The organism is Rheinheimera salexigens (assembly GCF_001752395.1).
Taxonomy (GTDB): Bacteria; Pseudomonadota; Gammaproteobacteria; order Enterobacterales; family Alteromonadaceae; genus Alishewanella; species Alishewanella salexigens.
In genome coordinates this window covers 2,755,838-2,810,842 of record NZ_MKEK01000001.1, presented here as the reverse complement: position 1 = coordinate 2,810,842, position 55,005 = coordinate 2,755,838, and the positions used below count along the sequence as shown (strand labels likewise).

Genomic DNA, 55,005 nt, shown 5'->3' with positions numbered 1-55,005 from the left:
TGTCCTGCTTGGTATTGAGTCCAGCGCTTAACAATTTTTGCCCGGCCTTTTTTATCTTTGGTTTCTACTGGGGCTTTAATCATGACTTCTAATTTCTTTGCACCTGCTTTTTGAGCTAGTGCGATAAAATCGGCACATACGCTAGGGGTGCTGTATTCAGAACTTAAAATTACAGGTTTCATGTTCTGCATATACTTTTCAGTGTTTGCATTAAGTGCCGCCTGATATTCTTCATCAGTTAAGGCGCGTAAGTTTTTACCTTTGCCAGTAGTTTTAGCGGTTTTCTTAATGGCCATTGCTCGGGCCTTGCTTTCGTTGATACCAAATACAGCAAACATGGTTAGCTCCTTACCTGATGCAAGTTAATTACGGCTAAGTCCATTTGTATGGCTTCTATGCAGCGCTTAAGCTCGGTTGAGCCGTCGCTTAGTAATAAAATGGCGTACTGTAATGCGCGAGATTTAGCGTTTAATTCGTCTATAACGGGGTAACAGTTGCGGTTTTGTTGCTTTTCAAACTCTTGCTGCATTTGGTCTAAGTTGAATTCACTGTTAGCAGCTGGCGCGTATTCAGAGTTATAAGCGGCTTGCTGTTCTTGATATGCTAGGTCTATTGCAGCTGTCATTTCAGTGTCTATTTCAATCACTTCAAAGGCATCATCTAGATCAGATAAATCTTGCAATGAATCGGCTTCAGGCTGTTGTTCCGTAGGGGCCGAAACAGCAACTGGCTTAATATCTTGCTCTGCATCTAACTCTATTAAGCTGAGCTTGGTATTGAATGTTTTATACATACCGTTGCTTTGGCGCCACAACAACTTTTGCTCTAAGGCTTGCGCCAGTAATTCACGCGTTGTGGCTTCGGTAACGGCTAAATGATGCTTCATAGCTTTAATGCTGCGAGCGTTGTCTTTGCAAAACACCATCATCTTTTTAATTTGCGAACTTAACTCGCTAGGTGCGGACATTTTTAATGCTGCAGACATAATTAACACTCCTGATTCTCAATATTTACTGTTTTAACTAGATTCAAGCCGGCAGGGCTTAACCGGTAGCGGCCGTTGTGACATAGCAATAAACCTAATTGGCGCAATGCACTTGCTAATGCAGGGCCTTTGCCTTTTGCTTGAATGCCGTAAATTTCAAATTGAATAGGGTGAAACAATGAATCGTCACCACTGCGGCCATAGGCACGATGCCATTCATAAGCTACATACAAGCCTGCACGCTGCGCTTCAGTCATGGTTTGCAGTTTATTAATTACTTGCCATTGACCGCCGCTAATGCGAATTGAAGCAGGGAATGGTGATGCGTTTTTATGGTTTAACGCAGCTGTTAGTGATGGCGTAATCATGCTGATGCTCCTAGCGTTATGGCGGCAACAAACAACACGGTTACAACTGCTGCTAATAACCAAATAAAGCGGTTAGCTTTGGTTGACGTTAGGTTTATGTAATCTGCTAATGGGTTCATGTTGTTTGCTCTAGTTCATATTCTTAAATTATAATGAACTAAAGGTACACATTAGTAAAGTACCAAAAGTACATTTATTTTCATTTTTACATTTTTTTAGATGAATAATGGCTTTAATGCTAGATTTGAAGATTGATACGGGTTACAACAGGAGGGTGGGGAGTTCTGAAATTTGCGTGTTTTGTCTGCACTTTTCTAGAGTTGTCTGCGGTTTAAATTGCTTACTTGTACTATGCTGGTATAATGTTGGCCGTCTTATTCCATGGTTGGATAGACTTGTGTGTTATTTGTTTTGTTTTAATTAGTTAAGGATCTCAGATGCTCGTACCAGATGCAGTTAGTTTACCTAACGAAGTTTTAAATAACTTAGACGCAATGGTTGACTTGGATAATATAACTTTAACTAACCAAAATTTACTTAGTAGCAGTGATATCGCTTCATTAGAAGAACAGATAAGCAAAGTCCAAAATGACTCGATAAAACTTGCCTTAAAAGCAATAGTTCAAATTAATATTGATAAAAATATTGCTGAAGCAAAAAAGATTTTCCATAGGTCTATATTATTAGACTCAACTGAACCTGCTTCGTGGTTACATTTTGCTAATTACCTTTGGGCTAGAGGTTACCCTAGTGAGTCTTATGCAATTCTTGTTGAATCGCTAAATTATATCCATGATCAAGTTCTTATAAGTTCACTTTGCTCTAAAGCCGCGCATTTTCGCGACCTTGATACAATAAGTTATTGTTTTAACTTGATTGATAAGCACGGTAATATGAGCTCTTATGACCCTCAAAAAATCACTAATTTAATGCGTTTTTATACCGAGGCATTGAAAACGAATGAAAGGCTTGGGGTGGATTCAAAAAGGATATCTGAATTAGCCATTGGTGTATTTGATTTGCTTGGTAAAAATGGTTTTATTGTAAAGTCGGTCCAGACCAACGTTAATGATCCTGATTGCATACCTTTTTTTGTGACTGTTGATGCAAAAGAGGGCAAGCGGTATTTTGATTTAAATATGGAAATAGCAGATTACTTAATAGATCAAGACGCAACATGCGAAAAAGTTAGTTTTTTTGTAAGCGAGTTTAATTAATGGCAGTTAAAGGAATTAACTTTTTTGAGTCTGTAGAGTTTTTAGATTTAGAAAGCGAAATTAATCGAAGAAATGTAATTAGCAGAAGTTATTATTCTGCCTATAATTCTATTAAAGAAAAGATAACGGATGTCCCCCAATATAGTGGTGTTGGTTGTCACGAATCGCTTTGTGTTTACCTTAAGCAAACCACTGATTTTAAACCTGAAAACAAAAGATCAGCACAGCGGATAGGTTTGTTTTTAACTAGTTTAAAGTCAAACAGGCATAGAGCTGATTACGATCTTAATATGGATATTACAGTACAAGAAACTAATATGCTGCGAGAGCAAACTAGGGAGTTTCTTAGCCTAATAAGTGAAACATCATTTGAAAAAAGGGTAATATCTGAGCCAGTAAAAATTGGTGCAATCGCAGATAGGCAAAAACAAAAAACTAAAGGTTCTCACTTAAAAGTTATTAAATAATAGCATCAGGCCACTTCGGTTGAAATTATTCGTTCAGCCGCTTCATGTGCACTGTAAGCAGATACCACTCTTAGAGTAAGCTTATCGCCCGTTTCTTCTAGTTCAACTATAGCTTCGTTTAACCTACCTATTTCTCTTTCTGAATAAGCTGGATCATTATCTTTTGGTCTATACAGTATTAGTTCGTAGCTACTATTGCTGGTAAATAATTGCCGGGTATTAAACTCGCGTAATGTTTCTAAATCCCACAATTTAGCTTTAGCTGTTTTAACCAAACCTGATATACCATGGCCCGGAATAATGCGGCCCAACTGTGCAGCTAAATTCTGGCCTACAAAATCGAATCGGGTAGTGCCTTTACTGGTTAGCTTTAATTGCCGGTTAAATGCATCAATTAAATTAGGCTGTATTAGTGTTGTGGCTTCTTTCACCATGGTAGCCCAACGATCAGTTGCGGGTGAGTTATCGGCAATGCTTTCATCAGCTGCAGAAAAATCACTCATTGCAGATAAAAAAGCATGGTTTCTAGCAACCGTTCTTACCATCATGGTTAAGTCGGTTACATAGCCTGACGTAACTGAACCTAAAACCACACCAGGCACGGGTGATTTCCAATCAGTTATATTTCCTTTAGTAGCCGCATATTTATCTAAATTATTTATTACTAGCTGCACAATATTAAGAAATTTAACGCTGGCCACACCAAGCATACAAGCTGCAGATTCATCTTTAATTGTTTTTACCACTACATGTTCACCATCTTGGCCGTGCGCTACTATGCCGACACAAATACGCTCACCAGAGCCTATGATGGGCTCTATAAATATTGGGCAAGCTTTTGCGCTGTAACGTGGCAGGGCAGGAAAGTGCTGATCACTAATTGGCATTAAATAAATCCCATTGCTCACTATGCCTAGCAACAAGATTGGGCATAGCATTTATTCTAGTTACTAATGATATTAGCTTATTTTCAGCCGTTTCAACACAATCTAATTCGGTACAACGCGCCGCTAGCATAATCTTTTGCGAGCAAAGATTTTGATACTTAGGTATTTCATAGACAAGCTTTCTTTTTAGTTGGGCAACACCCACTTCTTCATAAAAGCCTTTAATGATATCAGCCAAAATGTTTTTAGCAACGTCATGAGGCTTGTTGTTGCTATTGGTTGTCCATAAAGCCCTAGCATGGTCAATTAAATACCAATGCTCACCACCATCCCATAAAAAGTTACCTGCATTTCTATCTGGGTTAGCTATCCATTCATCAAACAACGCACTCTCATACAACTGGCCCCAATTTTTAAGGCCGTGCCACATTGCTTGCTTTTGTGCTTGATCAGCCATAGACATGTGCCGTTTAAATGACGGCATATCAGCATCTTCGCTACCTAAAATATATTTTTCGTTTAATAGCTTATGTGGGTCTTTTATAATATAGGTCTGGGTAACTGGTAATCCTAAAGCAGAGCCTATAGTAGTGCATAAGCATTCGGCTATTAACTCACTGTACGTCACACCCTTAAGGTACATTCTAGTGTCGCCAGTTGCTGTTATGGCATCGCCAAGCCATAATGGCGATATGTTACCTAGATCTGTTACTTCTCTTGGCGTGGTGTAAAGCGTAGCAAACCCTATTTGTAGCAAGCGCTATTCCTTTTTTATTAGCCGATCGGCAATAACTTTAAGTAATTTAACATCGTCTTCTGTTAGCCGGCCATCCGCTGCTGCTTCTGCTATTTTTAAAAGCTCAGTTTGGGTTCTGGGTGTGGCGAGTTGAATTAATGCGTCAAGATCAGAAATATTTTCATTAACATAACTGGTGGTTTTTGCTCCTTCACCATACTGTAACCATTCAACCCTTACTTTAGTTGATTTAGCAATAATCTCTAAATTCTCTCTGCGAGGGATAGACTCACCATTTAGCCACTTATTCGCAGCTTTCACAGTTACCTTCGTAAGCACTGCAAGCCAGTTTCCTGCTCCATGGCGTTTAATTCCAACACCTTCTACTGACTCTAAAAGTCGTTTACTAAAGCTATTCAAATTTATCATTCTTTGTGAACCAATAATTCAATTCTCTTCTTTACTTGCAGAAAAGTCAGTTCACATTTAATATGTACCAAAAGTACACATAAAAGGGCGGTTATGCATATCTTAGAACAGGCCATAGAATCAACTCCAAATAAAGTCTCAGGGGTCGCAAAAGCTTGCGGAGTCAGTGTAAGAGCTGTTTACAAATGGCTTAAAGCTGGAAAATTGCCAAGAACCGATTACACCGGTGAAACCGAATACGCTAAAAAAATTGCGAACGAAACAGATGGTAAGTTTTCAGCATTACAAATCTTACACCCAAATAAAGTAACTAAAGACAGGATAGCTTAGTGATGAATAACCGCACATTAAAAAACACGCACTTTTCATGCCCCCTTGATGCTGCACATTTTGTTGGTCACCAATATGGTGTTGAGCGCTTTTCAGCAGAAACATTTCAAAAAATTTCAGTTGTTTATAACAAGCTAAACCCTGAAAACGACAGCAACCATTTGTACTTACGTGATGCCGTTTTATTAACAGACAAAGCTAATGACAATTTAATTTTAGAAACATGGTGCCAACAACGTGGTGGTGTGTTTGTAAAACTACCAGACAGCGTTAGCTGCGATGAAGAACTAAGTGACCAGTTAATGCGGGTTAGTGAACAATTAGGCGCTGCGCTGGGAGAGATACGTCTTGCACGTGAAGATGGAGTGATTGATAGCACTGAGTTTGCGCGAATAAAAGCCAAATTAATGAAAACTGTAGACGAAGCGCTGGCGCTAAATGCGGTGGTTGAAGGTCAAGTAAGAGATTTACCAAAGCACCCAACAGCGGTGATTGGTAAGTAACACCAGCGCGGCGAGGTTAACTGCCGTAAACCCATAAGGGTTGTTGTCTTGACCGACGGAAAGACAGCAACAGAATTTCAGTAATAAAAAAGCCCACTGTTCAGAGTGGGCCAAAGGTAACTAACTAATAAGGAGTTAATCACCAATGCAGAGTTTAAACCGTAACCCACTAATCATCAATAGGAATTAGCATGGCCAGAGCACGTAATATTAAGCCAGCATTTTTTCTTAATGATGATCTGGTTGAATTATCTTTTGAATACCGTCTTTTATTTATTGGCCTGTGGACATTATCTGACCGTGAAGGCCGGTTAGAAGATAGACCCAAGCGTATTAGAATGGGTGTTTTTCCGGCTGATAATGTTGATGTTGATCATGGGTTATCTGAATTAGAGCGATTTGGCTTTATTCAACGCTATGAAATTAACGGTGAAAGGCTGGTGCAAATACTTAATTTTACTAAACACCAAAACCCACATCACACAGAAAAGGCCAGTGAATTACCCGACATTAACGGTGTTTACCCTAGCAGTAAAGATAAACAGGCTGCAAAAACCAAGACTGAAACCGTTAAACAACAACAGGATAACGGTAACAGAAAAGATAGTAACGGTGCTTTAACGGTTAATCCACCGTGTAAAGACGGTGAATATCTTGCTGATTCTCTGATTCCTGATTCATTGATTCCTGATTCATTGATTCCTGAAGAAGAGATTAGCACCGCTGTCGCTGGTGCTAGCAAACTTGAACGCGCAAAAGCTGCCAAGGATTTAGATTATTCAAACTGGCCTGCTAAACCGAGTGACCAAGTTTTCAAAGATTACCTAACTTTTCGTAAAGCTAAAAAATCACCCATGACACAAACCGTTGTAAACCGACTGGCCAAACAGCTTAGCTTGGCTGTTGACGCTGGCTTTACTGTAGATGATTGCTTGGGTGAAGCGATGATGAAAGGTTGGGCTGGTTTTGAGTACGAGTGGCTGATTAACGCTAGGGCTTCGCCCAGCAAACAAAAGTTACCGCATTCGTTTGAAAAACAAAATTATACATCGGGGGCTTTATGAATTTAGTGACTGAAATGCCAAAAAACATTCAACTTTTACACTGTGCAAAGCACGGTGATTACGAAATGCGTTTTCTGCCAATGGGCACTAAGTTTTTTAAAAATGATTATTGCCCTAAGTGCGCTGTTGAGAACAACCAAAAACAACGTGCTGAAGATGCTCAGCTTGCTAAAAAACAGGCTGCTGACTTGGTTAGACGGTCGAGAATTGAAGCGGGTGTATCACTGCGCAATGTTGATGCATGTTTTGATGATTACGTTCCAGAAGAAGATCACGAAGCTAAAAACCTCGCAAGCATAAAGCTTTTTTGTAACAAAATTCAGTTAGACGGCAGTGGAAATATGGTTATGTGCGGCAGTCTAGGAACAGGTAAAACATTGCTGATGTCTGCAACGGTAAATCAATTGCTAGCTTCAGGTAAGCGTTGCCGCATTGTGAAAATGCAAGACCTGATCAGAGAGCTAAAAGATTGCTGGCGGCCTGGTGCACACTTTACAGAAACACAGTTGATAAAAAAGTTTGCAAGCATCGATTTACTGGTGATTGACGAAGTGGGTATGGGCTATGGCAGCGATACAGAAAAGCTATTTATTTTTGATGTTATCGATGGCCGTTACAACAACATGCTGCCAACTGTTCTGGTGAGCAATTTAGATATTACAGGTGTTAAAGAAGCTGTAGGTACTCGTGTTGTTGACCGTTTGCGCGAAGATGGCGGTTTAGTTTTGGCTTTCACTGGTCGCAGCAGAAGATAAGGAGTGCAAACAATATGAACCTTTGCCAGTTGCCAAAAGAACAGCAAGAAATGGCAGCAGCAGAAACCTTAGCTTGTTTTTGGTTGTATCAGAAACGTGCTGGGAAAATGAACCGGTTAGCTATTCAAAATAAATTAGCGGATATGCCTGAAAAGCAGCGAGAACAGCATAGAGCAGCGCTAAACAAATACCGCAATGACTTTGGTGAGGGTAAGGCATGACACATAAATTTGAAACGCAGTATCACATACAAGAAGCAATAAACCACTTGCGTAGTGCAGCTGCTAACACGTTAGAAAATGCCCCAGCTGATCTGCAGTCGGTTTATCGTGCTGATGAATTAGCCGGCAATGAATTATTGCTGATTGTTGATCATCTTGAAAACGTTAAAACCTTTACCAATAAGGCGGTTATTGAGGAATGATGAAGTCTGCTGCGTTAATGAAATCTGTCGCGTTAGCAATAACTGATGCTGCTGTGGTTCGATTTGCAGCAGATTTAACGATTGGTGAACTACGTGATCATAGGCACCCGTTAGCGTTACGCATACATAAAAATCGCGATAAAGGGACGTGGTATTTGGTGCGATATGAAGCAGGTAAAAAGTTAAGACAGCGGTTAGGTTACTGGCCAGCACTAAAAACTAAAGATGCACATTCGATAGTTCCTGAAATATTGAAAAAATTAGCAACTGGTACTGATGTACAAAATAGTGATTTTGCAACGGTTGGCCAGCTGCTTACTTGGTATTTAGGCCGTATTGAACGCGAGTCTGTTAAAAGCGATAGCCGCCGTAAAGGGGTTAAATGCGCTATTGAAAAGCATCTGGTACCACGTTTGGCCAATATCAAAATTACTGATTTAACTAAATTAGTTATTGATGAGCGTTTAATGCTACCGCTACAGAATGCATCACTTAAACCGTCCACCATTAGACAATATTTTGCTGTATTAAAACGGGCTTTTAAAAGTGCCAATGAACTGGGCTTAGTAAGCATTAACCCTATGGCCACAATGCGGTTTGGTGATCACATTCAACGGCGCATTGAGCCTAAGCAAGGGCGGTTATTAGTAAGTGACGCTGGCCGTACTATGGCGTTAATAATAGGTTTATCCGAGCCAGTTAAAACCATGCTGTTGTTTATGATGATGTTTGCTACGCGCATAGGTGAAACCAGAAAACTTAAATGGTGTTACTTCGACTTTGAAGTTAATCAGATCACGATACCGGCTGCCATTACTAAAACTGACTCCAACCACATTATGCCGATTACTAAGCAGGCTAAAGCTATGCTACTGGCTTTTAGGGAGCTAAGCCAAGGTGAGTATTTATTTGAATATAACCGTAAAGCCTATTCACACAATGATGCTCAGAAACTGATTAGAGCAGCATCAGCAGGTAAGTTTAGCGCACATGATTTACGAAAACTTGCTAGAAGTGCTTGGGCAACTATAGGCATTGATTACTGGGTAGGCGAGCGAATGCTTAACCATAAGCAGAAAGGTTTAGATGCAGTGTATATAAATGCTGATGCATTAGAGGTTAAACATGTTGCGTTATCGCAGTATCACGACTGGTTAAATACATCACTTAATAGTTTGCACAATACAGGCATTGATAAAACTTAATTATTAGGTAATGCATTATAAATAAAAGGTTTTATTCAATTTTAGAATTTTACAGTACGGAAAGTTTTAATAGGGGTTTTAATGATAATTATAGGTATAGACCCAGACTTAACTGCAAGTGGTTTTGCTGTAATAAACGGTCGCACTATCGAGCAGCTGCAGCGCGTGCCTTTTGCTGAGGTTGTTGCCTGGTTAACTAAGCAAGGTTCGCCGCAGCAGCTGCAGGTTAAAATAGAAGAACCTAATTTAATAAAGCCAACATTCCCAAGAGCTTTACCCAAGGCCATAAACAAACAAGCGGTTAATGACCGCATTAGCCAGAACGTGGGACAAGTAAAAGCAGTGGCCACTTTATTAATAGAAACAATTACTGCAGCAGGATACCAGGTGAAACCGTGTAGACCATTAATGGGTGGGCATAAAACCCGCTGTAAAAAAGATGCAGCTTACTTTAATAAGTTAACCGGTTGGACTGGCCGTAGTAATGAAGATTGCCGCGACGCAGCATTAATTGCGTTGTTTGGGAGGTAGTATGTCGAATGAATCTGTTAGGTTGCATGGTGGGCATATACTACGCAGTGTACGTTTAAAGATTGGGCTTACTCAAGAGGAAGTCTGCTTTATGTCTAATATTGATCGTAGTACTTATCAACGATGGGAACATAAGAAAACAGAACCAAGCTTTGGGCAGACTATGCAGATTTGTGAGAGTGCTTTTAAAATTGAATTATTAGACGCCATAACCATAGCACGGGAGACATCATAATAATGAATATACGTGAACTTCGAGCAGAGTTAAAACAGTGGGGTAGGTTTTGGGCAAACAAAGAGTTGCTACAAGGCTATGCCAGCACATCGGTAACAGCTCGATGTTGTGAGATGTTACAAACAGGAATTTGGATCAGCTCTGATAAACATTTATTTAGTCACCAAGCTGATGAAATATTTGTGCCTCATTACATAGAACAGCTTGATAAGAAAATGCATACCTTACCACTACAGCAAAAAGCAGTAATCACTAAGCGTTATATTAAACAGAAAAAGCTTAGCTTAACGGAGCGTTTAGCACTGCTACATGCTGAGACTATTTTATTTCAAGAATATTCATAAAAACTATGACGTCTTGATAAAAGTTAAGTGATGGTAAAATATAATTAAAACAGATCCAGTCACAAATTCCGTTTAGGTGGCCTTTTAGTAATTTGACTCAGTATTAAGAGCTAATTTTTACTTGAAAATTCTAATCTTCTCAGTTTCATATCTAATATGGCTTCTTCAACATAACTTAGTTTTGTATCGTAAATATTATCTTTATACTCATGAACCATATCCAGTAACCTGTATAGTATTTGAATTTCTGCAGTTAACTTATTCCGATACACTCGATGCTTGATGATATATTGGAAAAAATAAAATAATGAGGCGACACCTAAAATAAGCGTCAGTAAAATCAAAAAAATCAGTAAAAAAAGAGGTTGTTCAATAATCCACTTTGAAGGGTGAATAATTATATAAATCAAACCCATAGTTGCATAAATACCAAAAAATGAAACTACAGCCATACTCCTTAATTTTGAAATTTGAGTTTTTATTTTATTAACTGTATCTGACACTTCTTCAGCCATGGAAACGAGTTTATCTAACTCACTTGAATTACTTTGCTCCATTATTCAACTCCATTTTGTAACAACGATATTTTCTCAATAAAAACTCTAAGATAGTTACGTTGTTTTGTAATACTATTAACTTGGGGCCTGATTAACTCATCATTCCATGTGAACGATTCAGGCATAGGGCATACAGGTAAAGAAATAATTTTAATATTATTTTTACCAATAATATTATAAAACGAGTTTATTTTATCGNGAATGTGTGGTTGGGGTTACGCTCACATTTTATCAGTAAATTCACTTGTGCAAGAAGGGTTGTAATATTGCTCAGCTGTTAGTAATCTGTTTTCGAATAAATCCACTTTATTCACAGCGATAACGAGCCACTCTGGCCCTCTATTATTAGAAATAGACATTGCTAATTTATCAAGCATTAATTCAAAATCTTTTAATTCGAGAGCTAAATTATGCGCTCTTATTTTTTCAATTGAGTCTAAACCTTTACTTTCAACCATCTCTTTTCTTACTGCTGAATCACGAATTGAAGTAAATCCCCAATCCACAACATGTATAACACCGTCTAATTTATTAGCTTTATTTAATGCTTCATCTAGGGCTCTTGCTCGTTCCTTTGTGTTTTGACCAGGTATTACTGCAACGATTTTTGTCCATTCACCAATTGTAATTGGTTTTATTTCTACGTCAGTGCTAGTACCTGGCTCATTCCAATCTTGGGTATTAGCTTCACCATGATAATGCGCAGCTAAAACACTTTTACCCACACCAGCCCTGCCAGTGATGATTACACTAGGCCTGCCAGAATTTAACTTTACTTGCATAATCTTCCAGTACTTTTGAATTACCTTCCGATATTTATAAGTATAAACAATAGGTTTAGTAATTGTCGGTACAAAATCTGTCCATGATCCATTATCTGTCGTCATTATTCACATTACCCTTAAAGCCTTGGCCCATTACCTTGGGTGTTTAACACTTCAATAAGCATTAAATATCAGGTAAAAAAATAATTGCCAATTTTTATATGTTAGTGTTAGCAAAGCTTGATGCCTAAGCTAGCTAAACACTCACTCATTATGATGTAAACTTGAGAGCTAAACCAAGAATAGCTTTTCATTATTTATTTAATAATCATCCCTCAAAATAGGAGTTGTTTTTGAAGGTATTTATATGTTTTTATGACAAATTATTCCCTTATACCATGATTTTATACTTTACCAAATTAATTCACTTTTTATAAATTTTATTACTTTATAAAGCCATTTAGAAATGCAAATTATTTTTGATTATCGATTAGATTGATAAAACCACTCTAAATTTACGGCCTTAATATCTTTAATTTAGTGAAGCAGGGTATAAAAATTGCTCAAACTAACTTATATCTGCTAAGAAGAACGGAGCAAGTTAAAGCGTGATACAACTTGAAAATGAGTAAATTTTCCAGTTTTGTATTATCAATGATTCCGTCAAACCAAATTTTGATTGTTTTTTTATAAAAGCCGCATTTATGACGCCGACAAGCCCCCTTTAAAGCGCTATATTTAGTTATGCTTGAACGAGTTATAAGTGTTTAAGCCGCGCAAAATATATCAATTAACCTCAGTCCTCAGCTGGGGTTTTTTTATGCCTGGAATAAATATGAAAAGTATCACCGCTAGATTGTCTGGTTTAGGTTTGGCAGGTGTGATTCTTGCTGCAGGCGCTTTTATAGCTCCATTAGAAAACGATACTAATGATCCGGCTAAGTTAGCTGTGCATGCTGATCCGATTGGAATACCAACCGCATGCTATGGAAGTGTTAAGCAGGGCTTGGTGATTGGTGATGCATTTACAGTAGAGCAGTGTGATCAACAATTTGCTGCAGATTTAAAATTACATGATATGCAGTTACGTAATGCAGTTAAGGTAAAACTAACAGAGCAAGAGCACACAGCTTACTTATCATTTCATTATAACGTTGGCGCTTTTAACTTTAAGCAAAGCACATTGCTATCGTTGCTTAACTCTGACATGCGTATCGATGCTTGTATTGAGCTAACCCACGCTTGCAGTAGTAGCAGTAATACCTGTAAAGGTTGGATTTATGCTGGTGGCAAAGAGTTAGTTGGCTTAAGAACACGTCGCAGGTTAGAGCGCGACTTATGTCTAAAAGGGGTAATTAATGCTAATGAGTAGAACTAAGTTAATCATGATATCTATCATTGCAATTGCAATCATTTCTTTGTTTACCTTTGTTGGTACTCAGCTTTATGTGGCCATTCAAAATGCTAAGGCATTAACTATTAAAGTGAATAGCTTACAAGCTAACCTAGCTAACGCTGAAGCAGACGTAACGCGGTTAACTGATGAAATTGAATTTACTGAATTAATAAATAAGAACTTATTAAAAGATCGTAAGTTACTTTCTGATATTAGAAATAAATCAAATCAAGAATCAAGACGATTACAAAACGAATTAGAAGTTGCAAACGAAAAAGTAAAGCAAATTAGAGTTTCTAAAAATGAAAATCTTAAAAGTTGGGCTAATACTGTTATGCCAAATGATGCTGTTAGCTTGCTCAAGTACGCCAGAGCCGCAGGTAATTACGCGGACAGTGACAATTACCAAGCCGGTATACATGACGCCACCAGCCGACATGCTGCAATCTTGTCTGCCCCTAACTCATTTTAACGTTAGCACTAACGCAGATAGCATTAGTTACAGTAACTGGCTTGAGTCAATGCTTGAGCAGTGCGAACAACGCATAGAATCAATTAAGCAGTGGGCTGCCCAAAGCGGGAGTCAGTGATATGAATAACTTAGTGATGAAACCAACAATGGAAAAGCAGACAACCATAGCCGCTTACTTTAGCGCAATCAGTACTGCCTTTGGCGGGCTGCTATCACTGCCAAACTTAGCGTTAATGTTAGGTGTCATAGTCACAGTTGGCTTAGGCTTTATACAGTGGCAGGTGTGGTCTAACCGTAAGCGGCACGATGCAGAGCAGCATGAGTGGGCAAGGCTGCAGCACGAGTTGCGGCTGAAGCAATTACTGGCATCAGAAAATTTGCGTCAGGAATTTGACGCAGGGGACCCTGCCGATCCTCGTTAATACCACGGGGGCGCAGAAGCGCGGTGAAACAATTTTTTTCGGCGTTTTATGGTGATCCACCACAGGTTATTACTTTTCCAGTGTTTACAAGGGCTGGGCACTTGTACGAGCTGTACATTCTCAGAGAACTTTATATAAATAGATGATCGCTATGGCATGGGTACATTGCACAACATCGATGATGCCTATGCGTGGTCCATTAGTCGTATCGCTGAAGCGTTCCGCATTGACCGACGCACAGTATCAGCGAGATTAAAAACCGCTAGAGTTGAACCAGCTGGCATAAGAAAAGGCCACCCGACTTATCACTTGGGAGATATTGGCCCAGCCTTATTTGGTGACGTTGTTACCGGTGAAGAAAACGAATTTGCTAATCCTGCATTAATGTTGCCGCAGGATCTTAAAGCCTGGTACCAAGCCCAGCGGGAAAAGCTAAAGCTTGATACTGAGCTTAAAGATTTAATACCTAGCGATGATGTTGCCCGGGCAATGGCTGAATTAGTTAAAGCAGTCGTTAACCCGCTAGATAGTTTAGTTGATGAACTGGAATCAAAAGTGGGTTTGTCGGGTTCAGCACTTGAACGAGTACAAATTATTATTGATCAGGTACGTGAAAATATGTATCTGAACGCCATTCGCGGCGGCATGGAACCGGAAGACGAAGACGATGATTAATTATGGTGATGTTTGCCAAATTAAACGCGATATCGCCAGCTTACTAAAACCACCCGTGCGAATGTCAGTTACCGAAGCAGTACAAGAATATGCTCGAGTAAAACTAGCCAGTGGCAACTGGGGCAAATGGGACATTGAAACCACGCCTTACATGCGCGAACCGTTAGACATGCTTACTAGCCGTAGGCATAGAGGCTTAATATTCGTTGGTCCTGCGCGAACAGGCAAAAGCCAAGCATTAGTAGATGGCTTTGTTGCTTACGATGTGAAATGCGACCCTAGCGACATGCTAGTAGTGCAAATAACAAAAGAGAAAGCGGCAGAGTTTAGCAAGAAACGTATCGGGCCTATGCTTGATAACTCGCCCGACTTGCAACCGTTACTTAGCCCACGCGGCCACGATAACAACTTGCATGATAAAGTTTTACGCGCAGGCAACTACTTAAAGCTAGCGTGGCCGGCTAAATCAATATTCGCTAGCTCGGAATGGCGCCGCGTAATTATCACTGATTACGACCGCAGCCAAACTTTGCTCGATGTAGAGGGCGAAGGTTCAGGGTTCGATTTAGCCTTAAAACGTACTCAGTCATTCCGCAGTCGTGGCATGGCTGTAGCAGAAAGCAGCCCAGGCTATGAAGTATTAGATCCTGATTGGGTACCTAGTACTGAAAAGCCGCATGAATTCCCGCCAACGTTAGGCGTTGGTGCGCTATATAACCTTGGTGATCGGCGATTACTGTATTGGCCATGCCCCAGCTGTGGTGAGTTCTTCCCAGCACAATGGAAATACTTACGCTGGAATGAAAGCGAAACTGATATACGCAAAGCCAGCCGCACAGTTACTTGCTTTTGCCCGCACTGCGGTGATGCTGAAATAAAGCAAACTGCAAAGCAGCAAATGCTAATGGCATCGCGTTGGGTGCCAGAAGGTTGCAACATTAGTGCCGCTGGTGAAATAACCGGCACGTTAATAGATACCGACTTTTTAAGCTATTGGATGGAAGGGCCAGCCGCATCGTTTCAAAGCTGGGAGCAGTTAGTTTATAACTACCTATCCGGCGTAAAAGACTTTGAAGCAACAGGCAGCCAAGAAAAGTTAAAAGCAACAATTAACACAGATCAGGGCAGGCCGTACAGCTATCAAAAATCAGATAGAAAACGTAGTTCAGACCGACTAGCCGAAAGAGCAGAAGTTACAACTAAGCGGCATGTACCAGAAGGCGCATTGTTCCTAGTTGCTTGTGTTGACGTACAAGCAGGTAAAGATAGGCGCTTTGTTGTGCAAGTTCATGGCAATAGCGAGCATGAACGCTGGGTAATCGACCGTTACAACATAAAACTATCAGCACGAATTAAAGATGATAACGCAACCGAACCAACAGAGCGTTATCACCAGATTGATCCTGCTGGTTACCCAGAAGACTGGCACCAACTTAGCAAATTAATACTAGATCGTGGTTACCCGCTAGATGATGAAAGCGGCCGTGAAATGCACGTACACCTAATAGTATGTGACCACGGCGGTGAAGATGGCGTATCTGATAACGCCTACGGTTATTACCGCAAGCTACGCACTGAAAATCGCCACCATAAGCTAATGCTGGTTAAAGGCGGCAGTTCAGCGCAAACCGAAATGGTAAAAATAACGCGGCCAGATAACACCAAACGTGCAGATCGTAAAGCCGCAGCAAAAGGTGATGTGCCACTGCATATACTGGCAACCAACCGATTAAAAGATAACGTAAGCAGCAAGTTAGAACGCGAAACTGAAGGCTCTGGTTATGTGCACTTTCCAGACTGGCTTGGCGCATGGTTTTACGAAGAACTAACAGCAGAAAGCCGCGACGAACAAGGTCGTTGGGATAAAGCCAACAAGAAACGCGCCAACGAAGCTTGGGATTTACTCTGCTACAACGAAGCAGCGCAATATCAGTTACAAACCCACAAGCCCAAGTTTTGGTTATCACCAGCCCGCTGGGCACAACCGTGGAACGAAAACATAAACGTATATCACCCCGACAAGCAACACCAAGCGCCGGCAGCTAAACAGGCCGCGCCAAGGCAGCGCCGAGTAAGGTATAGGACAACATAATGTATAGCGAAACTCAGCTACAAGAATTAAAGAAAGCCTATGCCAGCGGCATGACTCGAGTTCGTCTATCAAGCGGTGATGAAATCAGTTATCGCTCATTAGTTGAAATGGAGCGGGTGATCTCAACGATGGAAAAAGCACTAGCGCCTAATAAAAAACGCCGTCGCTTTGGCTACGCAATGCAGGTTAATAAGGGGCTGTAATGTCATTTCGTAAATCACCTATATTAGGCCCCAATGGGCAAAATATCGTAGTGTTTAATAGCCCATATCAAGGCGCAAGCAATGGCCGGCGTTTAAGTGGTGTTTATGCACCCAGTACCGGCGCCAATAGTGCATTAAATGGCGCATTGCCCCAGTTGCGTAATCGCAGCCGGGCTGGCCATCGCAATATGCCGCTTATTCGTAGCGCTATTGAAAAGAAAGTAACCAACGAAATTGGCATTGGCATAACACCCCGCGCTAAAACTAAAAGCAAAGAGATCAACAAAATTATTAACGATTGCTGGGAGCACTCATGCGAACAGTTTGATCCAGAAGGTTTGTTAGATGTGTACGGCATGCAAGCCCAAATTGCCCGAGCAAGACGCTTAAGCGGTGAATGTTTTATACGAGTTCGTTATCGCGGAGTAGGCTCCGGCTTAATTGTGCCAATACAGTTTCAAGTATTAGAAGCTGACTTTGTGCCGCTTGATTACAACGATAATCTTGCTAACGGAAACCGGATTATTGCAGGCATTGAATTTAACCGCCGTGGCCAACGTGTGGCATACCACATGTACCGTGAACACCCCGGCGAAATGTATAACTATACGGCTTCATTATCTAACTTGGTTCGAGTTCCAGCTAATGAAGTTGCGCACCATTTTAACCCATTACACCCGGGGCAAATACGTGGCGAGCCCGACAGCGCAGCAGGCTTAGTTAAAGCAATTACATTCGACAGCTACGACGATGCCGAGCTAACACGTAAACAAACACGCGCACCCTACACAGGCGCAATATACCGTGAAAATTACGACATAACCGATGATGACGGCTGGCTATTCGACCCAGTAACCGGTGATCCTTTATCAGAAGGTGGCGCTTTTGGTAATGCGCAAGTAGAAGCTGGCACTATGCTAGAACTGCAACCGGGCGAAAAGATAGATCTATTCAAAGGGGATGACACTGGCCAAGGTTATGGCGACTTTATGCGCTGGCAATCAATGATGCAAGCATCAGCGCAAGACTTACCTTATGAGCTATTAACTGGCGATTGGGAAAAAGTAAACGATAGATTAGTACGCGCCATTCTTAACGAATTCCGCCGCAAAGTACAAATGGACCAGTGGCACTTGATGATCCCACAGGTTTTAAAGTGGATGCGCAAGCACTGGTTAAAACGAGCAGTATTATCAGGCGCTATTAATTTACCCAATTACAGCACGCAAAGCGCTGAATACCATAGTGACATTTGGTGCCCACATGGCTGGCCATACATTAACCCTAATATTGATGTTGAAGCGAAAATTACTGCTATTGATGCCGATTTATTAGCACATGAAGACGTAGTTGCAGAGCAAGGCGAAGACCTAACCGACATTCAAGAACGTAACGCAGCAGCCAGAAAGGCACGCGGCCAACGCAACACAACTAGCACAAAACGGGATAAAGACGATGAGTAACTATCAAATGATAGCCGCAGCAGCACTTAATAAGCCGCTAGCTATGGATATGGGCTATGCCCGAGTGTTCTTTAGTGCGCTAGGTTTGCGTTTAGGTGCTGAATCGTTAGTAGATGCCCAAGGCCAAGAGTTAACCCGTGATGGCATGACAGTAGTTGCTGAAAGCTATGTACACCCAGTAACCGGCCAATGCCGGCATTACGACATAACAGATGGAATAGCCGTTTTATCTATTCATGGCGCACTTGCTCATAAAACGGGTAACGTTCGGCCAAAGTCTGGCTTGCAAGGTTATGACGGCATTCAAACCATGCTAAACCAAGCATTAATTGATCCTGATGTAAAAGGTATTTACCTAGATATGCACACACCAGGCGGTACAGTGTTTGGTGCTTTTGATACTGCCGATGTTATTCGCCGAGCTAATGCCGTTAAACCAGTTTGGGCAATTGCCAACGACATGAACTGCAGCGCTGGCCAGTTGCTAGCATCAGCCGCAAGCCGCAGATTAGTAACGCAAACAGGCACCGTTGGCAGTATTGGCGTTGTTGTGGCCCATGCCGATTATGAAAAGTATCTAGAAAATGAAGGCGTAAAAATAACGCTGCTGCATTCAGGATCGCACAAAGTTGAAGGCAACCCATACCAAGCATTGCCAAAAGACGTAGCTGCACGCTGGCAAGCAGAAATAGACAGCACTCGCTTACAGTTTGCTAGCAAAGTTGCTGAATATACCAACCTATCATTACAAGCAATATTAGACACAGAAGCCGCAACCTATAACGGCCAAGCCGCTGTCGATGTTGGCCTAGCCGAACAGCTTGTAAATAGCGCCGATGGCGTTGCAATGATGGCAGATCACTGCCGCAATTTAACCAGAACCATGTCAATAGGAAACAATACTATGTCAGTAGCTAAAACCGCAGCAGCAGCTGCAACAAAACCCGCTGCGCTGGCAGCGACTGAACAAACTACCGAGCAGACAGCCGCTGTAGTAACAGCAACAGAAGCAGTAGCAAGCGCGGAACTCGTTGTAACATTATGTGCAGAAGCTGGCATGTCAGATCAAATTGCGCCGTTAGTCACAGCTAAACTAACAGAAGCTGGTGTTAAAACCCGCTTAGCCACATTAGGTGGTATGCGTGATGCGTTAGCCGCAGCTGATTTATCTGCAATATTCCCTGAAGTATCGGCAAACATTGACGATCCAGCCACCATGTTAAAAGTAGTGCTAACCGCAGCAACAGCGCATGGTGATGACAAAGAAGTCACAAGTTCAAAGCAGGTGCAAACCCAAGCATCTAGTGTAAAACAGCCCGATCACAAATCAGCCTATAACGACCCAAGCCGCTTATAACAGCGGCTTTTTTAATTCACTAACCAAGCCCACTGGGCCAAGAGGACATAACCATGTCATTAAAAGTACAAGTGCCCAATGCTGGGCATTACATCAAAATGGAAGCCGGTAGCATAAGCCGCGACAAAGTAACCTTCTCTGGTGGCGTATTTATGCCAGGTGAAGTTTATGCAGTGGTTGCAAGTAAAGCCGTTAAGTTAGATTTTGCAGCTAGCTCAGGCGCTGAACTAGCGAAAGGCATTGCTTATGCTTATGTTGACGCGAGCGCTGCTGATGCTGAAGGCGTAGCAACCACACGTTTAACAGAAGTAAACCTAAACGGTTTAACCTTACCAGATGGCTACACTGCACCTAATTTAGCCAGTGCCGTTGCGGAATTAGCTAAGTCACACATTGTAGTACGTGGCGTTTAAATTTTATAAGCGTCAATAACACCTAACACAAACCCAATTAAATACCCGCTTCGGCGGGTTTTTTGTTTAAAAATCCGCAGAGGAAGTATAAATGAACATAGATCAATTTTTAGCTGATCCGCACTTTCAGTTATCCACGCTAACCGCGTCAATTAACGAAGCGCAATCAGCCCCAACGCTATTAGCAAGCCTTGGCTTGTTTCAAGAGCAAGGCATTACAACAACCACTTTCCAAGTTGAATATGATGGCGAAGTGCTGTCGCTGGTAGATGCAGCTGAACGTGGCGAATCAGTGCAAGGCGCTAAAAAAGCAAACCGCAAATTAGCGACCTTTTCAACTGTGCATTTACCTGCACCGTTTAGCATTAAAGCTGACGAAATTACTAACGTTCGCGCATTCGGTACCCAGTCAGAAGTACAAGCCGTTAGCCAAGTGGTTAACCAAAAGCTAGAGCAGCAGCGTAACCGCTTAGTTGCTACGCGTGAATTAATGCGAGCAGGTGCGATTACCGGCAAGGTTATGGCAGCAGACGGTACAGTTTTACATAATATCTACGATGCATTTGGCATTTCAGAGCCTACCGCAACAACTTATGACCCAGCCGCTAAAAAAACCAAGCCTTTATTAAGTGCCGCTAAAAGCGCAGCTAAAAAGAAACTTGGCCAAGCAGTGGTAACGCGCTGGTTGCTCGTTTGTGGCCCAGCATTTTTTGACAGCTTTTCAGAAGCAGCAGACGTTACTGCTTACTTGCAAAACCGCAACGGCAACAGTAACGACAACATTGAAGACATGACCGACGGTCTAAGCTTCCATGGTGTAACAGCCTTTAGCTATGACGCATCAGTCATTAATGAAAAAGGCGCTGAAGTTAAATTTATCGGTGATAAAGATGCCTACTTAGTGCCAGTGGTACCGGGCTTATTTATTGGCCGTAACGCACCAGCCGATTACACCGACACTGTTGGCACAGTTGGCTTGCCGTTTTATGCTCACGTAGAAGCCATGGGCATGAAAAAAGGTGTTCGTGGTGAGGCGCAATCTAACCCGTTTTACCTGAATACGCGGCCATTAGCTGTTACTAAGTTCTCAATCGCTTAATGTCAGCTTTTAGCCAAGCAGCAGCGCTCGTAAAGGGCGCTGTTTTATCAACTTTTGGTGAAAGTATGCAAATACTCGATACCAATAAAACTACTGTGCTTGCAACTGTGGAAGCGCATATTGCCAGCCGAGTAACCGAGCCAGATGAATACATCGCAGTAACGGTAGAAATGACCATGGTAAAGCTTGATAGAGTAATGGCTAGCTATATAAAGCAAGGCCGTTATTTAAAACATGGCGATAAAATACAAAAGTTTACCAGCCCAGCAGATCCAGCGCGGTTTGTGGGTGCACGTTCGGGTACCGAGCATTTTATTTACTGGTATGTAATCTAATGGCCAACAATATCGATGATGCAAAGCGCTTTTTTGCCAATATGGGCGAACAAGGCCAAGCAGCTTTAGCCGAGGTGTTAAATAAATTCGGCACCAAGCTTAGAAAAGAAGCCATCACCGAGATTAGCCAGCAGCTTAACTTAGAACCTAACTATATAAGCCGGCACATTAGCGTTAGGCAACGAGCCAATGTACGTAATTTGCAAGTTACAATATCAGCAGAAAGCAGGCCAGTACTGCTAGAGCGCTACAGCAGCCAGCAACACCAACGCCCCGGTAAAACGGTAGCTATGCGCAACGACGGCGTAAGTGTGCATGTAAAGCGAAGCGGATCCCGTAAAAAGCTTAACCAAGGATTCTTTATTCGTTTGCGTGGCTCTAACACGGTTGGTTTAGCTATGCGCTTAGGCAAAGGAAAAGATAACTACAAAGTGCTACACGGCCCTAGTGTTAGCCAAGCATACCAGTCGGTGCGAAATGAAATTGAACCCAGTTCTGCTGAAATACTCGCTACATTTTTTGAGCAATTTAACCCATGAATAAAGCACAGCAAATTCAGAACGTAATTACTCAGCGTTTGCAAGCAGCGTTTCCAACCGCAAATGTAAAACACGGCTGGATAGACACGTTCTGGCAAAACAACGATGTATGGCCGCTAATTACCGTTGCCCCAACTGCAAGTGATCCAAATTACTCTAATGCCGGTGAATCAATAAAAGACAGCATTAGTTGGGCAATATACGTGCTTGAACAAGTAGAACAGCCAGATACAGAAATTAGCCAGCTGCTTAGTATCTACTTAAAACAAATACGTAAAGTATTAATAGCCCCGGTTAAAGACGACAGACACAACAATTATGGTGGCTTGCTTACCGTGCCACCAGCAGAACAAACCGCCGCCAGATTTATACAACCCGAAAACGGCCTACCATTTGCCGGATTAAGTTTTATTTTAACCACAACATACAGTGAAAAACTGGAGTAAAACCATGTCAGAGAAAAAACAGGTGTCGTTCATCGGCTCCGGAATCATTTATTACAAAGGCCGTGATATAGGCAACTGCAGTTCAGCCGAGATCACTTATGATGTAGACAAAAAAACACTGCCAAACTATCGCGGTGGCGGTGGTAATACCGAAGTGCTAGAACGCATTACTTCGGTTAACTTATCAATAGGTATCACCAGTTTAAATGCTAGCAACTTAGCATTATTAAACGCGGGTACGGTATCAGATATCGCTACTACCACAGTAACCGATGAAGCATTAACCGTAAGCGCATTAGATCGCCTATTACGTGTTGAACACATGATCGATACTAGTGGAATTGTAACGCTTAACACTGCAGCTGATGTGTTAATTCCAGCGTTACATACGGTAAATGGTACACCAAACTACACTGTTTCAAGCGCGGGTATCACCATACCAGAAGGTAGTGAAGTGTTATTAGATGACGAAATCAAAGTAAGTTACTCAGTGCCAGCGGGTTACTTACTGCAAGCATTAGTCGCGTTTGGGGAAGAAGGTGATGTTGTTATTGAAGGCCTTAACGACGTGAATGGCAAAAAGCACGTTATCGACTGCTGGCGCTGGAAACCAAGCCCAACGGGCTTAAGTGCTATTGGTACCGAGTTTGCCGATGTGTCAGTAGCAGGTGAACTGCTATCAGACGAAGCCAAGCCAACGGGCATCAGTAAGTTTTTCCGTATTACTGCCCAATCGTAAATGCTTTAATTTAACCGTAAAACAGCAAGGCCCATTAGTTTGGGCTTTGCCTTAACTTAAACTATTTTGTATATTGAGATAACTTAAGTTAGGGACAACATAATGAAATACAGACTTTTACTGCTTACACTGATATTTATTGCTAGTTCTAATGTTCATGCTAATGTTTATAAGTGTGAAGTTGATGGCGTGGTTACGTTCAGCCAATCTCCATGCGCTGACGATGCAGAGATAACAGACTACAGCAGAGAGAATGCTGACCCAGTTTTGAATAATAGCCAGCCAGTAGCCGGGATTAATTCATCCGCAATAGGCGAAACACCAGAGCAAACCTTTGAACGTATAGCCCTAGCGAACAATAAACGTGATTTAATGTCCAGAATCAACTGGAAAAAGCGCGAAGTTAAAAAAGTAATTAACGAGCGAAATGCAAAGATAGCATCGGTAAGAAACCAAAAAGGCAAGGTGCAACTAAACGTTGCTGGTGTCTTATATGAAGACTCACTATCTAACGACATTATGGCCATAACATCACAATACGATGTAACGATTAATGAGTTAAATCGCGAAATTGATCAAATGATGGCAGAGCACCAAAAGCTGTAAAGTTACCGAAAACTAAATTAAACCCACAGATCGCCTCTGCGGTTATTTTCTCAAAAGAATGCTAAGCAGCGAATTTAGGCATCCTTAGCAACCCCCAATGCTTTAGTTACAACATATTATTCTGACATCAGGAACAGCACATTTCTTAAGCTGATAACTGATTACAGTATCAATATTAATAAACTAATGCGGGAAATTTATGGAAACATTTAATGAATTTGAGAAAGACGGAACTAAAGATCATATCATTGATTATATTGATAATTTCAATATAAATATTGGTCAAGCAAGAGCAGTTTTGTCAGCTTTAATTTTAGATGATGCATTTACAAATTTATCATCTTGTAACGTTGCTAATTTGCTATCAGCAATCGGGGATCGGTTAGATGATGTTGCAAATGTTCAATGCCAATTTTTCACGGAAATATTAAGTACTTAAATAATTATAATTTATCTTAAAAGATAAATTAATAACACACCCGCTACGGCGGGTTTTTTATTGCCTAAAAAAGGTGCAGCAATGTCTGTTAAGCAAAAATTTATTGATTTAGTGCTTCGGGGAAAAGACTTATTAAGCCCCGTTACCACTAAAGCCACTGAAGAATTTAAAAAATTACAGGGCGAAACAAAACAGACATCAGATCAGCTTAAACAGCTTGAAAGTACGCAGGCTAAACTTGCTACCACAAGAGGTTTAGAGCTTTATGCAGCAGCAGCAGCTGTAGAGTTAAGCAAGGCTAAAGATGAAGTTGCCCGTTTGTCGCGTGAAATTGATGCCAGCGGTAAACCTACTAAAGAGCAAGCCGAAGCCTTAAAGCTAGCGGGTAGAAGTGCAGGGCAGTTACAAACAGAATATAACAAGCTAAGTGGCCAGTTATCTAAAAGCAAAGTTGATTTGCAACAAAATGGCGTAAACACTAAAAACTTAGCGAGTGAACAAGACCGATTACAAAAAGAGGTTTTACAGTCTAGCGGTGCATTACAAGATAAACGCAATAAATTACGTGAGCTAGGTACTGATCTTAATAAAACTTCTGGCTCAACCGGTAAATTTGGCGAATCGTTATCGGGCATTACTAAGCGCTTAATAGCATTTGGCGCGGCATATATTGGTATAAACCAATTAAAAAGTGCAATAACCAGCATATTCACCACGGGTGATAAGTTCGAACGTTTAGATATCCAATTAACTGGTGTAATGGGTTCAATTGAAGCTGGCGATCAAGCCACTGAATGGATAAAAGACTTTGCTAAAAATACACCTTTACAGCTAGACCAAGTAACCGAAACCTTTGTAAGGCTTAAAAACTTTGGGTTAGATCCAATGGGCGGCGTTATGCAATCCATTATCGACCAGTCTGAAAAGCTAGGTGGTGGTTACGAACGTGTTCAAGGTATCTCACTGGCATTAGGTCAGGCCTGGGCTAAACAAAAGCTGCAAGGCGAAGAGATATTGCAGCTAATTGAACGTGGTGTTCCTGTATGGCAACTGCTTGAAAATGTAACCGGTAAAAATACCGCAGAGCTACAAAAACTAAGCAGTGCTGGTGCGCTTGGCCGTGACGTAATGAAACAGCTTATTGATGAAATAGGCCGTTCAGCAGAAGGTCAAGCAGCTAAAGGCATGGGTACACTGTCTGGATTAATTTCTAACGCTAAAGATGAATTAGATCAATTCTACGCATTAGTAGCCAACTCAGGTGCTTTAGACTGGCTTAAAACTCAGTTGGCTGAAGTTAATGCTGCAATATCCCGCATGACACAAAGTGGTGAACTAAAAGTAATTGCCAAAAACATCAGTGACGGTGTTGTTGCTACTGGCCAAGCTATTAAATCTTTAGTTACAACTGTTTATGAATGGCGTAACTCTATTCTAGCCGTAGGTGCAGTATGGGCAACGCTTAAAGTTGGTAGCTTCTTTATCAACATGCTTAAAGGCAGCCGAGACTTAATTGGTTCATTACTAACATTAATAGGTACTAAGAAAGCCGCAGCAGCAGCCAATGCGCTTTATTCATTGTCATTTAATGGCTTAATTGCACAAATAGCTAAAGCCAGAGCCGCCACCGCCGCATGGATGGCCAGCTTAACGGGAGCGGGTGCTTTACTATCCAAAGCAGGTATATTTGGCGGCATCGCTTACGGTGTTTATGAAATAGGCAGGTTAGCAGTAGCATGGTGGGATTTAAGGGCTGCTCAAAAAGCCTTAGCAGAAAGCCAACAAGAGGCATCAGCGGCCAATGCTAATTTAGAAGCTGAATTGGATAAAATTAATACGCAGCTAGGCACCAACTATCAAAGCACTAAGGACTTATTTGATGCCCAAGATGCAGGGTTAATTACGTTAAACAAATCAACGGGCGCTTGGGAATCGGTTGATAAAGTTGTTAAGCAACATAGTAAAACGTTAGCAGATTACCAACAAGTATGGGCCGAAACGACAGATAAGCTTGAAGATGCTTATAAGCAATTAGGTATTTCATCGACTAAAAGTCTACAAACAGCATCAGAGCAAGCAAGATTAGCTTATGAAACAATTGCTGCTGGCAATGAACCTATTGAACAGCAGCAAGCAGCGTTTTTAAAATATGCAGAAGCGGCAGCTAAGTCAGCAAAAGCATCAGGTGAAAGCGTACCCGAATATGTTAAACAACAAGCTGCAACTCTAGGTTTAACTAAAGAGATTGGCAAGCTAACTGATCAAAAGATAACAGAAACACAAGTTACAGATCTGCAAGCAAAAGCCTACGGTAATATGGGCAATGATATTCAGCAAACTAAAAATGCTATTGCAGAATATAGAAAAACAATAGAAAGCAGCACGGCATCAACAGAAGATAAAACACTTGCATCAGAGCAGCTAACTAAAGCTGAAGAACAACTAAAACAACAAACTAACGCATTAAATGAAGTTAAGCAGTTAGAGCTATCAACACTTGCCCAACTAAAACTTAAATATGATGAATACACGCGGCAGATGGAAGATCTAGACGAGTTATACCGTCAAAATGGAATTAGTGCGGCAGAGTATCTTCAGCAAAAAGATAGATATGTTCAAATACTGAATGTTATTAAACCAATGCTAGGTGGCATGAAAGATGCCGAAAAAGATTTAGAGCAACAAACCGACTTTTCTAATAAAAGCTTAGCCGAGCAGCAAAGAATACTAGAGGATTTAGCAGGTACAACCGGTAAGGCTGTTCAATATACTAGTTTACTTGCTAAGGCCCAACAGGCTATTAGTCAGGAATTTAATCTTGCCGATAAATCCGCAGATCAACTAGGAGCAAGAATAAGAGAGCTAACAAGCCATATTGCTTCTAATAATCGCGTTTCTAATATTTGGTGGACAGATTTAGCCAGGGCAAGCAATCAAGCTTTCACCCGTGAAAAGCAAATTATTAATGAAACATTATTAATAAGAAAATATACAGAACAACTAGCTCAAAGTAGTGTTTCTATTAACGACGTTGCACGAGTTTCAAAAGCCTTAAACTATGAATTCACCCAACTAGGCGATAGCCAACTAGCCCCGTTACGTAATGCTATTACCGATGCCGAAAACCGCATTTTATCATTACGCGACGGCTTGCAAGGCACGTTCAGAAGCTTGCAAGATGAACTAGACCGTTTGCAGGATAACCAATCTGCAATTGAAAAGCGTAACTATGACAACCAACTAGCCGATTTAAATGCCAAATTAAAACAAGCTCAAGATTCTAATGATCAGGCGGCAATAAGTGCAGCTAAACAGTCATTAGCATTAGCTAAAGAAATTTACGCTATTAAAACTGCAAACATGGTTCAAGAGCAAGCGCAGAACAAAGCCAATGCAACAGCCAATAACCCAAACAGCCCAGCTAACCAAGCAGCAAAACCACGCTTTGCAACCGAAGTTGCAGAGCTGCCAAGAAACGCCATTGTAAGCAACAGCACCTCAAACCAAACAGTGAGATTAGAACTAGCCATGCCATCAGGTTCAACCTATCAAGCACAAATAGGCAGTAGCGACGCAAGCCGCATGTTGGCTGAAATAGAGCGCGCAGCGAGTACATCATTATGATGATAGACACAATAAACCTAGATGATGACTTTCAAATAATCTCGCCACTCTGGACTGGCTTTGCGCTTAACAAAGAATACGCCGGCAGTGGGGCTTTATTAGTAGAGCTGGCGCAAATGCAAGCCGGCATGCCCATTGTATTAAACAGCGGTGAGCACTGGGTTAAAAAATCAAAGCTCGATGCACTACTAGCGCATGCCAAGCTAGGTAAAGCCAGTTTCACCTTAACACTACCCGACAGCGCCGTTCATACCGTGATGTGGGATTACACCGATACACCAATAAGCGGTCAACCGCTATTACGTGAAACCTATCAAAGCAACGATAGCAACATGATTAACGTACAACTTAAATTTCTTACTGTTTAGTAAAATTTCTTACTGTTTAAACAAACGTATAAGGGCGCTACATGCTACGCACCGACCTAAAAATATTTAAATCCGAGCGCATGACCCAGCAATCAGATGCGGGTGGTCAGCGCACGGCGAACGAAGTACAAAACGGCCAATTAAATGAAGTGTTCGGTAATATCAGTGATATTGATCATGCTCAATCCGCGGTAGATATTGCCAAAATTTACCCTGCAGTAAGCACGGCCAATACCGATTTATTGCAAGATGGCCATATTTTAATAAACGAACCACCGCTTGATCCGCTTGTAGATGTAATGATTGTAGAAGCTAACGGCGTTAATGACGGTAGCACCCGCGCTGATATTGTCGAAGCCATTGAAAGCAGTGTTGTGGCCAGCCTGTTATTGCGTTCTGGTATGTCAGGCTTTGTAGCAGGGCAAGACCAAATTAGTGATGTTGATTTGCAGCAAAATAACGCTGGGCCGGGTGAGCAAAAAATTGTGCAGCTAGGAATTGGTCGCGTATATGCATTAGCAGTTGAATATACAGGCAATGAATCGGACGAGTGGCCACGCTTCCAACATTTTATAAAAATTACTGAAACTGGTTCTGGTTATTACCGTTTTGAACCACCGATCCCTAGAGCAACACCTGGGCGAGATAAAAATGTTAACGGCCAAATTCGCTGCACTGTTTTACGTGATACCACTGTCGGGGCAGGAGTTATTTACCATGGTGTTACGCAATTAACCGCATCTGCCACCGGCAGTGAATTGCAAGTATCTAAAACAGCAGGTCGTGTTACACCGCAATTACAGCAAGGGTTTGAGCGCTTAAACAACGTGCCGTTTGCTAAAACAGAAGAAGGGTTATTAAGAAAAAATATTACACTGCCAGCAATTGGCGCGGCCTATGAAGTAGAAATAACAGACTTTTTTGCAATTTCTAGCGTAGATTTTATTGTAAGTTATGTGAGTAATAACCGCGCATTTAATGATTATGTTAACGCTAACGCATTAACGGGAACCACATTAAGTTTTACCACAGCACGCATGCCAGATACAGGATCAACTATCACTATTAGCTATTTCAGCAGTGAGCGCTATCAAAATTATAACAATGCTTCAGCAATCCCTGGTGGTTATACATTGTTATTCAAAACCATTGAAGGGACTGTATTTGATGGTTCGAGATCGCAAAGATACAGTATTACAAAACGCTTACCGAATGAAATACTAGTTTTTGAAGTAACACCTTCTGGCCAAGAATACAGACAAGCCGCAACGCTTGATTTAATCACTGGTGAACCATCCTATGTAAATAATCACAGTGCATTACAATACACAGCAATTTTAGAAAACAACGCTGCATCAGGTGAATCTGCAACATCATGTTATTTTGCCATACCGTTTGATAACGTCATTGCCGACAGCTTTTATGTATCGGTAGCGCTGGTAGCGGGAGGCTTATTATCAGCCAGCGGCGACAGCAGCGGCAATATAACGGGGGTATCTGTAACCGGCGCTATTTCCGGCAACATAGTTAATTTGACCTTTGCAGAACCGGTTAAACTGAGCACGTTAAAATACAACATTAACGAACTAGTAGACCTAGTGCCGCCAACCAATCTTTACGGCATTAACCCCCTGCGCTTACCAAAAGGTGGTGCAGTGCAATTATTCCGTACTTATGGCGTTATTTGTTTGGCTCATAACCAATACGAACAATACCCAAGTTTAACTCCAGCACAAACACTTACTCGCAGGCCTAACAGCTTTATCGATATTGTTGACAGCACCGGCGCTAGTTTATGGCACCCGCTCAGCACGCATTACGAATACGACAAAGCCACCGGCGAAGTAACCATTGTAGATGTTACTGGCTTTACTGCACCGTACGAATTGATCGATACATTAAGCGAGCTGACATTAGTGACAGGCGTGACTGGTAGCACCTTAAAAATACGCGCACCACTGGTCGGTAGCTTCCCCGCTGGCAGCATTGTAAGTAGTGTTTATCAGCTAGGCGATTTACAAGCCCGCACAACCAATATGTTCGACCAGAACATTTGGGACGGCACATGGGCAGATGTCATCAAAGGCGATCCCGCAACGGCCAACTACAACGCCATAAACTACCCAATTGAAGTAGCTAACCAATCAGCAGTAAACGAACGCTGGGCCATTATCTTTACTAGTGATACGGCATTTCGCTGCGTAGGTAAAAACGTGGGCCAAGTTGCATCGGGCGATATCTTAAATGACTTCTCACCCATCAACCCAGCAACCAATCAGCCTTTTTTTATTATCAGATCATCTGGCTGGGGTGGTGGTTGGCAGCCTGGCAACGTGCTGCGCTTTAACACCGTTGCAGCGAGTAAACCAGCCGTTCTATTGCGCTCAGTAAGCGCAGGGCATAGTGCAATAGAGCAAGACAGCATTCGTTTACATTTCCGCGGCAACGCCGAATAACAAGAAATAGCATTAGGAGTAACACATGGCACAGCCAGTAACAGTTTATAGATGGGATGACCCAGGTGCGCCTCAGCTTACAAATCGCAAACCTTCAGAAATAATTAACGTATTAAAAAAATGCTTGGTTGAAGGATATGGAACCAAAACGCCATTAGGTTGGACGTTAGAGTTTGAAGATGCACCAAATTTTAAAGCTGCATTTAGAAACAGCACGGCAGCAGGTGGTAGCGGTGGATATGTGCAATGCAAATCATCTAATGGCACAGATAATTCAAATATTGCTGTTTCAATGACCCCGGCAAAATCAATGACTGATATTGATACACTTGTACAAAGAGGATTTATTAAGCCTTTTAGTTTAACTTCCGGCTGGGTGTGTTGGGTATTGATTGGAACAGGAACAGGCTTTTATTTGATTTCTGGTTTAGCCACAAGCTTAATTAGTCAGTGGGCTACAAATTTAGAATTTACTGCATTTGTTGGTGATATAGATAGCTTAATTCCCGCTGACCCCGCTCGATTTGTTGTAGCGTCTGCTATCACTCAATCCGGTGATCTTTCAAACACTAGCTATGCCTCTTGGAACGTAGCTTGGAACCCAGGGAACACGGGTGTCAGTACTGAAGTTATGCGATGTTATGATGCCGACAATGCAAACAGTTATAGATCTTATACGATTCAATTCCCATATCATGCTCAATTATCTAGTGTACGACCAGCTGCCACAGATTTAACGTTAAAGAGGGATATTTATCATCGAGCAATGATTGTTTTAAGTGGGGTAAGTTTTGGTACTTCTAACACGTTAGACCGCCTGGGAAAATGGATTTTTCAATCTGATGTATCACCATATTTACGAGGATTCCTTCCAGGATATTTAGTAGAGTTTGCTCCTAGATATACTTCAGAAAACTGGCCTGTAATCGAAAATATAGATGGTAGGCAGCACTGGCTTTTACGGCAAGGCGGAAACTCAATAGCAGGCCATTGGATAAATATGGAGCAGTGGTGATGTTTAGTACAATATTTATTCCACTAATAAAATCATCTTTAAATCGTGGATTGATTGAATTAGATATTGATCCTGAAGCTGACCGTTATTCGATACTAGATAGAAATACTATGTCATTAGTTTACACTAATTTCAAACCGGTAGCTGGCAACGTTAAAATTATAGTGCCGCTAGAATACACTACCAATCACAACCTAATGGCTTTAATTTTAGACGATTCAGGAACCCCAATGCACTACGTTACCGGCAATGACAAAATACAAGCGCAACTTGTAGATGCCAGAACGGTAACGCTTAATCCATGATAAGCCTAATATGTCGATAATTGAGTTACGCTTTACTCGAACCGGCCCCGGTGTAGTTAGTCCAGTAACACTTAGGTTTGGCGGTGATGAACCCATCCCGCCAGTGCCTATTGTTGAGCCTAATCTGATTATGGCCGTATCTGCTCGATACACTCAACGAACTAGCCGCATGGTGCAATTAATTAAAGCCAGTTGGCAAAGTGGTGATATTGCTAATGCGGTAAACGTGCGTTGGTCGTCTAACCCAGTAACGATTAAGTTGTTGCATTCAGTATGGCAAGCCACACCCTTACTAACGCAACAATCTGGTACCGAGTGGAGTAGCAATTGGCCGTTGATAACTCAGCAAACCATGTTTAATTGGGGTGGTTATCAACAGCTGATAAATCAGATTAAAATCAACTGGGCAGATTGGCCAATAGTTAGCGTTCAGTCAAAAGCAACTTGGTTACCAGTTACAACCCTACAACAGCTGCAAACTAAACAACACTGGCAACAAACCGACATTGCAGAGCAATTTATAAACCTGTTTTATAACCATGGCGGCGATATCCACCGGAGCTACACACTGCCATACGGGCCACGGCCACCTAGTTATATTTGTAGCAACGATGCTAGGCCAAGCAAAGGCACTATTACCTTACGCTTTCATACACCAAGCACACCAACTAGCGGTGTTGTTACGTTACGTTTTAGCAATGAACATAACCCTGTTATTTGTGAGCTAGACATCGGCGGCGGATTAATACCGCCACTGCCAGATTTACCAACCATTGACGATACAAAACCCATCACGCCACCGCGGCGCAGGAGCTACATCATGCAGCCAGAATTACGCTGCTATCGCGTGAGCGATAACACTGAGATCAATATTATTAGTGCTAATTGGAGCATCAGCCGCAGCCAATGGGGCGCAAGTATAAGCCTAGTGTGCGGCAGCAAAGGCGATAAAGACTTACTGTTTGCTGGTGGCCCACAAGAATTCAAATTATTAATAAACGGCTATACCTTTTATGGCTTAGCTGAAGAACCTAGCGTAAGTGCGCAATTTGGTAAAACAACTTGGACAGTAACAGGGCGTAGTAATGTGGCAGAGCTGGCTTCACCCAATGCTGCACCGCGTTCTTATAGTAACAGCATAGCAAAAGGCATAGCTGCACTGGTTACAGATGAACTAAGTGGTACAGGCTGGACGCTTGATTATGGCCCTGCACAATTTAACGTGCCGGCTGGCGTGTTTAGCTATCAAAATAAAACACCCATTGAAGCCATAGCGCAAATTGCCGCAGCTGTGGGTGCAATGGTGTATGCAGATGGAGCAACTAAAACAATATACATCCGCGCCAAATGGCCAGTAACACCTTGGGCTATCAGTAGCGCAATTCCTGACATTGCAGTGCATGATGATGTGATCCTGCAATACAGCACACAGCCAGTAGTAGCCCCGCTATACAACAAAGTAATGGTACGTGGTGAACAGCAAGGCGTGTTTGGTGGGGTTAAACGTACAGGCACAGCCGGTGATAAGCTGGCGCCCGATGTTATAGAGCCACTGATTACCGATAACTTAGCAGCACGCCAGCGCGGTACCGCAGAATTAGCAGAGTCGGGTAATAAAGACAATGTGAGCTTAACATTGCCCATTATGGATTTATTACCCCCTTGCATGCCAGGGCAAATACTTGGAGTTACTTGGCAAGCTGAAACATACAAAGCATTAATAGACAGCCTAAGCATAAGCGGCCAGCGTAGCCAAAATGGCCAGCTAACAGTACGGCAAACAGTGGGAGCGCTACGCAGCTATGAGTAAAAAATATGACTAACAGCTATCGTAAATTACGCAATTTAACCCAAGGCCCCACACGAACAGTAGCAACCGTGACCAGCCACAATTTAGATGGCACTAGCACTGTAGAGTTAATGAGTGGAGCGTTTATAACAGTACTAGGCCAAGAAGTAGCGGTAAGCAGTAAAGCGTACATCGAGGGCAACCGAGTAATAAGCCAAGCTGCAGATCTGCCTTATGTTGAAATAGAAATATAAGCTGTTATGGAAGTTATATGTAATTAGGCTATGTTAAGAAAGAACTATTTGTATGACTCGAAAAAGGATATTCGTTGAAGTTACTCATTAAACTACTAGTTGCATTAATCGTTTTGTTCTTAGGGCTTATAATTCAAATTCAATTTTCTGGAGCGCCTAATTTGCTTATAAAAGTGGTTCAATCTTACCAATCCGAAGGCTATGTTAAATCTACCTTGTTACAACCAAGTTCAGCTGTATTTAGAAATAAAGAAGGCATTTGCGGCGAGGTGATGATAAGTAATATAAACGATGAATATTTGCGTTACATAGCAACCGGTAAAGATGCTGTTTTAATAGATGATCATTCAGCTAGTTTCGAAGATTTATGGCAAATGACCTGCGCTCTTAATGATAACGAAAGGGAATCAGTTGTTCAGAAACTAAGTGTACCGGTATAAGGGTACAACCAAGTTAATTTTGCGAATTTTGCAATACTGTATATTGGGGCGGAATTGGGGCGCTTATATTTTAATCATGTACCAGATGCTAAAAAACCTGTTATTAAACAGGCTTTTAAATGGTCGGTACGGCAGGATTTGAACCTGCGACCCCTGACACCCCATGATAATAAGCGGTTAAGCTATATTTGTCATCTTTATCAATATGTTACCCTATATTTTAAGCCTGTCTTGCTGGGCAAAAAAAGCGCTTATCCGTCAAATCACAAACTATACAAATCAATTTTAATTTGTTATTGTTATATAATTAATTGCATATAATTTGTTCAACGATATAATGCCCAGCCAAAAACGAGGGATAAGTTATGGTTAGTAATATCGAAGTAGCAAAAGCGATTTTGTATTACAGCGGTACTAATGGAAAACCACTTAGTAAACTTGCACTCATGAAACTAGTATATTATTGCCAAGGCTATTATCTTGGTGCATTTAATAAACCCATGTTTCAAGAACCAATATGCGCTTGGAAATTGGGGCCGGTGTGTCCAAACCTTTATCAAGAATACCCTACAGGTGATGCTTATATTGCGCCCCCACCAAATGATACTTTTTTTAGTGAGTTATCTTTGTCTGTAATTGATGTTGTAAAATTTGTAGTTGATAAATTTACTGATATAACCCCATATCAGTTGGTTGCAAAGACACATACAGAATCACCTTGGTTAAACCATGTAAACCCTACTGATAATAAGTGGGATAATAAAGAAATAACTCATGACGAGTTACAAGCTTTCTTTCAGGATGAAATTAAAAATATGTATGACCAACAATTTGCTAAAATTTTAGACAGAGTTGATCAACAAGCAAAAACTATTGAGTTACCAGCGACAGTTAAAGGTAAAGATGCTTTTAAAGCTTGGATTTTCGAACAGGCGCAAGTTCTATAAATGGAATATGTATTGTGCTTTACAGCTGACTTCATAAAAGAAATAGCATCAGCAGATGAAGAAGTATTAGACAAGTACTACGATAATTTTGTTGTTTTTTTTGAGCAAGGGTGGGGGCCAGAAGGTTTACCTGGTAGGTACAAGCCTAGTTGGGAAATGCCATACATAAAGACTTCTTTTCAAATATCATTTATGGATATTGCAAAGCAAAATAATCTTTTTCATTATCATTTTGGATTCAAAGACTATCAAGATAGTAACGATGAAAAATATAGTGGTAAAGTATCCGAAGGTCTTATTCACACTCGTATTGAAAACATAGATAAAGTAGAAAGACATGTTGCTTTACAGCTTTGTCTAGAGCATGGTTCACCTTTTAAAGTTCCTTGGGATCGTAGTAATTCGCCAGTGGTTACTCCACGTACATAATAAAAAAATCCTGTTAGAGCAGATACTGACACATCTCATATTATTTCATTGCTCTTAAAAGTGTGTTGGTTAAGCAAATTAAACAACCTTCAAGCCAGCTTTGCCAGAAATAATCATTTTGCCAGTTGCGGCTTCTTCTATGTGATTACTCCACCATTCCATAAGTTTACGTCGACGCTCAATGTATGTAGCGCGGTTATATGCTGAGCGCACTTGGTTTTTATCTTGATGCGCTAACGCAGCTTCTATTACATCATGATCAAAGCCTTGTTCATTTAGCGTTGTACTTGCCAGCGCACGTAACCCGTGTGAAACCAGAATGCCGGCATAGCCCATACGCCTCAGTGCTCGGTTAGCTGTTTCGCTGCATGCTGATTTGCCTAAGTTTCGATCGGCTGGAAATAGAAACTCTGATTTGCTACTTATTGGCCGCATATAATCTAATAACGCTAAAGTCTGCTCAGTTAGCGGTACCTGGTGTTCTCTTTTTTGCTTCATACGCTCAGGTGGTATTGTCCAAAGCATATTTTCGATATCAATTTCACACCAGCGTGTTCGCGCCGCTTCTGACGGCCTAACCATTGTATGTAACTGCCATTCAATTAAACAGCGTGTCACTATCCTAATCTGAGCGTAATGTAATGTTCTCATTAACTCTGGTAATTGCTCTGGCTTTATCGTTGGCATGTGCGTTGATTGCGCAGCAATGAATGCCGCTTTTATTCCGGCCAGCGGGTTATGCTGTATAATTCCGGTATTAACACACCACGTCATTAGCTCGTTCATTCGCTGACAAGCACGAGTAACCGTTTCATGTTTGCCAGCCGCTTCCAGTGGTTTAAGTTCCCGAATAACAACGGGTGCTGTCAGTTCATTGACAGGCCAGTTACCAAGGGTAGGGAATAAGTGCATAGTAAATGTGGTTTTAATATTAGCAGCATGGCGTGGCGTAACTTTAGTAAACTTAATAGCAAACCATTGCTCTGCTACTTCAGCTAACGTTGAGCTTATTTCATTTCTGATCCTATCGTTTTTAGCATCAAGCCATTTTTGCGGATCAATTTCTTTAGCAATTAATTCGCGGTATTCAGCACGGGCTTTTCTTGCTTGAGCTAATGACGTTTCAGGATAGCTGCCAATTTTAATGTAATTAGATTTTTTTACGTGTGGGCGAACATAGCGAAACAACCAGCTTTTATTGCCAGCAGCTGAGATCCGTAGCTCTAAGCCTTCGCCATCGTACAGCGAGTAAAGCTTATCTTTTGTCTTAGCAGATCTAATCTCAGCATCGCTCAATGGTGTTGTTTTTCTTGCCACTTTATCCTCTCATAGTACTACAGATATAATGTTATTTTGGCTGTAGTATTAAGTGTAGTATTAAAAACGCTTGCTGTTACCGAACTATACTGAACTAACTCGGCCTATAAAATCAAGCTGAACCGCTATTAACCTGGATGCTAGTGGTCTTTGTCGAACTTTGCAATACTTATTAGAACGTGATGTTGGCGTCCCAGACAGGAGTCGAACCTGTGGCCTCGCCCTTAGGAGGGGCGCGCTCTATCCATCTGAGCTACTGGGACTAATTGCGGTTATTCTATATAAAAAACTAAATAATAAGTACCCTTAGTCGGATTAGAAATGGCCTTTATGGCCATTTTTTTATATGCAGGCTGTTTTTAGCTGGTTTATTACTTTTTATAGCCAAGCTTAGTCTTGGCTTTTATGCACACCTACAATATCGGCAGCTTGAATATGTTGGATTAAGGTGTGCTGTTCAGGTTCGGCCATCGCGTGTTGCTCGCTAACCTGGCGCACTACCAGTTGGATATCGCTGTGGGTTAACTGCTTTATTTGCGGTTGAGCGGGGTGGCGTTTTACTTGAATTAACTGCAGTTTATCGCCAACTTTTAAACCATGTTGTTTACCAATATTAAAGAACACTTGGTTATTACTGACTTGAGTAATGCTAGTTAATAACGGCTTACACTGCAGTTGTTGTTGCAAGTCTTGAGCGACTGCCGTTAATACTTGGTCTATTTTTTGACCATAAGGCAACTGCCAAAATGCTTGGCTGTGGCTAGCAGGGGTACTGTTATCTTTATAAGGCCAAGTAGATTCTGTTCGATATTCTTGTTGAAACACCACACTTTGTTCAAATAAATCGTATAGCACAACATCTAGGGCAAAAAATCGTTGTTTGCGTGCGCTTTGCCAAAAGTGATGGCTTTTATCCCCAAGCGATAAATCTTTAATGGTTGCGCTAACAATATATTGCGCACCTTGGCGAAATAATTGATCAGTATACGGATATTTAAGCTCGTCTAGCATTGTGCTATGGCTTAATACGGTAGTTGTGACGGCTGTTGTCAGATCTTGTAAATGATAATGTAATTGGCTAGTGGCATCTTTATCCAGTGAAAATAACTGGCCATAAATCGCGTCTTCTCTGGCAGCCAAACGGATTTGGCTCAGCAACAGCGGTTTTTGATACTGCCCCGTAGCGCAAGCGGTTGTTGCTTTAGGCTCAATATCAGCTCGAATAACCACGGTAAGTACATTGCCGCTTTGGGTTTCAGTCATTAATTGCAGTTGGCTAACCTGGTGTTGGCTATTCACATCCAGTGTCGAGCTTTGTAATACACCATTCAGCACTTGTTGTGTGCTATTAACATCAGCTCCGGCAAACAGTGCTGCGCGGCTTAAGGCATCATTAATGGCAAAATGTCTGGCTTGTGCCAAATCACCTTGTTTAATTTGCGCTTGTCCGGTGGCTTCATACCAAACAGCTTTGCTTGGGGCTGCAAACAAAAACAACACTAAGCTGGATATAATCGTATTACGTTTCATAGAATTCCTAGCTAATAACTTTCACTCAAGTTATAGATAAAGCACTAAACCCACTTTACAGATAAACCACTAAACTCACTAAACTCACTAAACTAATATAAAGCAATAAGCATGCCTGATATATGGCTTGGATATTGCTTATTTAAACTTAAAGACAATCGAATGAGTGAATACTGGAAAATGAAGCTGGCATTGTACAAAACAAATAACAGGCTAGGGTATAAGTTAGTAGCTAAGCTAGGCCTAGGCTTAGCCCTAACAGCTTTAGCTAGCGCTTGTACGCCATTGTATAACCGCCATATAGAATATGCCCAAGTAGTACCACAGAGCTTTCCGGTATTGCATGCGGTAGGCTATGCGCCTATTAAGTTACAAACTGGCGAAAGCGAGCAGCAACAAATGCTGCAAGCCATGACAGCTTCAAAATTAGATGCTTATCGTGAGTTAACCGAAATGGTATACGGCCAAAAAGTTGACGCCAAATCTGACGTTAAAGATATGGTGCTAACCAATAATGCGTTATCGGCATCCGTAAGTGGTGTGATTAAAGGCGCTAAAGTATTAAAAACCTATGCCGTTGATGATGTTTACATTACCGAATTAGAACTCGATTTTGAGCAGGTTTATCAGCTGTATCAAAATACTCATCCGCAGCAAAAAATTAAACGTATTCGTTATTACTATTAATAATTAATATAAGAGTTATTAAAAGCTATTAAGATTAAGGATTATTAAAATCTATTAGGATAAGAGCTGCAAACTGGAGAGGTGAGAGGCAATAGGTATGAAGGAATAGGCTTAAGCTTTAATGCCTTTGCCAATACTGTCGACAGAGGGTTTACCTTTGTTAGTATAAGTTAAGCCAGATTTACCTTGTTGCGATAATAAGGTGTTTTTAAACCGCTCTAGCGTTAACTGACTTTGATCTAACACTTGCTGATTAACGGCATTTTGTTGTTTGCACTCAGCTAACACAGTATCAATTTTAGCTACTGCATCTATAAACCAACTTAATTTTTTAATCTCAGCTAGGTTAGGTAATTGGCCAACCGCTTTATCGGTTTGCTCAACGCTAATAAGCAACTGAGTCTTTTCTTTAGTTAGCTGTTCTAAGCTGGCAATGTCGCGCTCAGACAGCGCGGCAAGTTCTTGCCGCAATAGCAAAAGCAGCGCATCTAAGTGCTGCTGTTGTTGATCTAATAGGGTAGAGGCTGTATCAGTATTCATTAACGGCCGAATAGCTCGCTTTCAAACTCGACAATACGTTTTGCCAGTTGTTCCACGTTAATTTTATATTTGCCTTCGCTAATAGCCTGTTTAATCTTATCCACTTTCTCTTGATCAATACCGCTACTATTACTGGCTTTCTCAGTCAGTCTAGTTAATTGCTGTGCTTGTGGCGTTAGCGATACAGAATCTTGCTTCTGATTTGGTGCCTGACTCGCATTTTGTTGCACAGTCGCTTGCTGACGTTGAGTTTGTTGCTCAACCTGGTCAGTTTTAACTTGAGTACTACTTGGGGTGTTGCCTTGTAAACTATTGATATTAATAGCCATGATAAAACCTCATTACCTTAATACAGATCCCTATGTACAGCTTAACGGCATAACTTAAGAAAACTTTAGTAAATAATAGTAAAAACTTTAAAAGTATTGTTTAAAAGCATTAAAATTTAATGCTTACGCTACTCACGCCCATCACTTCGGCGCGAACCGTACGTTTAGATTGGCGGTTAATTAGCTCAATAGTATCGCCTAAACTTCCGTCTTGTTGGGCAATACCCGTAGCGGCAACATTTAAGCCGTTATTGCTAATTGATATTGTAACAACATCGCCTTTACACACAAGACAAACATCCTGCAAGGTTAGCATTTGGCCCATACTTAACGAGCGTTTTGCTTTGGCGCCAATAATTTGGCGAGGCTCTGATACTAAGCTGCCACGAACAAAGCGTCGTTCACGGGTTTCTAATGCCAACATATCGGCCGTAATGTGGGCACCTGTAGCAATATTTTGTTTTAAAATCACCGCTTGCACTATTTCATCAATACGTACTGATAAATACAGCTTCCATTGCTCATCAACTGAGCACTGAATTAAAATAGTATTTTGGCGCTGGCTAATGGGTTGAGACAAACTAAATTCAACAGGTTCAGCACAGCTTTTAGCACCAATCCGGTCATCTAAAGCGGTGAGTTTAGGCATTAGCTCGCCGTTACTCAGTTGGGCTAACTCTTGTTGCAACCAAGTATCCGCAGCTTGGGTTAATTCTGCTGGTGTATATTCTATAGCTATTACATAACTTGGCAGTAACATCATCAGCATAATTAGGTATAATTGGCTTACTCTCGGTAATAAATTTTGGTACTTTTTCATATTGTTTCAGCTATGCTTTATCAATTAGTGTTATAAACTGTCGAAATTATGACGGTATAACTATTCATTGTACGTGCAGAAGCAAGAATCACGCCGATGCTAGAACAAATAAGTAAGTCAATATGTTACAAGTATTCGTTAGAGGTAGTAAATGGCAGGAGTTTTAGATTCCGTTAATCAGCGTACGCAATTAGTCGGTCAAAATAGACTTGAATTGTTGTTGTTTAAATTGGCTGGACGACAACGTTACGGGATTAACGTATTTAAAGTGCGCGAAGTTATCCAATGTCCTCCTTTAACGGCCGTGCCAAGGCGCAATAAATATGTAAAAGGTATAGCTTATATCCGTGGCCAAGCTATTTCAGTTATTGATTTAAGTTTAGCGATAGGCGGCAAACCTATCACCGATATCAGTAATAGTTTTATTGTTATTGCTGAATATAACCGCTCGGTACAAGGCTTCTTAGTTAATGGTGTTGAACGCATCATTAATATTAACTGGGAAAAAATTATGCCTCCGCCGCAAGGCGCAAGTGGTAAGCAAAGTTATTTAACTGCCGTGACTGAAGTTGATAATGATTTAATTGAGATTTTAGATGTTGAGAAAGTTTTAGAAGAAATTACGCCTTCGGCCACAACTGTTACTACAGTAATAGACACCCAGCGCATTGCAGAGGACTTAGGTGAAAGACTCATTTTAATCGCCGACGATTCAGCCGTAGCGCGTAATCAAGTAAAGCGAGCATTAGAAGGCTTAGGTGTGCAGATGCAACTAGTCAATAATGGCCGTGAAGCGCTTAACTTTTTACAACACACGGCGCAAAGTTGTAATCATTGTATCACCGAAAAAATTGGTTTAATAATTTCCGATATTGAAATGCCTGAAATGGACGGTTATACCTTAACAGCAGAAATTAAGTCTGATGCCAAATTAAAACAGTTACATGTTATTTTACATACCTCGTTAAGCGGGGTATTTAACCAGCAAATGGTGCAGAAAGTGGGTGCAGATGACTTTATTGCCAAGTTTAATCCCAACGAACTGGCAGAGTCTGTCCAGAAATGGTTGCAAATAGCGTAAGGGAAACGAGTGCCGAATAGAGAGCTGTATGACATCGAATATAAACAATTTCGCGATTTTCTAGAACTGCAATGCGGCATTGTATTAGGTGAAAATAAGCAATATTTAGTAAAAAGTCGTTTAGCGCCTTTAATGCAGCGTTTTGCGGTGGGCTCATTATCTGAATTAGTGCAAAAAACCTTAAACCCTTTAGAGCGCCAGTTAAGAATAGAAGTTATCGATGCCATGACCACCAACGAAACGTTATGGTTTCGTGATACTTATCCATTTGAATTATTAAAAAAAATGATTTTTCCAGAGCTGGAAAAAAATAGTCGTAATATCAAAATTTGGTCGGCAGCCAGTTCTAGTGGCCAAGAGCCGTATTCAATTGCCATGTCACTATTAGAATACCAGCAGTTACGGCCGTCGGCTTATAACCTAAATGCGACTATTTTAGGCACAGATATCTCAAAAACCATGCTAGAGCATTGCCAGCGTGGTGAATATGACGGTTTAGCCTTAGCACGAGGTTTATCACCGGAACGTCGTAGCCGTTTTTTTACCGATAGCGGCAAAGGGTTAATGCAATTAAAACCGGAAGTAAAAAAGAATGTTAGCTTTCGGCACTTAAATTTATTAGACAATTACAGCTTACTGGGTAAATTTGATATTATTTTTTGTCGCAATGTGCTTATTTACTTTTCCACTGATGTTAAAGCAAAAATCATAGCGAAATTGTCCCAATCCCTTAACCCACGTGGTTTTCTTATCCTTGGCGCGTCGGAATCTTTGTCCAGTATAAATAGTGAATTCGAGATGATCCGCTGTAATCCTGGCATTATTTATCGTAAAAAAACGTAATTTTTTGTTACATCCCCTCAATGATGCCTCAACTATGGCCTATAAATTGCTTCTAAATTGCTAACAGTGCAAATAGTAATTCAGAGGTGGCAAAAAAATGGCAATCAGTTTCGACAAAGCATTTGGTCTGCATCCTGAGGCGTTAATGATCCGAGATCGGCGCGCCCAGGTGCTATCCGAAAATATCGCTAACGCCGACACCCCAGGCTACAAAGCCCGAGATATAGACTTTGGCCAAGCAATGAAGTTGGCTCAAGCTCGACAATCAGGGTCAGTAGGCCGCACCCATGAAAAGCATTTTGCAATCTCCAGCCAAGTAGGTGGTGATACTTTATTCCGTAATCCCGATCAGGCTGATACCGGTGACGGCAATACGGTTGATATCCATCACGAACGTAATGCTTTTATGAAAAATAGTATGGAATATCAAGCCAGCTTAGCTTTTTTAACCGCCAGAATTAGCGGTATGAAAAAAGCCATTACCGGTGGAGGCCAATAACCATGAGCATGTACAAAATTTTTGATATCGCCGGTAGTGGTATGGCTGCGCAATCAGTACGTATGAATACGACTGCCAGTAATATTGCTAATGCTAATAGTGTCAGTAGCAGTGTTGATCAAACCTATCGCGCTAGGCACCCCATATTTGCAGCTGAATTATCAGCGGCTAAACAGATGCAAGGTGATGATGGTGCGGGCGTTAAAGTGCTAGGCATTGTTGAGTCCGATGCACCGTTAAATGTTGAATACGCACCTAATCATCCGTTAGCCGACGAGAATGGTTACATATACAAACCCAACGTAAACATTATGGAAGAGATGGCCAATATGATTTCGGCTTCACGCTCTTACGACACCAATGTGCAAACGGCCGATGCTGCAAAGCAAATGGTCATGCGCACGCTTAGATTAGGCCAAGGTTAAGGGCAAGGTTATGACTAGCAACGTTAATAATTCCAACGTTAACAACAATGCATTAGATGGCATGTACTGGGCTGATAAAAATAAGGTAGACGATAAAAATAATGGCGCCTTAACCCAGTCAGATTTCTTTGCCTTGCTAACCCAGCAATTAGCTTTTCAAGATCCAACTAAGCCAGTTGAGAATGATCAGATGATTGCGCAAATGACTAACTTCACCATGGCAGATGGTATTAGCTCATTAAATAAAAGCTTTGCCGGTTTTGCTGAAAATATGAGCTCAAACCAAGCATTACAAGCTTCATCTTTAGTGGGGCGCAGTGTACTAACCCAATCAGATGAAATTGTTTTTACCGGTGACACCTTATCGCGCGGCAACATTACGCTAGATAAACCAGCTAATAGCATGAAAATAAGCATTGAGAACGATAAAGGCGAAGTTATACAAAGCTTTAGTGTTGATAATCCTAAAGTGGGTAAAAATGAGTTTATCTGGGATGGTACCCATAATGGCACTGGCTCAGCAATGGCTTCTGCAGCGGCTGAAGGTGATGCAGGTGACGAAGAAGTTATCGACCGGGTTAAAGCCGGCGTTTACAAAGTAAAAGTCGATGTAGCTTTTGCCGATGGTTCAAATGGTAGCTTACCGATTAATGTGTATACACCTGTTGGCAGCGTGAGTATGAATGGAGGCGCTAACGGCAGCATTATGCTGAATCTATTAGGTTTAGGTGCAGTGAAATTAAGTGACGTTTTAGAAGTATCTTACGGTTAATAATACAAATGCTGACAAGCAAGTAGAGGTAGATTATGAGTTTTAATATCGCACTAAGTGGCATAGCTGCCGCACAAAAAAATTTAGACACCACAGCAAATAATATTGCTAACGTTAATACCACCGGCTTTAAAGAGTCTCGTGCCGAGTTTGCCGATGTTTACGCAACCTCTATTTTTGCCTCTGGCAAAACTAAAGTAGGTGATGGTGTATCTACATCTACCGTCGCCCAACAATTTAGCCAAGGCTCATTACAATTTACCAATAACTCGCTAGATTTAGCCATTACTGGCGAAGGCTTTTTTGCCTTAACCCCAGACAGAGCATCGCAAGATTTAACCTACACTCGCTCTGGTGCTTTTAAACTAAATCAAGATAATTTTATTGTCGATAATAACGGCAACTTCTTGCAGGGCTTTGCCGTGGATGCAGTGTCAGGTGAAAATCAATCGGTTAGTTTAAGTACTACCCAGCCGATTTCTATTCCCACTTCGGCGGGCGCACCCCGAGCAACGGCTAATATATTCTTAAGCATGAACTTAGATTCACGAGCAGTGCCAACAGGCGGCACCGTTTTTGATCCAACCGATCGGGCGACTTATAACCACTCAACCTCTGTTACCGTATACGATAGTTTAGGTGAGGCGCATACAGCGACAACTTATTTTAGAAAAATGGACCCACCAGCACCGGCCGGCGTTGCAGCACAATGGGACACCAAGTTAGTATGGGATGATAATACAGCTCATCCAACAGTTCCTGCGCCCATTGCACCTGCCACCCGTAATCCTAAATCTTGGTTTGATGGTGGTACTTTGCAGTTTGATTCAAATGGTAACTTTATTACCCCAGGAGCTCCAACACCCATTCCGACAGTTACGTTGCCAATTGCTGATTTGAATGATAATGCTAATGGTTATTTAACCAATGGCGCCCAATTTTCTGCCGATGTGGTCGTCAACTTCCGTGATGCGTCAGGGGTAAAATTACCAACCCAGTATGCATCAAATTTTGATGTCTCAAATTTAAGTCAAGACGGTACTACCGTTGGTAGCTTGACCGGTGTCGATATTGATGCCTTTGGTCGTGTTTTAGCTAGCTATAGTAATGGCGATTCATCGTATTTATCCCAAGTTTCATTAGTGCGATTTGCTAACGTGCAAGGATTAAAACAAGTAGGTAATACCTCGTGGAAACAAAGCATTAGCTCGGGTGAACCAATAGGCGGTCAAGCTAACTCTGGTACTATGGGTTCAATTAATTCATCAGCGCTGGAGCAATCTAACGTTAACTTAACCACTGAATTGGTTGACTTAATTAGCGCTCAGCGTAACTTCCAAGCTAACTCGCGTGCGCTTGAAGTTAATAGCACCTTGCAACAAACCGTATTACAAATCCGTTAATTTAGTTCGGGTTAAAAGCACCGTCTATATGGCGGTGCTTTTTTATTTATCAGCCTTTATCTCTCAGGTTCATATCCACTTTTTATCTTCCATAACAATATATCTGCTCGCTCAATATTCGTACTTAATTCATCATTAAATCTTGCGTGATTAATGCTGTTTTTAGCTATCTCTAGTAATAACTTAATTTATGGCACTGTTATTGCTTCAATTAAAGGTAGAAAGCACAACCCAAGTTGGAGTAAGCAATGGATAAACTGTTATATATCGCCATGAGCGGTGCCAAAGAAAATATGAATGGTATCGCGGTGCGGGCGAATAACCTTGCCAACGCAAGTACCGTTGGCTTTAAAGCCGACTTTGAGCAAGCTCGATCGATGCAAGCTTTTGGTGCTGGTTTACCCACTCGCGTATTTGCTTTAACCGAAAACCCCAGCCAAAACTTTGACGCTGGCGCCATTATGACGACAGATCGCGACTTAGATGTGGCTATTCAAGGTGACGGTTGGTTTAGCGTATTAGCCGCAGACGGCAAAGAAGCCTATACCCGCTCGGGCAACCTGCAAATAAGCGCCAATGGCATGCTAGAAACCGCTACTGGCGATTTAGTGATGGGCGACAATGGTCCGATCCAATTACCTTTACCTTTATCTAAAGTTGAAATTGCTTTAGATGGCACTATTAGTGCTTTACCCCAAGGTGCACCGGCCAATGCCATGGAGCAAGTCGGCCGGATTAAATTAGTCAAGCCATTAAATAGTGATGTTGTAAAAGGCAGTGATGGCTTATTTCGACGTAAAGATGGCCAGTTAGCCCAAGCCGATATCAATGTCAGCTTATTAAAAGGTGCGGTGGAGGGCAGTAACGTCAGTGCTGTCGGTGAAATGACCAGTATGATTAGTTTGCAGCGTCAATTTGAGCTGCAAGTCAAAATGATGAAAGCCGCTGAAGATATGGATCAACAGCAAAATCAATTATTAAGAATAATGGGCTAATTGCCTGCAACATTAATGAGCTAAGGCTCAGGAGGCTTATATGCATCCAGCGTTATGGATAAGTAAAACCGGTTTAGATGCTAAACAGCGTGATATTTCGGTTATCTCAAATAACTTGGCCAACGCCAGCACCGTTGGCTTTAAAAAAAGCCGAGCCATTTTTGAAGATTTACTGTACCAAAATGTTAATCAACCCGGTGGTGCGTCATCGCAAAACTCGGAATTACCTAATGGCTTAATGATTGGTGCCGGTACCAAAGTGGTAGCAACCCAGAAGAACTTTAGCCAAGGTAATATGATCACCACCGATAACAGCTTAGATATGATGGTACAAGGCCATGGTTTCTTTGAAGTGTTAATGCCCGATGGCAATATTTCCTATACCCGTAATGGTCAATTTACCGTAGATGGTGATGGCAACTTAGTCACGTCAGGTGCCGGTTATCAAGTGCAACCAAATATTGTTATTCCACCGGATGCTAAAAGCATTACTGTTTCGCAAGATGGTCAGGTATCTGTGCAGCTGTCAGGTCAAGGCGAACCTGCAGTACTGGGTCAGTTAATGGTCACCAACTTTATTAATCCGGCAGGTTTAGAGCCGATTGGCCAAAACTTATTTAGCGAAACCGGTGCCAGTGGCGATCCGGTGCAAGGTGTTCCGGGCTTAGAAGGCTTAGGCATTATTGTCCAAGGCGCGTTAGAAACATCTAACGTTAACGTAACCGAAGAATTAGTTAACTTAATTGAAAGCCAACGTGTGTATGAAATGAACTCAAAAGTCATTTCATCGGTTGACCAAATGTTAAGTTTTGCTATTCAGCAGTTATAGCAGGAGTAACCACAATGCAATTAATTAAAGGGTCGCTATTAAAGCCACTATCAAAGATAGTAACAAAGATAGTAACAAAGCCAGTGCTAACTTTAGCTTTAATGCTACCGTTAGTACTAACCGGCTGCGCATCTTTGCAAGAGCCTACGCAAGATGATCCTAACTATGCGCCGCTGGTGCCAGAGCCAGCACCACGGCCCGTAATGCAAAGTGGTTCCTTGTTTGCCCAAAATCACTCTAATAGTTTGTATTCCGATAATAAAGCCCGACATGAAGGCGATATTATTACCGTGCTGTTAGTAGAACGAACCCAAGCCAGTAAAAAAGCGAAAACCGAAACCAAAAAAGACAGTTCAACCTCGTTTGATCCTATTGTTGGCCTAAACGGTGGTCCGGTATCGGTTGGCGGCAATGTGTTGCAGTTTGGTGCTGGGGCTAAGTCAGACTATAAAGGCGACTCTAAAGCTGACCAAAGTAACAGTTTAACCGGCGATATTTCCGTTAATGTGTTGCGGGTGCAAAGTAACGGCAACTTGGTTATTCGTGGTGAAAAATGGTTAACGCTTAATACTGGTAAAGAATATATCCGCTTAACCGGCGTTATTCGAGCTGAAGATGTTGACGTTAATAACACCGTAGAATCGACCAAAATTGCCAATGCCCGCATTGAATACAGTGGCACAGGCGCACACCACGGTGGCCAGTCTCCAGGTTGGTTAAGCAGATTCTTTAGCGGTCCGCTATGGCCTTTCTAGGAGCACCGTATGAAGAGCAATAGTATTATGAGCAACAGTATGAAAAGCACCATTCAGTATTTGCTGTTAATCAGCTGCCTAATTATCGCGTTGCCAAGCAATGCGGCACGAATTAAAGATGTTGCCGATGTGCAAGGCGTTCGCTCTAACCAATTAGTCGGATATGGTTTAGTGGTAGGTTTACCCGGCACAGGTGAGCAAAGCCCGTTTACCGAGCAAAGCTTTCGCACCATGTTAAGCAACTTTGGTATTTCATTGCCATCCAATATGCGGGCGCAAATTAAAAACGTGGCCGCAGTTAGTGTTAGTGCCGAATTACCGGCCTTTGCTAAGCCCGGTCAGTCGGTAGACATAACTGTATCATCCATAGGCAGTGCTAAAAGCCTGCGCGGTGGCACGTTAATGCAAACCTTTTTAACCGGCCTAGACGGTAATGTTTATGCTGTCGCTCAAGGTAGTTTAATAGTTAGCGGGCTAGGCGCAGAGGGCTTAGATGGCTCACGTATTTTAGTCAATACGCCTACCGTGGGCCGGATCCCAAATGGCGCTATGGTTGAGCGTGAAGTCAACACACCTTTTGGCCAAGGCGACTTTATTACCCTAAATTTAAAGCGCTCAGACTTCACAACATCAAAACGCTTAGCCGATACTATTAATAACTTTATTGGTGCCGATACTGCTCACTCACTGGATGCCACTTCAGTGCAAGTGCGCGCACCACGTGATATTAATCAGCGAGTGTCGTATTTATCTACCCTAGAAAATTTAACCTTTCAGCCGGGTGATAGCTCAGCCAAAATTATTATTAACTCCCGCACCGGTACTATCGTTATTGGTAAAGATGTGCGTTTATTCCCAGCCGCTATTACTCATGGTGGCTTAACCGTTACCATTGCCGAAAACCCACGAGTGGTGCAACCAGCACCGTTCAGTGATGGTGTAACCGCGGTTGAAGAAAGCTCCATTATTGATGTTACGCGGGATCAGTCACGGATGTTTAAGTTCGACCCAGGCGTCACTTTAGACGACTTAGTGCGGACAGTGAATGCAGTAGGGGCAGCGCCAGGTGATTTAATGGCGATATTAGAAGCATTAAAAGAAGCCGGTGCCATTCACGGCGAATTAGTGGTGATATAACATGAGCCAGTCGCCTAATAATGTGTCTTATCATGATTTAACCAGCCTGCAAAATATTCGCAGCAAGGCGAAAAGTGATCAACCAGGTGCATTGCGTCAGGCGGCTGAGCAATTTGAAGCTATTTTTGTCAGCATGCTACTTACCAGTATGCGTAAAGCCGGAGCGGCCTTTGAAGCAGATGGCATGATGAATAGCGAAACTACCAAGTTTTATCGCGATATGCACGATAGCCAATTAGCCACCGACCTAGCTAAAAATGGCAGTTTAGGTTTAGCCGATTTAATGGTGCAGCAGCTTAGTCCTACTGCACATAAAAAGAGTACACCAGGTCAACCCATGCTACTGCCAACAGATCAAGCCATGGCATTACCTAGCCAGCGCCAAGCGGTTAACCATGTTCTGCCGGCAAGAGCTGCAATGCAAACAGCCGCCATGCCAATAACAACTTCAGCAACAACAGCTATGCCAACGGCAGCATTTATAAAAGCTAGCCAGCTGAAAAGTCTAGATGAAGCAAAAGCAGTAGCGGAGCAGGGTAAAGCAGAACAAATACAGGCTACTAAATCTGTTTCAACAGAGTCTAAATGGCAAATAGAAAGCCCAGCCGACTTTGTAAAAGCTTTATTGCCAGCGGCTAAACAAACCGCAAAAATGCTCGGTTTAGATCCTATGGCATTAATTGCCCAAGCGGCATTAGAAACCGGCTGGGGCCAACGGATGATTAAAGGCGCTAACGGCGAGCAAAGCTTTAACTTTTTTGGTATTAAAGCCAATAATGGCTGGCAGGGCAAAACCGCAGTGGTCAATACCTTAGAATATCGCCAAGGCGTAGCGCAAAAAGAACAAGCCGCCTTTAGGTCATACAGCTCTCCTGAGCAAAGCTTACAAGATTACAGCCAATTTATTCAAAATAATCCGCGCTATCAACACGCGGTTAAAGTAACCCAAGACACCGAGCAATATTTTACTCAGTTACAAGCGGCTGGTTATGCAACTGACCCAGCATACGCTAAAAAAATTATGGCGGTTTATCAAAGCCCTGCCATTGAACAGGTGCGAAACCAACTGATTCAAGAGCAGCTTGCTGAAAATAACACTCAAGAAATGATGCCAGATGCCGATTAGCTATATGCAGAACTATACGAATAGCTATGCGAGTTATTATAACAGCTGCGCAATAACCCTTAACCAAGCTAACTACAGCTTACTAGGAAACTAAATATGTCAGATAATTTACTTAGAATTGGTACTTCTGCCGTTTTAGCTAATAGTAGTTTGCTTAATACTACCAGTAATAATATCGCCAATATTAATACCCCAGGTTACGTAAGGCAGCGTACTGAATTTGAATCGCAGCAATTTGGTTTAGGCGTAGGGCGTGGCACCACAGAGCGCTTAGTCAGTGAGTTTACCCAAAAGCAAATGCGCCGTGATACCTCTAATTTAGCTTTCTCAGCCCAGTTTGTTAGCGAAGCCAATAGGGTAGACTCTTTATTCTCTAATCCGGCTAATAGTATCGCCACCGGCATGAACGATTTATTTGCTCAAATACAAACCGCTAACAATGATCCTACTCAGTTATCTAATCGCCAGCTTATTATCGGCTCATCTCAAGCCTTAGTCGACCGCTTCGATGGCATGTCTAATTTAATATTAGATCAAGAAAAATATGTTAATCAGCAATTAGATATCTACGTCAACGAAGCTAACGACTTAATAAAGCAAGTCGCCAGCTACAATAAAGAAATAGCCTCTTTTGGCACCGGTGCCAGTCGGCCAGTGCCTTTAGATTTATTAGATAAACGCGATCATGCTATTTTAAAACTGTCAGAAATGATGGAAGTCACCACTCTAGACTCCGCCAACGGCGAAAAACTAGTGTTTATGACTGGCGGCCAATCGTTAGTGGTTGAGCAAGGTAACTTTCAACTCTTTACCTTACGTGGCGAACCCGATCCTAATCGTAAAGAATTACAGTTAAAGCTAAATTCAAAAAACAGTGTGGTCCGCAATGTAAATGTTAAAGAAATTGGCGGCAAATTAGGCGCAGTTGTCGCATTTCGCGAAGAAATTCTAGATCCAGCCCAACGCCAATTAGGCCAATTAGCCCTAACCATCGCCGACTCTATGAACAGTCAAAATAAGCTGGGTATGACCTTAAACGGTACTATAGGCAAAGATTTATTTACTTTGCCTGAGTTTAAGGCTCTTAATTTTAACGGCGCTGCGGGTAGCATAAATTATAACATTGAGCCGGGTAAATCAGGTCAATTACCACCTAATGATTTTAAGGTAACCATTAATTCTACCATTCCTGGTGAAGTGTTGGTTCAAGCTTTGGATACCAAAGGAAACGTAATTGAAGGTTCGGATATACTTATCCCCGGGCTCGACTTTAGCTCAGACGTGACAATAAACTCTAAAACGTTAGGTTTGCCTGGTGGCGAGGTGTTTGGTCTAGAGATGACGATTAGTAGCTCTGCAGCTGTCGGAGATAAGTACTTACTTAGCCCATTAAGCTCTGCCGCACGCCAATTAGATATGGCTACTAACCGCCCTGAAGATATAGCCCTTGCTAGCCCAGTGCGCGGCACATTTAATAACACTAACTTAGGCAATGGTCGTGTTGAAAGTTTAACGGTGACATCAACCGTAACCAGCCCAGATCCATTTTTAGATAACGCTCCTTACACGCTGACTTATACAGATAATAATGAATTTGAAATTACAGATAAAAACTCTACCCTCCTAGGCACGGCGACTTTTAGTACAAATAACTATAATAATATTTTAGAAAACACTGTACCTGCAGGTCTTGCAGATACACTAGGCTTTGATTTTAATATTAGTGGCCAACCTAAACTAGGTGATAGCTTTAGCTTGGAGTTTAACCAAGATGGTATTAACGATAACCGCAACGGCTTAGCTTTTGCCGAATTGCAAAATGCGGCTACTACGCGCCGAACTGCTGATCCCACAACTAGCGCGGCAATTAATAAATATAGCTTTAACCAAACTTATGCCACTATGGTGGGTAGCATAGGCGAGCGTACGCGCCAAGCCCGTACCAGCGAAGAAGCCAACTCAGCAATATTAAGCCAAACCACACAATGGTATGAATCATTATCAGGCGTTAGCTTAGATGAAGAAGCGGCAAACCTAGTGCGCTTTCAACAAAGCTATGCTGCGGCCTCGAAAATAATTTCTACGTCGCAAACTATTTTTGACACCCTATTACAGGCGGTGAGGTAAAATTATGCGTATCTCTTTTAATATGCAATTCAGTCAAAGTTTAAACGGTATCTTAGATGCGCAAAAAAGAATGTCGAAGGCAGAAGAGCAACTCGTCAAACAAACCCGTATTTTGTCGCCAGCCGACGATCCAGCCGCAGCAGCAAAAGTATTAGGCTTAGATCAAAACTTAGCCCAAATAGAACAATTTCAAAAAAACAGCGTGTTATTAAAAAATAACTTAGGGCTAGAAGAAACCGTACTCACCAATATGCGTACCGCTTATGATCGCATTAGCACCTTAGCTCAAGCCGCTGGTAACGGCACTTATGGCCCAGCTGAGCGTCAAGCACTGGCGCTAGAATTAAGAAACATTCAAGCTGAAATGTTTGATGCCATGAATACGACTAATGCCGATGGCAGTTATATCTTCGCTGGCTATCAAGATCGAACGGCAGCCTACGAGAAAGACCCTGTCACTGGTGACTATCAATTCAAAGGCGATGACGGCTTTCGTGCCTTACAAATATCGCCTTCGATAAAAATTCCAGGCAATGATAGCGGTAAAGCGATTTTTGATGATGTATTTGCCCGCATTAAGCCTTTAGGCCCTAATCTTATTAGTGGTAGCCCCAGCTCAATAAGTATTGAAGTATCGGCCCAAAATAAACTTAATGCCTTTTATGCTAATAACTATGACAATCTAGACCCCACTAACAACACTTATAACATTACAATTGATGTAGCAAATAATTATACCATTTTACAAAATGGCAATCCGTTAACGCCAGCTGTTAGCGGCACCTATGTGCCAGGTGAAGTGATTGAGTTTCAAGGCTTAGCGATAAAAATTGATGGCGCAGCAGCTGCGCCAGGTCAAATAGACTTTGAGTTACCCTCACCAGTAAAGAAAAACATTTTAAATACTCTACGTGACTTTATTCAAGTATTAGAAAACCCCGCAGCATCTAGTGCATCTATTAATGAAGCTATTGGTGATGCGCTTGCCCAAACCGAGGACAGCGCCAGGCGTATCGACAGCACCTTATCTAATCTAGGTGGCAGAAATAACGTATTAAACAGTGTATTTAATAATAATGAAGATTTAACTATTAAGAATAAAGAATATCGTGCTGATTTAGCTGAAGTAGATTTTGCTGCTGCCATGACCGAAATTAAACGCCAAGAAGTCGCCATGCAAGCGGCATCTTCTACTTTTGGTAAAATTTCTGCTTCGACTCTTTTTGACTATATACGATAAAAATTGAACTATATTGATTGATACTTACAGGTGCAAACTTTGCAGCTAGTTAAGCGTGCTAACTAGCTGCAATAATGAGGGTTATTTGCGTTTAAACAGCAATAATTCCGAATGAAAATTGTCGACAGTTTTAAAGCCAAACGGTAAAACTTGACGGGTAACTAACTGATAGTTTGGTAACATATCAATATAGTCGTCGGTTAAAATAGGTTGCTCCACACCAAGATCTTCTGGGTTTAATTTAACTTGCTTACCTTCTTTAATATTTCTCAATAAAATCCACTTGGTCTGCAATCTATCGACATGGTTTAAATAATTTTGAACTATATGCGGCTCCATTTCTTGAAACGAGATAAAATTAACAAACAAATCAACTTGGCCAATAACTTTCGGTAATTGCCAACTAGTTAGCACAGATAGGCTGGA

68 protein-coding genes and 1 tRNA gene (2 of these 69 only partly in view) are annotated in these 55,005 nt (G+C 41.6%); 53 read left to right on the top strand and 16 right to left on the bottom strand.

What is annotated here, in order from left to right; genetic code table 11:
• The 4 genes in view from BI198_RS12855 to BI198_RS16365 are tightly spaced (at most 2 nt apart) and all read right to left on the bottom strand, a layout consistent with a single transcriptional unit that may run on beyond the window.
• Positions 1-338, bottom strand: partial view of a hypothetical protein gene (locus BI198_RS12855; RefSeq protein WP_070049919.1) — the 5' portion only. 25 nt of this gene lie to the left of the window's left edge; the window shows 338 of its 363 coding nt (coding positions 1-338); the start codon lies at positions 336-338; its stop codon lies off the left edge, out of view.
• A gap of 2 nt (positions 339-340) precedes the next feature.
• Positions 341-985 carry a hypothetical protein gene (locus BI198_RS12850; protein ID WP_070049918.1) on the bottom strand — a complete coding sequence of 215 codons (645 nt, stop codon included), beginning with the start codon at positions 983-985 and terminating at the stop codon, positions 341-343.
• 2 nt (positions 986-987) lie between these two features.
• Positions 988-1,353, bottom strand: a complete 366-nt coding sequence (locus BI198_RS12845; RefSeq protein WP_070049917.1) for a hypothetical protein — start codon at positions 1,351-1,353, stop codon at positions 988-990.
• Positions 1,350-1,472, bottom strand: a complete 123-nt coding sequence (locus BI198_RS16365) for a hypothetical protein (protein WP_268793907.1) — start codon at positions 1,470-1,472, stop codon at positions 1,350-1,352. The genes BI198_RS12845 and BI198_RS16365 overlap by 4 nt, the downstream gene beginning before the upstream one ends.
• Before the next feature lie 318 nt (positions 1,473-1,790).
• On the opposite strand from BI198_RS16365, the gene BI198_RS12840 reads away from it, so the two are divergent.
• Together BI198_RS12840 and BI198_RS12835 are read left to right on the top strand one after the other, a co-directional pair.
• The gene (locus tag BI198_RS12840) at positions 1,791-2,570 is read left to right on the top strand and encodes a tetratricopeptide repeat protein (RefSeq protein ID WP_070049916.1); all 780 of its coding nucleotides are present in this window, start codon (positions 1,791-1,793) and stop codon (positions 2,568-2,570) included.
• On the top strand, positions 2,570-3,037 hold the full coding sequence (locus tag BI198_RS12835) for a hypothetical protein (protein WP_070049915.1): 468 nt from the start codon (positions 2,570-2,572) through the stop codon (positions 3,035-3,037). The genes BI198_RS12840 and BI198_RS12835 overlap by 1 nt, the downstream gene beginning before the upstream one ends.
• Before the next feature lie 5 nt (positions 3,038-3,042).
• On the opposite strand, the gene BI198_RS12830 is transcribed toward BI198_RS12835, so the two are convergent.
• From BI198_RS12830 to BI198_RS12820, 3 genes are read right to left on the bottom strand one after another with little or no spacing between them, the layout of a single operon-like run.
• Complete coding sequence (locus BI198_RS12830; protein ID WP_070049914.1) at positions 3,043-3,924, bottom strand: hypothetical protein; 882 nt, start codon at positions 3,922-3,924, stop codon at positions 3,043-3,045.
• Positions 3,914-4,681 carry a HipA family kinase gene (locus BI198_RS12825; protein ID WP_070049913.1) on the bottom strand — a complete coding sequence of 256 codons (768 nt, stop codon included), beginning with the start codon at positions 4,679-4,681 and terminating at the stop codon, positions 3,914-3,916. The genes BI198_RS12830 and BI198_RS12825 overlap by 11 nt, the downstream gene beginning before the upstream one ends.
• 3 nt (positions 4,682-4,684) lie before the next feature.
• Positions 4,685-5,089 carry a helix-turn-helix domain-containing protein gene (locus BI198_RS12820; protein WP_070049912.1) on the bottom strand — a complete coding sequence of 135 codons (405 nt, stop codon included), beginning with the start codon at positions 5,087-5,089 and terminating at the stop codon, positions 4,685-4,687.
• Between the two features lie 93 nt (positions 5,090-5,182).
• On the opposite strand from BI198_RS12820, the gene BI198_RS12815 reads away from it, so the two are divergent.
• The 10 genes from BI198_RS12815 to BI198_RS12770 all read left to right on the top strand — a co-directional run bounded on the left by BI198_RS12815 (position 5,183) and on the right by BI198_RS12770 (position 10,480).
• Positions 5,183-5,419, top strand: a complete 237-nt coding sequence (locus tag BI198_RS12815; RefSeq protein ID WP_070049911.1) for a helix-turn-helix domain-containing protein — start codon at positions 5,183-5,185, stop codon at positions 5,417-5,419.
• Between the two features lie 2 nt (positions 5,420-5,421).
• Positions 5,422-5,922: a phage regulatory CII family protein gene (locus BI198_RS12810; RefSeq protein ID WP_070049910.1), complete on the top strand. Its 501-nt coding sequence runs from the start codon at positions 5,422-5,424 to the stop codon at positions 5,920-5,922.
• Positions 5,923-6,113: 191 nt separating this feature from the next.
• Positions 6,114-6,986 (top strand): hypothetical protein, encoded by an 873-nt coding sequence (locus BI198_RS12805; RefSeq protein ID WP_070049909.1) that lies wholly within the window; start codon positions 6,114-6,116, stop codon positions 6,984-6,986.
• Positions 6,983-7,741 carry an ATP-binding protein gene (locus tag BI198_RS12800; RefSeq protein ID WP_070049908.1) on the top strand — a complete coding sequence of 253 codons (759 nt, stop codon included), beginning with the start codon at positions 6,983-6,985 and terminating at the stop codon, positions 7,739-7,741. The genes BI198_RS12805 and BI198_RS12800 overlap by 4 nt, the downstream gene beginning before the upstream one ends.
• Positions 7,742-7,755: 14 nt before the next feature.
• Positions 7,756-7,962, top strand: a complete 207-nt coding sequence (locus tag BI198_RS12795) for a hypothetical protein (RefSeq protein ID WP_070049907.1) — start codon at positions 7,756-7,758, stop codon at positions 7,960-7,962.
• Entirely contained in the window at positions 7,959-8,165 is a 207-nt protein-coding gene (locus BI198_RS12790; RefSeq protein WP_070049906.1) for a hypothetical protein, read from the top strand. Before BI198_RS12795 ends, BI198_RS12790 begins: the two co-directional genes overlap by 4 nt.
• Positions 8,162-9,370: a tyrosine-type recombinase/integrase gene (locus tag BI198_RS12785; RefSeq protein ID WP_083256616.1), complete on the top strand. Its 1,209-nt coding sequence runs from the start codon at positions 8,162-8,164 to the stop codon at positions 9,368-9,370. The genes BI198_RS12790 and BI198_RS12785 overlap by 4 nt, the downstream gene beginning before the upstream one ends.
• Positions 9,371-9,451: 81 nt before the next feature.
• Positions 9,452-9,901, top strand: coding sequence for a hypothetical protein (locus BI198_RS12780; protein WP_070049904.1), 450 nt, complete (start codon positions 9,452-9,454; stop codon positions 9,899-9,901).
• A gap of 1 nt (position 9,902) precedes the next feature.
• Positions 9,903-10,136: a helix-turn-helix domain-containing protein gene (locus BI198_RS16505; RefSeq protein ID WP_070049903.1), complete on the top strand. Its 234-nt coding sequence runs from the start codon at positions 9,903-9,905 to the stop codon at positions 10,134-10,136.
• Between the two features lie 2 nt (positions 10,137-10,138).
• A complete protein-coding gene (locus tag BI198_RS12770; protein WP_070049902.1) occupies positions 10,139-10,480 on the top strand; it encodes a hypothetical protein in 342 nt (113 codons plus the stop codon).
• Between the two features lie 110 nt (positions 10,481-10,590).
• On the opposite strand, the gene BI198_RS12765 is transcribed toward BI198_RS12770, so the two are convergent.
• Both BI198_RS12765 and BI198_RS12760 read right to left on the bottom strand, forming a co-directional pair.
• Positions 10,591-11,037 carry a hypothetical protein gene (locus BI198_RS12765; protein ID WP_070049901.1) on the bottom strand — a complete coding sequence of 149 codons (447 nt, stop codon included), beginning with the start codon at positions 11,035-11,037 and terminating at the stop codon, positions 10,591-10,593.
• A gap of 221 nt (positions 11,038-11,258) precedes the next feature.
• Entirely contained in the window at positions 11,259-11,924 is a 666-nt protein-coding gene (locus tag BI198_RS12760) for a GTPase domain-containing protein (RefSeq protein ID WP_070049900.1), read from the bottom strand.
• A gap of 712 nt (positions 11,925-12,636) precedes the next feature.
• Here BI198_RS12760 and BI198_RS12755 point away from each other — a divergent pair.
• The 27 genes from BI198_RS12755 (at position 12,637) to BI198_RS12630 (ending at position 36,124) form a co-directional block, all read left to right on the top strand.
• Complete coding sequence (locus BI198_RS12755) at positions 12,637-13,173, top strand: lysozyme (protein WP_070049899.1); 537 nt, start codon at positions 12,637-12,639, stop codon at positions 13,171-13,173.
• Positions 13,166-13,669, top strand: coding sequence for a hypothetical protein (locus BI198_RS12750; RefSeq protein ID WP_141728883.1), 504 nt, complete (start codon positions 13,166-13,168; stop codon positions 13,667-13,669). The genes BI198_RS12755 and BI198_RS12750 overlap by 8 nt, the downstream gene beginning before the upstream one ends.
• Positions 13,593-13,787 (top strand): Rz1-like lysis system protein LysC, encoded by a 195-nt coding sequence (gene lysC / locus BI198_RS16530; protein WP_449421116.1) that lies wholly within the window; start codon positions 13,593-13,595, stop codon positions 13,785-13,787. Before BI198_RS12750 ends, lysC begins: the two co-directional genes overlap by 77 nt.
• A 1-nt stretch (position 13,788) precedes the next feature.
• Positions 13,789-14,091 carry a phage holin family protein gene (locus BI198_RS12745; RefSeq protein WP_070049897.1) on the top strand — a complete coding sequence of 101 codons (303 nt, stop codon included), beginning with the start codon at positions 13,789-13,791 and terminating at the stop codon, positions 14,089-14,091.
• A 156-nt stretch (positions 14,092-14,247) separates the two neighbouring features.
• Positions 14,248-14,766: a DUF1441 family protein gene (locus BI198_RS12740; protein ID WP_070049896.1), complete on the top strand. Its 519-nt coding sequence runs from the start codon at positions 14,248-14,250 to the stop codon at positions 14,764-14,766.
• Positions 14,759-16,858, top strand: a complete 2,100-nt coding sequence (locus BI198_RS12735) for a phage terminase large subunit family protein (protein WP_070049895.1) — start codon at positions 14,759-14,761, stop codon at positions 16,856-16,858. The genes BI198_RS12740 and BI198_RS12735 overlap by 8 nt, the downstream gene beginning before the upstream one ends.
• Positions 16,858-17,061 carry a phage head-tail joining protein gene (locus BI198_RS12730; protein ID WP_070049894.1) on the top strand — a complete coding sequence of 68 codons (204 nt, stop codon included), beginning with the start codon at positions 16,858-16,860 and terminating at the stop codon, positions 17,059-17,061. Before BI198_RS12735 ends, BI198_RS12730 begins: the two co-directional genes overlap by 1 nt.
• Positions 17,061-18,524 carry a phage portal protein gene (locus tag BI198_RS12725; protein WP_070049893.1) on the top strand — a complete coding sequence of 488 codons (1,464 nt, stop codon included), beginning with the start codon at positions 17,061-17,063 and terminating at the stop codon, positions 18,522-18,524. The genes BI198_RS12730 and BI198_RS12725 overlap by 1 nt, the downstream gene beginning before the upstream one ends.
• Positions 18,517-19,881: a S49 family peptidase gene (locus tag BI198_RS12720; RefSeq protein ID WP_070049892.1), complete on the top strand. Its 1,365-nt coding sequence runs from the start codon at positions 18,517-18,519 to the stop codon at positions 19,879-19,881. The genes BI198_RS12725 and BI198_RS12720 overlap by 8 nt, the downstream gene beginning before the upstream one ends.
• 53 nt (positions 19,882-19,934) lie before the next feature.
• The gene (locus BI198_RS12715) at positions 19,935-20,294 is read left to right on the top strand and encodes a head decoration protein (protein WP_070049891.1); all 360 of its coding nucleotides are present in this window, start codon (positions 19,935-19,937) and stop codon (positions 20,292-20,294) included.
• A 91-nt stretch (positions 20,295-20,385) separates the two neighbouring features.
• The gene (locus BI198_RS12710) at positions 20,386-21,393 is read left to right on the top strand and encodes a major capsid protein (RefSeq protein ID WP_070049890.1); all 1,008 of its coding nucleotides are present in this window, start codon (positions 20,386-20,388) and stop codon (positions 21,391-21,393) included.
• A 65-nt stretch (positions 21,394-21,458) separates the two neighbouring features.
• Positions 21,459-21,728 (top strand): hypothetical protein, encoded by a 270-nt coding sequence (locus BI198_RS12705; RefSeq protein ID WP_141728882.1) that lies wholly within the window; start codon positions 21,459-21,461, stop codon positions 21,726-21,728.
• Positions 21,728-22,267 (top strand): hypothetical protein, encoded by a 540-nt coding sequence (locus tag BI198_RS12700; RefSeq protein WP_070049888.1) that lies wholly within the window; start codon positions 21,728-21,730, stop codon positions 22,265-22,267. Before BI198_RS12705 ends, BI198_RS12700 begins: the two co-directional genes overlap by 1 nt.
• Positions 22,264-22,713 carry a hypothetical protein gene (locus BI198_RS12695; protein ID WP_070049887.1) on the top strand — a complete coding sequence of 150 codons (450 nt, stop codon included), beginning with the start codon at positions 22,264-22,266 and terminating at the stop codon, positions 22,711-22,713. Before BI198_RS12700 ends, BI198_RS12695 begins: the two co-directional genes overlap by 4 nt.
• Before the next feature lie 4 nt (positions 22,714-22,717).
• Entirely contained in the window at positions 22,718-23,452 is a 735-nt protein-coding gene (locus BI198_RS12690) for a phage tail tube protein (RefSeq protein WP_070049886.1), read from the top strand.
• 102 nt (positions 23,453-23,554) lie between these two features.
• A complete protein-coding gene (locus tag BI198_RS12685; RefSeq protein WP_070049885.1) occupies positions 23,555-24,058 on the top strand; it encodes a DUF4124 domain-containing protein in 504 nt (167 codons plus the stop codon).
• A 199-nt stretch (positions 24,059-24,257) separates the two neighbouring features.
• The gene (locus BI198_RS12680; RefSeq protein WP_070049884.1) at positions 24,258-24,497 is read left to right on the top strand and encodes a hypothetical protein; all 240 of its coding nucleotides are present in this window, start codon (positions 24,258-24,260) and stop codon (positions 24,495-24,497) included.
• An 81-nt stretch (positions 24,498-24,578) separates the two neighbouring features.
• Positions 24,579-28,121 carry a tape measure protein gene (locus BI198_RS12675; RefSeq protein WP_070049883.1) on the top strand — a complete coding sequence of 1,181 codons (3,543 nt, stop codon included), beginning with the start codon at positions 24,579-24,581 and terminating at the stop codon, positions 28,119-28,121.
• On the top strand, positions 28,118-28,489 hold the full coding sequence (locus tag BI198_RS12670; RefSeq protein ID WP_070049882.1) for a hypothetical protein: 372 nt from the start codon (positions 28,118-28,120) through the stop codon (positions 28,487-28,489). The genes BI198_RS12675 and BI198_RS12670 overlap by 4 nt, the downstream gene beginning before the upstream one ends.
• Before the next feature lie 41 nt (positions 28,490-28,530).
• Positions 28,531-30,945, top strand: coding sequence for a hypothetical protein (locus BI198_RS12665; RefSeq protein WP_070049881.1), 2,415 nt, complete (start codon positions 28,531-28,533; stop codon positions 30,943-30,945).
• 25 nt (positions 30,946-30,970) lie between these two features.
• Positions 30,971-31,960, top strand: coding sequence for a hypothetical protein (locus BI198_RS12660; RefSeq protein ID WP_070049880.1), 990 nt, complete (start codon positions 30,971-30,973; stop codon positions 31,958-31,960).
• On the top strand, positions 31,960-32,265 hold the full coding sequence (locus tag BI198_RS12655; protein ID WP_070049879.1) for a hypothetical protein: 306 nt from the start codon (positions 31,960-31,962) through the stop codon (positions 32,263-32,265). The genes BI198_RS12660 and BI198_RS12655 overlap by 1 nt, the downstream gene beginning before the upstream one ends.
• 10 nt (positions 32,266-32,275) lie before the next feature.
• Positions 32,276-34,075 carry a hypothetical protein gene (locus BI198_RS12650; protein ID WP_070049878.1) on the top strand — a complete coding sequence of 600 codons (1,800 nt, stop codon included), beginning with the start codon at positions 32,276-32,278 and terminating at the stop codon, positions 34,073-34,075.
• A gap of 5 nt (positions 34,076-34,080) precedes the next feature.
• Positions 34,081-34,308 carry a hypothetical protein gene (locus BI198_RS12645; RefSeq protein ID WP_070049877.1) on the top strand — a complete coding sequence of 76 codons (228 nt, stop codon included), beginning with the start codon at positions 34,081-34,083 and terminating at the stop codon, positions 34,306-34,308.
• A gap of 74 nt (positions 34,309-34,382) precedes the next feature.
• A complete protein-coding gene (locus tag BI198_RS12640; protein ID WP_070049876.1) occupies positions 34,383-34,748 on the top strand; it encodes a hypothetical protein in 366 nt (121 codons plus the stop codon).
• A 365-nt stretch (positions 34,749-35,113) separates the two neighbouring features.
• Complete coding sequence (locus tag BI198_RS12635) at positions 35,114-35,695, top strand: Panacea domain-containing protein (RefSeq protein ID WP_070049875.1); 582 nt, start codon at positions 35,114-35,116, stop codon at positions 35,693-35,695.
• Positions 35,696-36,124, top strand: a complete 429-nt coding sequence (locus tag BI198_RS12630; RefSeq protein ID WP_070049874.1) for a hypothetical protein — start codon at positions 35,696-35,698, stop codon at positions 36,122-36,124. It abuts the gene before it with no gap.
• Positions 36,125-36,202: 78 nt separating this feature from the next.
• Here the strand turns inward: BI198_RS12630 and BI198_RS12625 are convergent, their stop codons facing one another.
• From BI198_RS12625 to BI198_RS12615, 3 genes are all read right to left on the bottom strand, one after another.
• Positions 36,203-37,441 (bottom strand): integrase domain-containing protein, encoded by a 1,239-nt coding sequence (locus BI198_RS12625; RefSeq protein WP_070049873.1) that lies wholly within the window; start codon positions 37,439-37,441, stop codon positions 36,203-36,205.
• 186 nt (positions 37,442-37,627) lie between these two features.
• Positions 37,628-37,704, bottom strand: a tRNA-Arg gene (locus tag BI198_RS12620).
• A gap of 127 nt (positions 37,705-37,831) precedes the next feature.
• Positions 37,832-38,971: a flagellar assembly protein T N-terminal domain-containing protein gene (locus BI198_RS12615; RefSeq protein ID WP_070049872.1), complete on the bottom strand. Its 1,140-nt coding sequence runs from the start codon at positions 38,969-38,971 to the stop codon at positions 37,832-37,834.
• A 162-nt stretch (positions 38,972-39,133) separates the two neighbouring features.
• On the opposite strand from BI198_RS12615, the gene BI198_RS12610 reads away from it, so the two are divergent.
• Complete coding sequence (locus BI198_RS12610) at positions 39,134-39,658, top strand: LPP20 family lipoprotein (RefSeq protein WP_235605331.1); 525 nt, start codon at positions 39,134-39,136, stop codon at positions 39,656-39,658.
• A gap of 111 nt (positions 39,659-39,769) precedes the next feature.
• Here BI198_RS12610 and flgN read toward each other — a convergent pair whose 3' ends face one another.
• From flgN to flgA, 3 genes are all read right to left on the bottom strand, one after another.
• Positions 39,770-40,198: a flagellar export chaperone FlgN gene (gene flgN / locus BI198_RS12605; protein ID WP_070049871.1), complete on the bottom strand. Its 429-nt coding sequence runs from the start codon at positions 40,196-40,198 to the stop codon at positions 39,770-39,772.
• Entirely contained in the window at positions 40,198-40,527 is a 330-nt protein-coding gene (gene flgM, locus BI198_RS12600; protein WP_070049870.1) for a flagellar biosynthesis anti-sigma factor FlgM, read from the bottom strand. Before flgM ends, flgN begins: the two co-directional genes overlap by 1 nt.
• A gap of 109 nt (positions 40,528-40,636) precedes the next feature.
• The gene (flgA, locus tag BI198_RS12595) at positions 40,637-41,347 is read right to left on the bottom strand and encodes a flagellar basal body P-ring formation chaperone FlgA (RefSeq protein ID WP_070049869.1); all 711 of its coding nucleotides are present in this window, start codon (positions 41,345-41,347) and stop codon (positions 40,637-40,639) included.
• A gap of 151 nt (positions 41,348-41,498) precedes the next feature.
• Between flgA and BI198_RS12590 the strand changes: the two genes are divergently transcribed.
• From BI198_RS12590 to flgL, 13 genes are all read left to right on the top strand, one after another.
• On the top strand, positions 41,499-42,428 hold the full coding sequence (locus BI198_RS12590) for a chemotaxis protein CheV (RefSeq protein WP_070049868.1): 930 nt from the start codon (positions 41,499-41,501) through the stop codon (positions 42,426-42,428).
• A 9-nt stretch (positions 42,429-42,437) separates the two neighbouring features.
• A complete protein-coding gene (locus tag BI198_RS12585) occupies positions 42,438-43,271 on the top strand; it encodes a CheR family methyltransferase (RefSeq protein WP_070049867.1) in 834 nt (277 codons plus the stop codon).
• A gap of 97 nt (positions 43,272-43,368) precedes the next feature.
• Positions 43,369-43,770 (top strand): flagellar basal body rod protein FlgB, encoded by a 402-nt coding sequence (gene flgB, locus BI198_RS12580; protein WP_070049866.1) that lies wholly within the window; start codon positions 43,369-43,371, stop codon positions 43,768-43,770.
• Positions 43,771-43,772: 2 nt separating this feature from the next.
• Positions 43,773-44,195 carry a flagellar basal body rod protein FlgC gene (gene flgC / locus BI198_RS12575; RefSeq protein ID WP_070049865.1) on the top strand — a complete coding sequence of 141 codons (423 nt, stop codon included), beginning with the start codon at positions 43,773-43,775 and terminating at the stop codon, positions 44,193-44,195.
• Between the two features lie 10 nt (positions 44,196-44,205).
• Positions 44,206-44,967, top strand: a complete 762-nt coding sequence (locus tag BI198_RS12570) for a flagellar hook capping FlgD N-terminal domain-containing protein (protein ID WP_070049864.1) — start codon at positions 44,206-44,208, stop codon at positions 44,965-44,967.
• A 35-nt stretch (positions 44,968-45,002) separates the two neighbouring features.
• Positions 45,003-46,370 (top strand): flagellar hook protein FlgE, encoded by a 1,368-nt coding sequence (flgE, locus tag BI198_RS12565; protein WP_070049863.1) that lies wholly within the window; start codon positions 45,003-45,005, stop codon positions 46,368-46,370.
• A 248-nt stretch (positions 46,371-46,618) separates the two neighbouring features.
• On the top strand, positions 46,619-47,365 hold the full coding sequence (flgF, locus tag BI198_RS12560; protein WP_070049862.1) for a flagellar basal-body rod protein FlgF: 747 nt from the start codon (positions 46,619-46,621) through the stop codon (positions 47,363-47,365).
• A gap of 40 nt (positions 47,366-47,405) precedes the next feature.
• Positions 47,406-48,194, top strand: a complete 789-nt coding sequence (flgG, locus tag BI198_RS12555; protein WP_070049861.1) for a flagellar basal-body rod protein FlgG — start codon at positions 47,406-47,408, stop codon at positions 48,192-48,194.
• Positions 48,195-48,208: 14 nt separating this feature from the next.
• Entirely contained in the window at positions 48,209-48,949 is a 741-nt protein-coding gene (gene flgH, locus BI198_RS12550) for a flagellar basal body L-ring protein FlgH (protein ID WP_083256614.1), read from the top strand.
• A 39-nt stretch (positions 48,950-48,988) separates the two neighbouring features.
• Positions 48,989-50,086, top strand: a complete 1,098-nt coding sequence (locus tag BI198_RS12545) for a flagellar basal body P-ring protein FlgI (protein WP_070050879.1) — start codon at positions 48,989-48,991, stop codon at positions 50,084-50,086.
• A 1-nt stretch (position 50,087) separates the two neighbouring features.
• Complete coding sequence (gene flgJ, locus BI198_RS12540) at positions 50,088-51,212, top strand: flagellar assembly peptidoglycan hydrolase FlgJ (RefSeq protein ID WP_070049860.1); 1,125 nt, start codon at positions 50,088-50,090, stop codon at positions 51,210-51,212.
• Positions 51,213-51,308: 96 nt separating this feature from the next.
• Positions 51,309-53,339, top strand: coding sequence for a flagellar hook-associated protein FlgK (gene flgK, locus BI198_RS12535; RefSeq protein WP_070049859.1), 2,031 nt, complete (start codon positions 51,309-51,311; stop codon positions 53,337-53,339).
• 4 nt (positions 53,340-53,343) lie between these two features.
• The gene (gene flgL / locus BI198_RS12530; protein WP_070049858.1) at positions 53,344-54,579 is read left to right on the top strand and encodes a flagellar hook-associated protein FlgL; all 1,236 of its coding nucleotides are present in this window, start codon (positions 53,344-53,346) and stop codon (positions 54,577-54,579) included.
• An 81-nt stretch (positions 54,580-54,660) separates the two neighbouring features.
• Here the strand turns inward: flgL and BI198_RS12525 are convergent, their stop codons facing one another.
• Positions 54,661-55,005 carry the 3' portion of a putative sugar O-methyltransferase gene (locus BI198_RS12525; RefSeq protein ID WP_070049857.1) on the bottom strand. Its footprint extends 714 nt past the window's final position, so only the last 345 of its 1,059 coding nucleotides appear in the window; its start codon lies beyond the right edge, outside the window; the stop codon is at positions 54,661-54,663.

Coding starts and splice junctions, on each gene's coding strand:
- BI198_RS12845 (WP_070049917.1), bottom strand. CDS start 1,353: ATGATTACGCCATCACTAACAGCTGCGTTAAACCATAAAAACGCATCA.
- flgG (WP_070049861.1), top strand. CDS start 47,406: ATGCATCCAGCGTTATGGATAAGTAAAACCGGTTTAGATGCTAAACAG.
- BI198_RS12615 (WP_070049872.1), bottom strand. CDS start 38,971: ATGAAACGTAATACGATTATATCCAGCTTAGTGTTGTTTTTGTTTGCA.
- flgM (WP_070049870.1), bottom strand. CDS start 40,527: ATGGCTATTAATATCAATAGTTTACAAGGCAACACCCCAAGTAGTACT.
- BI198_RS12785 (WP_083256616.1), top strand. CDS start 8,162: ATGATGAAGTCTGCTGCGTTAATGAAATCTGTCGCGTTAGCAATAACT.
- BI198_RS12715 (WP_070049891.1), top strand. CDS start 19,935: ATGTCATTAAAAGTACAAGTGCCCAATGCTGGGCATTACATCAAAATG.
- BI198_RS12835 (WP_070049915.1), top strand. CDS start 2,570: ATGGCAGTTAAAGGAATTAACTTTTTTGAGTCTGTAGAGTTTTTAGAT.
- BI198_RS12820 (WP_070049912.1), bottom strand. CDS start 5,089: ATGATAAATTTGAATAGCTTTAGTAAACGACTTTTAGAGTCAGTAGAA.
- BI198_RS12675 (WP_070049883.1), top strand. CDS start 24,579: ATGTCTGTTAAGCAAAAATTTATTGATTTAGTGCTTCGGGGAAAAGAC.
- BI198_RS12665 (WP_070049881.1), top strand. CDS start 28,531: ATGCTACGCACCGACCTAAAAATATTTAAATCCGAGCGCATGACCCAG.
- flgL (WP_070049858.1), top strand. CDS start 53,344: ATGCGTATCTCTTTTAATATGCAATTCAGTCAAAGTTTAAACGGTATC.
- BI198_RS12795 (WP_070049907.1), top strand. CDS start 7,756: ATGAACCTTTGCCAGTTGCCAAAAGAACAGCAAGAAATGGCAGCAGCA.
- BI198_RS12655 (WP_070049879.1), top strand. CDS start 31,960: ATGTTTAGTACAATATTTATTCCACTAATAAAATCATCTTTAAATCGT.
- BI198_RS16505 (WP_070049903.1), top strand. CDS start 9,903: ATGTCGAATGAATCTGTTAGGTTGCATGGTGGGCATATACTACGCAGT.
- BI198_RS12695 (WP_070049887.1), top strand. CDS start 22,264: ATGAATAAAGCACAGCAAATTCAGAACGTAATTACTCAGCGTTTGCAA.
- flgN (WP_070049871.1), bottom strand. CDS start 40,198: ATGAATACTGATACAGCCTCTACCCTATTAGATCAACAACAGCAGCAC.
- BI198_RS12815 (WP_070049911.1), top strand. CDS start 5,183: ATGCATATCTTAGAACAGGCCATAGAATCAACTCCAAATAAAGTCTCA.
- BI198_RS12800 (WP_070049908.1), top strand. CDS start 6,983: ATGAATTTAGTGACTGAAATGCCAAAAAACATTCAACTTTTACACTGT.
- BI198_RS12725 (WP_070049893.1), top strand. CDS start 17,061: ATGTCATTTCGTAAATCACCTATATTAGGCCCCAATGGGCAAAATATC.
- BI198_RS12755 (WP_070049899.1), top strand. CDS start 12,637: ATGAAAAGTATCACCGCTAGATTGTCTGGTTTAGGTTTGGCAGGTGTG.
- BI198_RS12680 (WP_070049884.1), top strand. CDS start 24,258: ATGGAAACATTTAATGAATTTGAGAAAGACGGAACTAAAGATCATATC.
- BI198_RS12790 (WP_070049906.1), top strand. CDS start 7,959: ATGACACATAAATTTGAAACGCAGTATCACATACAAGAAGCAATAAAC.
- flgK (WP_070049859.1), top strand. CDS start 51,309: ATGTCAGATAATTTACTTAGAATTGGTACTTCTGCCGTTTTAGCTAAT.
- flgA (WP_070049869.1), bottom strand. CDS start 41,347: ATGAAAAAGTACCAAAATTTATTACCGAGAGTAAGCCAATTATACCTA.
- BI198_RS12660 (WP_070049880.1), top strand. CDS start 30,971: ATGGCACAGCCAGTAACAGTTTATAGATGGGATGACCCAGGTGCGCCT.
- flgB (WP_070049866.1), top strand. CDS start 43,369: ATGGCAATCAGTTTCGACAAAGCATTTGGTCTGCATCCTGAGGCGTTA.
- BI198_RS12590 (WP_070049868.1), top strand. CDS start 41,499: ATGGCAGGAGTTTTAGATTCCGTTAATCAGCGTACGCAATTAGTCGGT.
- BI198_RS12670 (WP_070049882.1), top strand. CDS start 28,118: ATGATGATAGACACAATAAACCTAGATGATGACTTTCAAATAATCTCG.
- BI198_RS12840 (WP_070049916.1), top strand. CDS start 1,791: ATGCTCGTACCAGATGCAGTTAGTTTACCTAACGAAGTTTTAAATAAC.
- BI198_RS12610 (WP_235605331.1), top strand. CDS start 39,134: ATGAGTGAATACTGGAAAATGAAGCTGGCATTGTACAAAACAAATAAC.
- BI198_RS12705 (WP_141728882.1), top strand. CDS start 21,459: ATGCAAATACTCGATACCAATAAAACTACTGTGCTTGCAACTGTGGAA.
- flgH (WP_083256614.1), top strand. CDS start 48,209: ATGCAATTAATTAAAGGGTCGCTATTAAAGCCACTATCAAAGATAGTA.
- BI198_RS12630 (WP_070049874.1), top strand. CDS start 35,696: ATGGAATATGTATTGTGCTTTACAGCTGACTTCATAAAAGAAATAGCA.
- BI198_RS12740 (WP_070049896.1), top strand. CDS start 14,248: ATGGGTACATTGCACAACATCGATGATGCCTATGCGTGGTCCATTAGT.
- BI198_RS12635 (WP_070049875.1), top strand. CDS start 35,114: ATGGTTAGTAATATCGAAGTAGCAAAAGCGATTTTGTATTACAGCGGT.
- BI198_RS12760 (WP_070049900.1), bottom strand. CDS start 11,924: ATGACGACAGATAATGGATCATGGACAGATTTTGTACCGACAATTACT.
- BI198_RS12805 (WP_070049909.1), top strand. CDS start 6,114: ATGGCCAGAGCACGTAATATTAAGCCAGCATTTTTTCTTAATGATGAT.
- flgC (WP_070049865.1), top strand. CDS start 43,773: ATGAGCATGTACAAAATTTTTGATATCGCCGGTAGTGGTATGGCTGCG.
- BI198_RS12690 (WP_070049886.1), top strand. CDS start 22,718: ATGTCAGAGAAAAAACAGGTGTCGTTCATCGGCTCCGGAATCATTTAT.
- flgF (WP_070049862.1), top strand. CDS start 46,619: ATGGATAAACTGTTATATATCGCCATGAGCGGTGCCAAAGAAAATATG.
- BI198_RS12745 (WP_070049897.1), top strand. CDS start 13,789: ATGAATAACTTAGTGATGAAACCAACAATGGAAAAGCAGACAACCATA.
- flgJ (WP_070049860.1), top strand. CDS start 50,088: ATGAGCCAGTCGCCTAATAATGTGTCTTATCATGATTTAACCAGCCTG.
- BI198_RS12570 (WP_070049864.1), top strand. CDS start 44,206: ATGACTAGCAACGTTAATAATTCCAACGTTAACAACAATGCATTAGAT.
- BI198_RS12770 (WP_070049902.1), top strand. CDS start 10,139: ATGAATATACGTGAACTTCGAGCAGAGTTAAAACAGTGGGGTAGGTTT.
- BI198_RS12750 (WP_141728883.1), top strand. CDS start 13,166: ATGAGTAGAACTAAGTTAATCATGATATCTATCATTGCAATTGCAATC.
- BI198_RS12700 (WP_070049888.1), top strand. CDS start 21,728: ATGGCCAACAATATCGATGATGCAAAGCGCTTTTTTGCCAATATGGGC.
- BI198_RS12735 (WP_070049895.1), top strand. CDS start 14,759: ATGATTAATTATGGTGATGTTTGCCAAATTAAACGCGATATCGCCAGC.
- BI198_RS12765 (WP_070049901.1), bottom strand. CDS start 11,037: ATGGAGCAAAGTAATTCAAGTGAGTTAGATAAACTCGTTTCCATGGCT.
- flgE (WP_070049863.1), top strand. CDS start 45,003: ATGAGTTTTAATATCGCACTAAGTGGCATAGCTGCCGCACAAAAAAAT.
- BI198_RS12685 (WP_070049885.1), top strand. CDS start 23,555: ATGAAATACAGACTTTTACTGCTTACACTGATATTTATTGCTAGTTCT.
- BI198_RS12810 (WP_070049910.1), top strand. CDS start 5,422: ATGAATAACCGCACATTAAAAAACACGCACTTTTCATGCCCCCTTGAT.
- BI198_RS12645 (WP_070049877.1), top strand. CDS start 34,081: ATGACTAACAGCTATCGTAAATTACGCAATTTAACCCAAGGCCCCACA.
- BI198_RS12830 (WP_070049914.1), bottom strand. CDS start 3,924: ATGCCAATTAGTGATCAGCACTTTCCTGCCCTGCCACGTTACAGCGCA.
- BI198_RS12780 (WP_070049904.1), top strand. CDS start 9,452: ATGATAATTATAGGTATAGACCCAGACTTAACTGCAAGTGGTTTTGCT.
- BI198_RS16365 (WP_268793907.1), bottom strand. CDS start 1,472: ATGAACCCATTAGCAGATTACATAAACCTAACGTCAACCAAAGCTAAC.
- BI198_RS12720 (WP_070049892.1), top strand. CDS start 18,517: ATGAGTAACTATCAAATGATAGCCGCAGCAGCACTTAATAAGCCGCTA.
- BI198_RS12850 (WP_070049918.1), bottom strand. CDS start 985: ATGTCTGCAGCATTAAAAATGTCCGCACCTAGCGAGTTAAGTTCGCAA.
- BI198_RS12710 (WP_070049890.1), top strand. CDS start 20,386: ATGAACATAGATCAATTTTTAGCTGATCCGCACTTTCAGTTATCCACG.
- BI198_RS12650 (WP_070049878.1), top strand. CDS start 32,276: ATGTCGATAATTGAGTTACGCTTTACTCGAACCGGCCCCGGTGTAGTT.
- BI198_RS12730 (WP_070049894.1), top strand. CDS start 16,858: ATGTATAGCGAAACTCAGCTACAAGAATTAAAGAAAGCCTATGCCAGC.
- BI198_RS12545 (WP_070050879.1), top strand. CDS start 48,989: ATGAAAAGCACCATTCAGTATTTGCTGTTAATCAGCTGCCTAATTATC.